Source organism: Nocardia amamiensis NBRC 102102, assembly GCF_001612745.1.
In the GTDB taxonomy this organism is placed as follows: Bacteria; Actinomycetota; Actinomycetes; order Mycobacteriales; family Mycobacteriaceae; genus Nocardia; species Nocardia amamiensis.
In genome coordinates this window covers 1-40,827 of the sequence record NZ_BDBA01000116.1, presented here as the reverse complement: position 1 = coordinate 40,827, position 40,827 = coordinate 1, and the positions used below count along the sequence as shown (strand labels likewise).

45 protein-coding genes and 2 pseudogenes are annotated in these 40,827 nt (G+C 67.6%); 24 read left to right on the top strand and 23 right to left on the bottom strand.

Annotated elements, in window-relative coordinates; genetic code table 11:
- Positions 1 to 585: PP2C family protein-serine/threonine phosphatase (locus tag NA4_RS41480; RefSeq protein WP_373862813.1), on the top strand; the 585-nt coding region annotated here is incomplete at its 5' end.
- 78 nt (positions 586 to 663) lie between these two features.
- Positions 664 to 1,524 carry an SDR family oxidoreductase gene (locus NA4_RS21735; RefSeq protein WP_067472920.1) on the top strand — a complete coding sequence of 287 codons (861 nt, stop codon included), beginning with the start codon at positions 664 to 666 and terminating at the stop codon, positions 1,522 to 1,524.
- A gap of 20 nt (positions 1,525 to 1,544) precedes the next feature.
- On the opposite strand, the gene NA4_RS21730 is transcribed toward NA4_RS21735, so the two are convergent.
- The 5 genes from NA4_RS21730 to NA4_RS21710 all read right to left on the bottom strand — a co-directional run bounded on the left by NA4_RS21730 (position 1,545) and on the right by NA4_RS21710 (position 5,561).
- Positions 1,545 to 3,050: an FAD-dependent oxidoreductase gene (locus tag NA4_RS21730; protein WP_067472918.1), complete on the bottom strand. Its 1,506-nt coding sequence runs from the start codon at positions 3,048 to 3,050 to the stop codon at positions 1,545 to 1,547.
- A 49-nt stretch (positions 3,051 to 3,099) separates the two neighbouring features.
- Entirely contained in the window at positions 3,100 to 4,035 is a 936-nt protein-coding gene (locus NA4_RS21725; protein ID WP_157129203.1) for a glycosyltransferase family 9 protein, read from the bottom strand.
- A gap of 314 nt (positions 4,036 to 4,349) precedes the next feature.
- A complete protein-coding gene (locus tag NA4_RS21720) occupies positions 4,350 to 4,676 on the bottom strand; it encodes a hypothetical protein (RefSeq protein ID WP_067472916.1) in 327 nt (108 codons plus the stop codon).
- Positions 4,673 to 5,134 (bottom strand): hypothetical protein, encoded by a 462-nt coding sequence (locus NA4_RS21715; RefSeq protein WP_067472914.1) that lies wholly within the window; start codon positions 5,132 to 5,134, stop codon positions 4,673 to 4,675. Before NA4_RS21715 ends, NA4_RS21720 begins: the two co-directional genes overlap by 4 nt.
- 85 nt (positions 5,135 to 5,219) lie before the next feature.
- Positions 5,220 to 5,561, bottom strand: coding sequence for a hypothetical protein (locus NA4_RS21710; RefSeq protein WP_174552977.1), 342 nt, complete (start codon positions 5,559 to 5,561; stop codon positions 5,220 to 5,222).
- Between the two features lie 194 nt (positions 5,562 to 5,755).
- On the opposite strand from NA4_RS21710, the gene NA4_RS21705 reads away from it, so the two are divergent.
- Positions 5,756 to 6,175: a CBS domain-containing protein gene (locus NA4_RS21705; RefSeq protein WP_067472910.1), complete on the top strand. Its 420-nt coding sequence runs from the start codon at positions 5,756 to 5,758 to the stop codon at positions 6,173 to 6,175.
- 10 nt (positions 6,176 to 6,185) lie between these two features.
- On the opposite strand, the gene NA4_RS21700 is transcribed toward NA4_RS21705, so the two are convergent.
- The 3 genes from NA4_RS21700 to NA4_RS21690 are packed head-to-tail and all read right to left on the bottom strand — an operon-like array spanning position 6,186 to position 7,743.
- Positions 6,186 to 6,905: a metallophosphoesterase family protein gene (locus NA4_RS21700; RefSeq protein ID WP_067472907.1), complete on the bottom strand. Its 720-nt coding sequence runs from the start codon at positions 6,903 to 6,905 to the stop codon at positions 6,186 to 6,188.
- A gap of 5 nt (positions 6,906 to 6,910) precedes the next feature.
- Entirely contained in the window at positions 6,911 to 7,180 is a 270-nt protein-coding gene (locus NA4_RS40595) for a BON domain-containing protein (protein ID WP_040778860.1), read from the bottom strand.
- Positions 7,180 to 7,743 carry a nucleotidyltransferase family protein gene (locus NA4_RS21690; protein WP_067472904.1) on the bottom strand — a complete coding sequence of 188 codons (564 nt, stop codon included), beginning with the start codon at positions 7,741 to 7,743 and terminating at the stop codon, positions 7,180 to 7,182. The genes NA4_RS40595 and NA4_RS21690 overlap by 1 nt, the downstream gene beginning before the upstream one ends.
- A gap of 120 nt (positions 7,744 to 7,863) precedes the next feature.
- Here NA4_RS21690 and NA4_RS40590 point away from each other — a divergent pair, with 120 nt between their 5' ends.
- Together NA4_RS40590 and NA4_RS21685 are read left to right on the top strand one after the other, a co-directional pair.
- Positions 7,864 to 8,007, top strand: coding sequence for a hypothetical protein (locus NA4_RS40590; protein WP_157129202.1), 144 nt, complete (start codon positions 7,864 to 7,866; stop codon positions 8,005 to 8,007).
- Positions 7,994 to 8,488 (top strand): DUF6328 family protein, encoded by a 495-nt coding sequence (locus NA4_RS21685; protein ID WP_067472901.1) that lies wholly within the window; start codon positions 7,994 to 7,996, stop codon positions 8,486 to 8,488. Before NA4_RS40590 ends, NA4_RS21685 begins: the two co-directional genes overlap by 14 nt.
- A gap of 12 nt (positions 8,489 to 8,500) precedes the next feature.
- Here the strand turns inward: NA4_RS21685 and NA4_RS21680 are convergent, their stop codons facing one another.
- Positions 8,501 to 9,712 (bottom strand): glycosyltransferase, encoded by a 1,212-nt coding sequence (locus NA4_RS21680; RefSeq protein WP_067472898.1) that lies wholly within the window; start codon positions 9,710 to 9,712, stop codon positions 8,501 to 8,503.
- 381 nt (positions 9,713 to 10,093) lie between these two features.
- Between NA4_RS21680 and NA4_RS21675 the strand changes: the two genes are divergently transcribed.
- The 11 genes from NA4_RS21675 to thpD all read left to right on the top strand — a co-directional run bounded on the left by NA4_RS21675 (position 10,094) and on the right by thpD (position 19,051).
- Positions 10,094 to 10,507, top strand: coding sequence for an STAS domain-containing protein (locus NA4_RS21675; protein ID WP_067472932.1), 414 nt, complete (start codon positions 10,094 to 10,096; stop codon positions 10,505 to 10,507).
- An 88-nt stretch (positions 10,508 to 10,595) separates the two neighbouring features.
- Entirely contained in the window at positions 10,596 to 11,279 is a 684-nt protein-coding gene (locus NA4_RS21670; protein WP_067472895.1) for a PAS and ANTAR domain-containing protein, read from the top strand.
- Between the two features lie 157 nt (positions 11,280 to 11,436).
- Positions 11,437 to 11,868 (top strand): anti-sigma factor, encoded by a 432-nt coding sequence (locus NA4_RS21665; protein WP_067472892.1) that lies wholly within the window; start codon positions 11,437 to 11,439, stop codon positions 11,866 to 11,868.
- Positions 11,858 to 12,643 (top strand): RNA polymerase sigma factor SigF, encoded by a 786-nt coding sequence (locus NA4_RS21660; RefSeq protein WP_067472889.1) that lies wholly within the window; start codon positions 11,858 to 11,860, stop codon positions 12,641 to 12,643. The genes NA4_RS21665 and NA4_RS21660 overlap by 11 nt, the downstream gene beginning before the upstream one ends.
- Positions 12,644 to 13,195: 552 nt before the next feature.
- Entirely contained in the window at positions 13,196 to 13,543 is a 348-nt protein-coding gene (locus tag NA4_RS21650) for a hypothetical protein (RefSeq protein WP_067472883.1), read from the top strand.
- Positions 13,544 to 13,974: 431 nt separating this feature from the next.
- A complete protein-coding gene (locus tag NA4_RS21645; RefSeq protein WP_067472880.1) occupies positions 13,975 to 14,685 on the top strand; it encodes a response regulator transcription factor in 711 nt (236 codons plus the stop codon).
- A gap of 55 nt (positions 14,686 to 14,740) precedes the next feature.
- The gene (locus NA4_RS21640) at positions 14,741 to 15,781 is read left to right on the top strand and encodes an ATP-binding protein (RefSeq protein WP_245671527.1); all 1,041 of its coding nucleotides are present in this window, start codon (positions 14,741 to 14,743) and stop codon (positions 15,779 to 15,781) included.
- Between the two features lie 84 nt (positions 15,782 to 15,865).
- Positions 15,866 to 16,468, top strand: coding sequence for a diaminobutyrate acetyltransferase (ectA, locus tag NA4_RS21635; RefSeq protein ID WP_084497315.1), 603 nt, complete (start codon positions 15,866 to 15,868; stop codon positions 16,466 to 16,468).
- Positions 16,465 to 17,742, top strand: coding sequence for a diaminobutyrate--2-oxoglutarate transaminase (ectB, locus tag NA4_RS21630; protein ID WP_067472873.1), 1,278 nt, complete (start codon positions 16,465 to 16,467; stop codon positions 17,740 to 17,742). Before ectA ends, ectB begins: the two co-directional genes overlap by 4 nt.
- Positions 17,739 to 18,137, top strand: coding sequence for an ectoine synthase (locus NA4_RS21625; protein ID WP_067472870.1), 399 nt, complete (start codon positions 17,739 to 17,741; stop codon positions 18,135 to 18,137). Before ectB ends, NA4_RS21625 begins: the two co-directional genes overlap by 4 nt.
- Positions 18,134 to 19,051 carry an ectoine hydroxylase gene (gene thpD, locus NA4_RS21620; RefSeq protein ID WP_245671526.1) on the top strand — a complete coding sequence of 306 codons (918 nt, stop codon included), beginning with the start codon at positions 18,134 to 18,136 and terminating at the stop codon, positions 19,049 to 19,051. The genes NA4_RS21625 and thpD overlap by 4 nt, the downstream gene beginning before the upstream one ends.
- A 275-nt stretch (positions 19,052 to 19,326) precedes the next feature.
- On the opposite strand, the gene erm is transcribed toward thpD, so the two are convergent.
- The 3 genes from erm to NA4_RS21605 form a co-directional block, all read right to left on the bottom strand.
- Entirely contained in the window at positions 19,327 to 20,139 is an 813-nt protein-coding gene (gene erm / locus NA4_RS21615; protein ID WP_067472864.1) for a 23S ribosomal RNA methyltransferase Erm, read from the bottom strand.
- Positions 20,140 to 20,482: 343 nt separating this feature from the next.
- Positions 20,483 to 22,291: a tetratricopeptide repeat protein gene (locus tag NA4_RS21610; RefSeq protein ID WP_067472861.1), complete on the bottom strand. Its 1,809-nt coding sequence runs from the start codon at positions 22,289 to 22,291 to the stop codon at positions 20,483 to 20,485.
- A 217-nt stretch (positions 22,292 to 22,508) separates the two neighbouring features.
- A complete protein-coding gene (locus NA4_RS21605) occupies positions 22,509 to 23,210 on the bottom strand; it encodes an RNA-guided endonuclease InsQ/TnpB family protein (RefSeq protein WP_169811088.1) in 702 nt (233 codons plus the stop codon).
- A 4-nt stretch (positions 23,211 to 23,214) separates the two neighbouring features.
- Between NA4_RS21605 and NA4_RS21600 the strand changes: the two are divergent.
- A pseudogene (locus NA4_RS21600) lies at positions 23,215 to 23,397 on the top strand (carboxymuconolactone decarboxylase family protein); the annotation flags it as partial.
- Between the two features lie 19 nt (positions 23,398 to 23,416).
- Here the strand turns inward: NA4_RS21600 and NA4_RS21595 are convergent.
- Both NA4_RS21595 and NA4_RS21590 read right to left on the bottom strand, forming a co-directional pair.
- Entirely contained in the window at positions 23,417 to 24,130 is a 714-nt protein-coding gene (locus NA4_RS21595; protein ID WP_067472855.1) for a hypothetical protein, read from the bottom strand.
- 78 nt (positions 24,131 to 24,208) lie between these two features.
- Complete coding sequence (locus tag NA4_RS21590; RefSeq protein WP_067472852.1) at positions 24,209 to 25,774, bottom strand: amino acid permease; 1,566 nt, start codon at positions 25,772 to 25,774, stop codon at positions 24,209 to 24,211.
- Positions 25,775 to 25,925: 151 nt separating this feature from the next.
- Here NA4_RS21590 and NA4_RS21585 point away from each other — a divergent pair, with 151 nt between their 5' ends.
- Positions 25,926 to 27,299 (top strand): FAD-dependent oxidoreductase, encoded by a 1,374-nt coding sequence (locus NA4_RS21585; RefSeq protein WP_067472849.1) that lies wholly within the window; start codon positions 25,926 to 25,928, stop codon positions 27,297 to 27,299.
- A 14-nt stretch (positions 27,300 to 27,313) separates the two neighbouring features.
- Here NA4_RS21585 and NA4_RS21580 read toward each other — a convergent pair whose 3' ends face one another.
- Positions 27,314 to 27,943, bottom strand: coding sequence for a UdgX family uracil-DNA binding protein (locus NA4_RS21580; protein WP_067472846.1), 630 nt, complete (start codon positions 27,941 to 27,943; stop codon positions 27,314 to 27,316).
- Between the two features lie 168 nt (positions 27,944 to 28,111).
- On the opposite strand from NA4_RS21580, the gene NA4_RS21575 reads away from it, so the two are divergent.
- Entirely contained in the window at positions 28,112 to 29,440 is a 1,329-nt protein-coding gene (locus NA4_RS21575; RefSeq protein ID WP_084497312.1) for a glycosyltransferase 87 family protein, read from the top strand.
- A 45-nt stretch (positions 29,441 to 29,485) separates the two neighbouring features.
- On the opposite strand, the gene NA4_RS21570 is transcribed toward NA4_RS21575, so the two are convergent.
- The 3 genes from NA4_RS21570 to NA4_RS21565 all read right to left on the bottom strand — a co-directional run bounded on the left by NA4_RS21570 (position 29,486) and on the right by NA4_RS21565 (position 30,601).
- The gene (locus tag NA4_RS21570; RefSeq protein ID WP_281180050.1) at positions 29,486 to 29,800 is read right to left on the bottom strand and encodes a nuclear transport factor 2 family protein; all 315 of its coding nucleotides are present in this window, start codon (positions 29,798 to 29,800) and stop codon (positions 29,486 to 29,488) included.
- Positions 29,801 to 29,811: 11 nt separating this feature from the next.
- Complete coding sequence (locus tag NA4_RS39290; RefSeq protein ID WP_084497310.1) at positions 29,812 to 30,003, bottom strand: hypothetical protein; 192 nt, start codon at positions 30,001 to 30,003, stop codon at positions 29,812 to 29,814.
- Positions 30,004 to 30,331: 328 nt separating this feature from the next.
- On the bottom strand, positions 30,332 to 30,601 hold the full coding sequence (locus tag NA4_RS21565) for an ANTAR domain-containing protein (RefSeq protein WP_067472843.1): 270 nt from the start codon (positions 30,599 to 30,601) through the stop codon (positions 30,332 to 30,334).
- A 179-nt stretch (positions 30,602 to 30,780) separates the two neighbouring features.
- Between NA4_RS21565 and NA4_RS21560 the strand changes: the two genes are divergently transcribed.
- Positions 30,781 to 31,059 carry a hypothetical protein gene (locus NA4_RS21560; protein ID WP_067472927.1) on the top strand — a complete coding sequence of 93 codons (279 nt, stop codon included), beginning with the start codon at positions 30,781 to 30,783 and terminating at the stop codon, positions 31,057 to 31,059.
- 60 nt (positions 31,060 to 31,119) lie between these two features.
- On the opposite strand, the gene NA4_RS21555 is transcribed toward NA4_RS21560, so the two are convergent.
- On the bottom strand, positions 31,120 to 31,320 hold the full coding sequence (locus NA4_RS21555; protein ID WP_067472840.1) for a hypothetical protein: 201 nt from the start codon (positions 31,318 to 31,320) through the stop codon (positions 31,120 to 31,122).
- A gap of 309 nt (positions 31,321 to 31,629) precedes the next feature.
- Here NA4_RS21555 and NA4_RS40585 point away from each other — a divergent pair, with 309 nt between their 5' ends.
- The 3 genes and pseudogenes from NA4_RS40585 to NA4_RS21535 all read left to right on the top strand — a co-directional run.
- Positions 31,630 to 31,797 (top strand): hypothetical protein, encoded by a 168-nt coding sequence (locus NA4_RS40585; protein ID WP_157129201.1) that lies wholly within the window; start codon positions 31,630 to 31,632, stop codon positions 31,795 to 31,797.
- A 1,269-nt stretch (positions 31,798 to 33,066) separates the two neighbouring features.
- Positions 33,067 to 33,768 carry a hypothetical protein gene (locus NA4_RS21540; RefSeq protein ID WP_157129200.1) on the top strand — a complete coding sequence of 234 codons (702 nt, stop codon included), beginning with the start codon at positions 33,067 to 33,069 and terminating at the stop codon, positions 33,766 to 33,768.
- Positions 33,769 to 33,847: 79 nt separating this feature from the next.
- Positions 33,848 to 34,504: pseudogene (locus NA4_RS21535) on the top strand (dienelactone hydrolase family protein); the annotation flags it as partial.
- On the opposite strand, the gene NA4_RS21530 reads toward NA4_RS21535, so the two are convergent.
- The 4 genes from NA4_RS21530 to NA4_RS21515 form a co-directional block, all read right to left on the bottom strand.
- On the bottom strand, positions 34,485 to 35,588 hold the full coding sequence (locus NA4_RS21530) for a CapA family protein (protein ID WP_067472824.1): 1,104 nt from the start codon (positions 35,586 to 35,588) through the stop codon (positions 34,485 to 34,487). The pseudogene NA4_RS21535 and the gene NA4_RS21530 sit on opposite strands and share 20 nt — an antisense overlap.
- A gap of 67 nt (positions 35,589 to 35,655) precedes the next feature.
- Positions 35,656 to 37,305, bottom strand: a complete 1,650-nt coding sequence (locus tag NA4_RS21525) for an enoyl-CoA hydratase-related protein (protein ID WP_169811086.1) — start codon at positions 37,303 to 37,305, stop codon at positions 35,656 to 35,658.
- A gap of 58 nt (positions 37,306 to 37,363) precedes the next feature.
- On the bottom strand, positions 37,364 to 37,894 hold the full coding sequence (locus NA4_RS21520) for a hypothetical protein (RefSeq protein ID WP_067472821.1): 531 nt from the start codon (positions 37,892 to 37,894) through the stop codon (positions 37,364 to 37,366).
- Positions 37,895 to 38,261: 367 nt separating this feature from the next.
- Positions 38,262 to 39,899: an FAD-binding oxidoreductase gene (locus tag NA4_RS21515; RefSeq protein ID WP_067472818.1), complete on the bottom strand. Its 1,638-nt coding sequence runs from the start codon at positions 39,897 to 39,899 to the stop codon at positions 38,262 to 38,264.
- A 446-nt stretch (positions 39,900 to 40,345) separates the two neighbouring features.
- Between NA4_RS21515 and NA4_RS21510 the strand changes: the two genes are divergently transcribed.
- Positions 40,346 to 40,827, top strand: a 482-nt coding sequence (locus NA4_RS21510; RefSeq protein ID WP_157129199.1) for an AMP-binding protein, incomplete at its 3' end; no start/stop codon positions are given.

Here is a 40,827-nt window from a genome sequence, read left to right as displayed (position 1 = left end):
GGGCAGCCCGCGACCGACGCCATCATGCTCGGTCTCGCCGCCGCGGCGCAGGCCGTGCGCGATGTCGACGTCGCCGATGGTCCGGCTCCATCGTGCACCTATGTGTCCGCCATCGTGCGGTACAGCGGCGCCGATACCGAGATCACCGTCGCCAATGTCGGTGACAGCCGGGCATATTGGCTGGCGGAGGCGGGCGAGCAGTCCGCGCGGCGGTTGACCGTCGACGACTCCTGGGCGCAGGCCCTGGTCGATGCCGGCGCGCTGGACGAGCACGCCGCGATGGCCGATCCGCGGGCCCACACGCTGATCCGCTGGCTTGGTGCGGACAGTCCGCGGGAACCCTGGGCGGACAATTGCGTGCGGACGATGCGTGCCATGGGTCCGGGCATGCTGCTGCTGTGCTCGGATGGGTTGTGGAACTATCTGCCCGCTGCGTCCGCCTTGTCCGGCAAGGTGGCCGGGGCCGCTCCCACAGCCGCGGCCAACGCGCTCGCCGAGTTCGCATTGGGTTGCGGCGGCGGTGACAACATCACCGTTGCGCTGGCTCCGGTGCCGTGGCGGGGCCACCGGGATGACGACCGGTGAAAGCCGCCAGAAGGTGGCGAAACACCGTTTCCCAGTTCCATAGACAGTGATGTTCATGGTTGCGTATGGTCGTCGACTATGACGAAGTTCGGCGGTAAGACCTGTTTGATCACCGGTGCGGCCAGTGGCCTCGGTCGGAGTACCGCACTCGCGGCCGCGGCCAAAGGCGCCGCGCTGGTCCTCACCGACATCGCCGCCGACGGACTCGCACAGACCGCCGCCGACGCGCGTGCGGCGGGCGCGACCGTGCACGTGGCCACGGCCGCGGACGTCAGTGATTACGACCAGGTGGTCGCGCTGGCGGCGGAGGCGCACGCCGCGGTCGGCAGTGTCGACATCGTCATGAACGTGGCCGGAATCGCCACCTGGGGCACCGTGGACCGGCTGACGCACGCGCAATGGCGGCGCACCATCGACATCGACCTGATGGGCCCGATCCACGTGATCGAAGCGTTCGTCCCCCAGATGATCGCCGCCGGACGCGGCGGGCATCTGGTGAACGTGTCGTCGGCCGCGGGATTGTTCGGACTGCCATGGCACGCGCCCTACAGCGCTGGCAAGTTCGGCTTGCGCGGCGTGTCGGAAGTACTGCGCTTCGACCTGGCCCGGCACGGCATCGGAGTGAGCCTGGTGTGTCCGGGTGCCATGGCCACACCGATGGTCGACAGCGTCGACATCGCGGGCGTCGACCGGACGACCGAGGCGGTGCAGCGCGGGATGTCGCTGTTCATGCGGCACGCGGTGACGCCGGAGGCGGCGGCCCGATCGATCGTGCGCGGCGTCGAGCGGAATCGGTATCTGATCTTCACCTCGACCGACATCCGCGTCGGCTTCTGGGCCCAGCGGTACTTCCCGCCCGCCTACACTCTCGCGATGCGCGGGCTCAACTGGGCGATGACCCGCTACGTCGAGCAGAAGGCCGGCGCGCCCGCCCGCTGAGGACGCCGCAGCGTCAACCCTCAGAACGCATCGCGCGGCACTTGTAGTGGAGTAAGGGATCGGGTCGCCGGACCCTCGAGCAACGTGCCGTCGGGCGCGAACCGCGAGCCGTGCAGCGGGCAATCCCAGGTGCGTTCCGCATCGTTCCAGCTCACGATGCCGTACAGGTGCGGGCAGATGGCCGAGACCCGCGTCGTGGTGCCATCCACCGTGCACACCGCGGTGGGGTGCAGGCCCTCACGCAGCACTGCGCCGCAACCTTCGGCCGGGGCGGCGCCGTCGTGCCGCGTCACGGCACGCAGCCAGCCCGCGGAAAGATGCTGGGCCACCGCGCCGTTCAGCTTCGTCGCCGTGGGAAGCGCCTTCAGTTCACTCGGGCGCCAACTGGCCAGCGTGCCCGCCCAGTCCGGCGGATTACCGACGCGCCGACCCGCCAGCGCGATGGCCGCGGCGACGCCGTTGGTCAGCCCCCACTTGGCGTATCCGGTGGCCAGCTGGATGTCGTTCTGCCCAGGGAGCACCGGTCCCACATAGGGCAGTTGGTCGACCGGCGCGTAGTCCTGGGCGGACCACTGGTGCACCGGTGCCGCGGTAGGGAACCAGGTCCGCGCCCAGCTCACCAGGTCGTCGGCCTTGCGCCGAGTCGATCCGCCGCGGCCGACGACGTGGCCGTTGCCGCCGACGAGCAGCAACTCGCCGTCCGGTCCCTGCGCGCGGCGCAGGGACCGCGTCGGGCTGCCCGCGCTGATGTACATGTCGTGCGGAATGGGCTCGTCCACAGCGAACGCCGCCAGATAGGACCGCTGCGGGGTGAGCCGGGCGAAGAATCCGCCGCGGTCGAGAATCGGTGTCCCGGTCGCCAACACCACCGTGCGCGCGGCGAGCTCACCGTGTTCGGTGGACACCGCCAGATCGCCCCGTTCGCCGTGGTGCACGCCGCGCACCAGGGTGGACTCGTAGATCGGTGCGCCGTGCGACTCCACATCCGCCGCCAGCGCCGCGAGCAGCGCCATCGGATCGAGCTGCGCCTGATCGGCGAGGCGGACGGCGCCGTGCACCGGGAACGGAACATCGAGTTCGTCGAGTAACTCGGTGGCCAGGCCCGCTTTCTGGGTCGCGGCGAATTCGGCTCGCACCGCGGATATTTCGTCCTCGTTCTGCGCGTAGGTCAGCGCGGCGACCCGCTCGGCCGGAACGCGATGCTCGGCGCAGAAACGCAACAACCAGTCTTGTCCCGCGCGATTTGCCTCGACGTAGGCGCGCAGCGCGTGATCGGAGTGGTGCGCGGCGATCTGCTGAGCCCGGGTTCCCTGCAACAGGCTGACCTTTCCGGTCGTGGAACCGGTCGTCCCCGCGCCGACGCGTCTGCCTTCGACCACGGCCACCTCGATGCCGTTCTCGGCCAGCAGCAGCGCTGTCACCAGGCCGGTGAGCCCGCCGCCGATCACGACCGTGTCGAAGCGCGAGCCCGGCGTCAACCGCAATCGTGCCGGGATCTGTGCGCCGTGCAACCAGAGGGAGGTCATAACCCCGAAATAGCCGGTCTCGATAGACCGAAACGCCCGAGGACGGTCCTCACACTCGCGCCCGGCTGGTGAGCTGCCGATCCGCGGCGGCGACCACTTCGGCGACGCTGATCAGGGCCAGCCCCGGCGCCGGCGCGCCGTCCTGCGGATCGTCGAGGTGGCCTGCCCACAGGACGGTATGCGCCTCGCGTTCCGGCGGGGGTCCCCAGGTCGCGGGCGATTCAGGGCCGAAGATCAGCACCGACGGTATGCCGAAGGCGGTGGCCAGGTTCCCCACACCCGTGTCGCCGCTCACCACGAGCGCCGCGCCGGCCACCGTGGCGGCGAGCTGGCGCAGCGTGAGTTCACCCGCGAGCACGCTGGTTTCGGGTAGTCCGGCCTGTTGCGCGATGCGGCAGGCGAGTGGACGGTCCGCGGCGCTGCCGACCAGGCGCACCGGGCATCCCCAGTCGCGGAGGTCGGCCGCCACGGCCGCGAACCGCTCTTCGGGCCAGCGCCGCGCGGGCGCACCTCCTGGGTGCACAACGATGGATTCGCGCTCGCCGATGCTCTCCGGCGGCGGCGCGAGATCCAGGCGAGCGGGATCGGCTGGTATGCCCGCGTACTCCAGCAGTCGGCACCACCGCGCGGGCTCGGACACGCCCGGCCGCCACGCCGGGCCGGGCACTCGAGGAAAGTCTTTGTGGCGGTGGGCGATCATGTGCGCCGGGCCGGTCGCGAGCAGCGCACCGATGCTGTCGGCGCCCGCACCGTGCAGATCGACCGCGAACGCAGGCGGGGGCGCGTTCCAGCGCAACGCGGCAGGCAGCGGAGTCGCATGCAGTTCGTCGACGCAATCGGCCAGTTCGACGACGGGGCGCAGCCGGCCCGGCGCCGCGAGAACCAGCGGGTGGCGCGGCCGGGCGTCGTGCAACGCGCGCAAGGCGGGAACTACCGTCAGCAGCTCGCGCAGCCCGTGCGCGCAGAGCGCGAGCGTAACCGTCAACGATGCCTCCACAGTGATCGCAGGGGGGAGACCCGCCACCGGGACGACGTCGTTGGCGAACCCGGGGCGGGGGTGCCACCAGCTTCGAGCCGCTCGCCGGAAATCCTGCTCGGACGCCGGGAAAACGCGTCTCGAAGGCGCCGGCCGATGTGCTCCTCGACGCCGTTGTCGGGGGGCATGCGCATCGGATTCCGGCAGTGCCCCCGCTGGGTTGGCGCCTGGGTAACCCACGGCGGGAGCGGTGTTCGGGATATGCCCGGCCTGCGCAGTTCGAAACCTGTCGTTTCCACTCCTGCGGCGGGCAGCTCGGCAGGCTATTTCGGCACGAGAATGCCGGTGAGATCCGCCTTCCGGATCGGGGTATCCGGGTTGGCCTGTGCCGCGCACATCAATTCGATGGCCGCGATCGCGGCGTCCACGGTGTTGGCGTCCGGCGTTCCGTCACCCTCGCGCTCTTGCTCGAGGAACTTCTCCGTGGTGATGCGCTGCTTGTCGGGATCCTGAGCGACGAATTCGTTGCACGGGGTGTCGCCGCCCTTGTTCACGACCTTCTTCGGCTCATCCCCGCAGCCTGCCGCGCACACCGCCAGTACGGCCAGAACGGCTATGCCCAGACGACCGGGCCGGATCACGGCGCTCATCGCCCGAACCCTGCCAAGGCCGAGGCCAGATCCGCCACGTCCAGCGCCTCCAGCGCCTGCTGGCGCACGTCCGGGCAGTTCTGCGCGGTGACGGTGTCGACGACGCCGCGGTCGGTGACGATCAAGTCGTTGAGTCCTCCGTTGCGGACCGCCCAGTTGTGCACCGTGCCGTTGAAGCTCACCTTGGCGACCACGGTTCCCTGATCACGCCAGGAGTCGAGGTCCGAGCGCGTCATATCGCACAACTGCTGCGCGGCTTCCGGCGTGATCTGGTCCGGGTTCGGCACCTGCGTCTGCGCCGGGCCCGGCATCGTGATCGAGACGGTCGCGGGAGCGGGCGTCGCCGGAACAGGGGCGCTGTCGTCGTTGCCGGAACACCCCGCGAGCGCCGAACCCGCCGCGCAGGCGCAGGCAAGCAAGGCCAGGCGCGTCCACGCCCGGCTGCGATGGTCTGTCATTGTTTCTCCCTCGTAATGGGCGACGGGTCGCGACACCAGCCGCGGTTGCCCCGGCGCGGCAGGACCAGAGCGCCCGTCGGTCTGCTCAGTGACCGGCCGCGTCCCTCAGCCGCTTGCCTTCGTGCGCCTTGATTCGGCGATGCTCGGCGACGATCACGAGAACACCGGCGATGATGCATACGGCGCTGACGATGCCGGCGACCACCGCCCAGCCCGCGAACCCGTATCCGGCGGCGGTGAGCGTGAGTGCGATGGTCACCACGCCGATGCCGACGAGGATGATGCCCGGCCAGTTCCGGGCGTCCTCGATGGATTCCCCGGCGTGCGTGCGGACGGTGCGTGCGTGATCCGGAAAGGTCTCATGCGAGCGTCCGTGCTGCTCTCCGGTGCCGGATCCCGCGTTCGATTCGTTCGGTGCTGGCAGCATCGGATTGTCCTTCCTCTTCAGCGGCAACGATTTCGGTGCGCGGCGGCGTGCGCCGGAAGTGCTCCGAGTCGGCGATCCGGGCCGCCATATCGGTCGGATGCCCGCGTTAAGGGATGCGAAACGCGGGTACGACGTGAGCGAGTCGACCGATTCTCGGGGGCTCGCACAATTCGAGACGTCCCAGGAGGACACCGATGACAACAGCACGGGAAATCATGACCCCCGACGTGGAATGCATCCGCTCCAGCGACACGATCGTGACGGCCGCGCAGCGGATGGCGGAGCTGAATGTCGGCGCCATGCCCATTTGCGGCGAGGACAACCGGCTGAAGGGCATGCTCACCGACCGCGACATCGTCGTCAAAGTGATCGCCCAGCGCAAGGACCCGCTCGGGGTGGACGCGGGCGAACTCGGCGGCGAAGAACTGGTCACCGTCGACGCGAACGACGACGTACGCAAGGTCATGTCGGTGATGTCGCAGCATCAGATACGGCGCGTGCCGGTGCTGGAGAACGGCCAACTGGTCGGCATCATCGCGCAGGCGGACGTCGCCACCACCGTCGAGAACACCGAGGCGGGCAGCACGGTGGAGGCCATCTCGACCGACTTCTGATCCAGCGCGCTCAGACCACGGCCGGGTGCAGGTCATAGACCGCGTACGCCGCACGAATCACCGGCTGGGCGACATTGCGCACCCGGATGCCGCCCGGAGTCGTGCCGCGCTCGGCGCCCGCGTGCGCGTGCCCGTGCAACGCCAGATCCGCGCCGTGCGCGTCGATCGCCTCGCCGAGCAGGTAGGACCCGAGGAACGGATAGATCTCCCTCGGCTCGCCGTGCAATGTGTCGCTGATGGGGGAGTAGTGCGTGAGCGCGACCCTGACATCGGTGTCCAGCGCGGCGAGGGCACTGCCGAGTGCGGCGGCCACTTCTACGGTGTGCCCGGCGAATTCGCGCATCAGACGTTCGCCGAAGACGCTGGCGCATTTGCCCGCGAAGCCACCGCCGAAACCTTTCGTGCCCGCGACCCCGAGTGTTGTCCCGTCGACGGTGAGCGTCATCGCTGTCCCTTCCAGGACCGTGATGCCGTGGTCGCCCAGCACGGCCGCGATGTCGTGCTCGGCATCGCAGTGGTAATCGTGGTTGCCGAGCACGGCGGCAACCGGGACGCCGAGGTCCGCGAATTCCGTGGCGACGACCTTCGCTTCGTCGACGGTGCCGTGCCGGGTCAGATCGCCGGCAAGCAAGAGGATGTCGGCCCGCTCGGGCAGCTCACGCAGCGCGGGACGCCACTGCCCGCGCGAATCCACGCCCATGTGTATGTCGCCGACCGCGGCTATCCGCATGCCGCTCAACTCCTTTCGGATCGGTCCGGTTCCAGCGTCTCGGTTTCCACGGGCGCCGCGGGACGGGTGACATGAACATCGTTGTGGATGCGCGCGTGCGGGAGTTGTTCGCGGACCACGGTTTCCATCTGTTGTTTGCGTTCTTCGCTGCTCACTTCGCCGCCGAGCACCACGACATCGCCGCGGATGGTCACCTGCACGCCGAGTTCGGCGGTGCGCGGATCTTCGGCCAACGCGCGGCGCAGATGGGCGACGACGTATTGCGGCTGCTCCATTAGTCCACCTTTCCGGTGCGGGTGATGCCGAGATCATCCAGCAGGCCGAGGAAGGCCCGCGCGTACGGCGACGCCTTGGTCTCCTCCCGCACCACCTCCCAGTCCACCTGTTCCCGCAGGTCGCGCGCGATGTGCAGGATCGGGCTGAGGTCGAGCCGGTGGGCGTCGAAGACCAGCATCTTGTCCACCATCAGGTCGGTTCCGGTGATCACCGGAGCCCTGGTCGGTCCGATTCGCAGCACGGTGGCGCGATCGAGCAGTTCGTCGGTCACCTCGCGGTCGTTCGGACGATAGATCAGGTCGATGAGGATGTCGTCGGCGTAGACCTTGCGCAGCCAGTTCTCCGGCGGTTCGCATGCGCGAAGTCCGGCGCGCGTCAGCGCGTGGACCGCCCGCCCCACATCGGCCGGTTTGACGAACAGGTCGACATCGTGTTGCGACTCCGGACCGCCGCGAGCGTAGACCGCGCAGCCGCCTGCCACCGCGAATCGGATATCGGTCGCGGCCAGCGCGTTCACCGCCCGGGTGAGCGCGTGCAGCAACTGATCGGTGGTGACGACCATGCAGCGGTGATACCCGGCGGACGCCGGGTTAATCGAGGTTTCTCCGGGTATGCGACCGGATACGGAGAGCCCGCGCAGACATGTCGCGAGTGGCTTTCGGACTACCGGACGGGAGCGATCATGCCCAAGACGACGGCGCGCGGCGAAGCCGAACAGTCCGAGTTGCCGAGCACCCTTTCCGGCCGTTCCTGGATGACCAAGGACGAGCTCGTCGAGGCGATCCAGAAACGCAATCGCCAGGAGACCCGGAGTGCCAGAGAATGACGACGCCTGGGCGCGTCGAGAGCGCGGTGAGACCGAACTCGAACAATTGGACCGCAATTGGGCCAGCCTGATCCAGGAACTGCGTGTCGTGCAGACCGGCGTGCAGTTCCTGATCGGCGCACTGCTGATCCTGCCGTTCGAAGCATCGTTCGGCACGTTGTCGCACGCTATGCGCATGCTGTATGTCGCGACCCTGGGTGCCGCCGTGGGGGCGACGGTCTTCCTGGTCGCGCCGGTGTCCTGGCATCGCATTCTGTTCCGGCGGCACCGGCTGGGTAACGTCGTCGCCGCCGCGCATCGGTGCGCGATGGCGGGACTCGCACTACTTGCGCTGGCCTTGATCGGGGCGGTGGTTCTCGTGGTGGACTATGTGGCGGGGACGGCGGAGGCCGTGACCGCTGGAATCATCCTCGCAGCGCTCTTTCTGGTCGTGTGGCTCCTCGCGCCATGGCGCTGGCGCGGCACACCGGCCGATCTGTGAGCACATTCGTGCTCATCTGGCCCCTGACACCACCTCCCCGGCTCGTGCGGGAGCGCCGCGGTGGTAGGCGGTGAGCGTCTCGACCGCGATCCGATCCCAGCAATGGCGTCCCGCCGCACGCTGATAGCTTGCCGCGCCCCATGTTTCGCGCAGGGTCTCGTCCTCGAGCAGCGGGCGAACCGCACGTGCGATCGCGTCCGGCTCCGGGGGAGCGACCAACCGCCCGGTGACACCGTCGACCACAGTGTCCAGCAGGCCGCCAACGGGCGTGGCGATCACCGGCCTGCCGCATGCCATCGCCTCCAGCGCCACCGTGCCGAACGGCTCGTACCAGGGCGTGCACACCATGACGTCCGCCGAGCGGTACAGCCGCGGCAGCATTGGGCGAGCCACCGGTCCGAGCAGCCGAACGCGTTCGCGCACACCGTGTTCCACTGCGACACGGCGCAACCTTCGGCCTTCGGTGTTGTCCTGGTCGCCGGTCGACGGGCCGCCCGCGATCACCAGTTCGGTGTCCGGCAGCTCCCGCAGCGCCTTGATCACTGCGTCGAATCCGTTGCGCCGCACGAGTTCTCCTGCGGCGACCAGCCGATGTCCGGCGTGCCGCTCGGCGCGGCTTCCCTCGGGGGCAAACGCGGTGAGGTCGACGCCGCAGGGCACGATCGAGGTGCGAAAGCGCGGCACCCCCATCCTGGCCAATTCCACGGCCTCGTCGGAGCAGGTCGCCACCACATGCGCCGCCCTGGTCGCGATCAGCCGCTCGAAACGGATCCGCGAGCGCGGGCTCGGGTCCGCGAGACCTTCACAGCGCCGTTGCACCGTGCCGAGTCCGTGGAACGTCAGCACCACCGGGATGCTGTGCGCCCGCGCCGCCAGCTCGGCAGCCAGCCCGGACAGCCAGTGATGCGCGTGCACGAGGTCCGGCTGCTCGGCGGCCCAGTGCCGCCGCAGAAACGTGCCGAATTCGCCCAGGTAGGGCAGGGTCCGGTCGCCGGGCAGTGCAGTGGGCGGTCCGGCCGGGACGGACACGACGCGGTAGCCGCCGTCGGCGACATGCTCGGTGGGGGCCGACGCACTGGTGCGGCGGGTGTAGACCGTCACGTCGTGCCCGCGGCGGGTGTAGGCCGCCGACAGTCCGGCTACGTGCGGACCGCGGCCGCTCGGATCGGCGGGACTTCCCTCGGCGAGCGGGCTGACGTCTTCGGAAACCATGGCGATCTTCACCGGTTGCTCCGTTCTTGTCGCGGGCGCCGCAGGCGCGCGTATGCGCGCGGCTGCCCAACGACCGGCATCGCGTGACGTTCGGGGAATATGTGCCAGATATGCCCTGAGGCGGAGTGATGAAACCCGGTCACGGTCGCGACCACGGCCGGTGAATGGATCGTTTGCTCGCGGGCATTCCGGTCGTGCGAGGTTCTCCGGTCGAACGCTGTCGGGAACGGGCGGGCCGTGCCACACTGTAGGGAGGTTGAGATAACAGCCGACCCCGGTTCGACGCACGGCGAAGCCGGTCGATGGGACGGCATGACAACCGATTCATTCGCGGCGCCGCCCCTCGTCCCAGCCGTCGCGGAGAGCTGGAATCCCCCAGATGGGAGGTTCGACTTGTCTGCCATTTCTCTGCTACGAGAGCATGCCGACGGTATGCATCTCAACGGTTCGGGCCCCGAACGCAGGCGCGACAACCGCTTGTGGGCACAGCGGGTGGATCGCCGCCGCGAATGTGTAGTGGTCCGCGTCGAAGGCGAGTTGGACGCCGCCGTGTCGGCTGAGTTCTTCGCCACGGTCGACCATGCGATGCAGTCACCGTGCGATGCCGTTGTGATCGATCTGAGGGCGGCCAGATTCATGAGTTTGCGTGCGGCAGTGCGGCTCGGATCGGTCCGGAGGGCTGTGTCCACCGGTCCCGATCTGCGCATCGTCGCGGGTGGATCGGGAGTGGAGCGGGCTCTGGAAGTCACCGGAGTGCGGTCGCTGTTCCCGCACTATCCCTCGATGCGGGCGGCACTGGACGCGTGAGCTGACCTCGATCACGGAATCCGCGCCCGCCGTCAGAAAGCATTCCGATCTGCTCGCACCGCGTGCGCGGGCAACGGATACTTCTGTTGTGAGTGAGAGTGGGTCGGTCCAGCCCAAGGAAGCCATCGGGCTGGACCGGGTGATCGGGATGGGGACGCCGCAGAGCGTCGGCAGTTTTCGGTTTTGGTTCGCCGACCAGCGATGGGAGTGGTCGGACGAGGTGGCTGGGATCCACGGTTACGCCCCGGGGACGGTGACGCCGACAACGGAGTTGTTGTTGGCGCACAAGCACCCGGACGACCGCGCCGCGGTGGCCAGTGCCCTGGCGAGGTCGCTCGATTACGCGGAGCCGTTCTCCAGCCGTCATCGAATCATCGATACCGGTGGCGAAGTCCACCATGTGATCCTGGTGGCCGATCGCATGGTGGACGAGGCCGGTGCGGTGGTCGGCACGTCCGGGTACTACATCGATGTCACCGACACGCTCGAGGAACACCGGCAGGAAACGCTGGACGACACGCTGCCCGAGTTGTACGCCGCCCGTGCGGTGATCGAACAGGCGAAAGGCGCACTCATGCTGGTCTACGGCATCAGCGCCGAGCAGGCCTTCCGAGTGCTGAGCTGGCGGTCGCAGGAGACCAACGTGAAGCTGCGCACCCTGGCCGCCCGACTGGTCGCCGACCTGCCGGGGATGACCGGCACCACGGTGGGCCTGCGTACCGAATTCGACCACTTGTTGCTCACCGCCCACGAACGGATCGACACCGACTGACCAGTGTTTCGATCAGTCGGCGCGGGGTACGTCAACGACCGAGGAGCGCGGCGGCTATGCGATTCACGTCCGCGGCGGGCGGTGTTTCGGCGGCTCGGGAAGACCTGGCGATATCCAGGCCGCCGCGGCGGCTGCGAGGACAAGGTGGTGATGGGTAATGGGGGAGTGGATTTCCCAATCCTCTACCGAGACAACGACCGTCGGCGTGCGGGTACCCGCTCGGTCGGAGCAGCTGACCATGCTGCGCGCCCTCGCCGAAACCGTCGCCCTGATCGCGGACTTCGCCTTGGACGAGGTGACCGACATCCGGCTCGCTCTGGACGAGGTAGCGACCTCGCTGATCCTCGATGCGGTGCCCGGCTCGATGCTCGACTGTGAGTTCACCTACGACGCCGACAAGATGTTCGTGCACGTCTCCTCGGTGGCGGTCTCGGAGTCGGTGATCGGCCAGGCCGGCTTCGGCTGGCACATCGTGCGGACCCTGACCGCTTCGATCGCCGCGGCCCAGGGCTCCTACGACGGCATGCTCGGCGGGTATCCCACGGTGATCGACTTCAGCTGGGTGCGGAGTGCCGCGGATGACAGGTGAGTCCAGATCGCGCGGCGACAGCTACGACAACATCGAACCGCTGTTCGAGAAGATCGCAGCCCTCGCCTCGGACGATCCACGCCGGGAGGCGATGCGCCAGGAACTCATCGAGCGCTGCCTTCCACTGGCCGAGCACATCGCGCGGAAGTTCTCCGGGCGCGGCGAGAACTTCGACGACCTGCTGCAGGTCGCGCGACTGGGCTTGGTGCAGGCAGCGGACCGGTTCGATGTGGCGCGCGGATCTTCTTTTCTCTCGTTCGCGGTGCCGACCATCATGGGCGAGGTCCGGCGGCATTTCCGGGACAACACCTGGGCCGTGCGTGTGCCCCGGCGGACCAAGGAGATCCAGTTGAGCATCGGCGCGACCGTCGAGACGCTGTCGCAGCGACTCGGCCGGATGCCGAAGGCCAGGGAGATCGCGGCGGAGCTGGACGTCGATCTGGTCGAAGTGACCCAGGCGTTGATCGCGGGCAACGCCTACCAGTCGTCCTCCATCGACGCCGTGGCCGGCGACGACATCGAGAACGCCCCGCTGCCCCTCCTGGACAGCCTCGGCACCGAGGAACCGTCCTATCACCTGGTCGAAGACTTCATGGCGGTGAAACCGCTGATCGGCGAGCTGCCCGAGCGCGAGCGCCAGGTGCTGATCATGCGATTCTTCGAGTCGCTGACACAGAACCAGATCGCCGAGCGCCTCGGTGTCTCCCAGATGCATGTCTCGCGCATCCTGTCCAGGACGTTGAATTCCCTGCGTGAGCAGGCGCTGCGCGACTGAGCATTACTGAGCGGCAGGGTCGTCGGCCCGCGCACGGCCGCAGCGGAGGCGCAGGTGCGCCTACCTACACCGGATTCGGTGGCATGGGGTCCGGCGATGGTCCAGGTGGTTGCGGGTCCGGCGACGGTCCGCCGGGGCCGGGCACCGGCGGCGGCACCGGTCCTGGCGGCCTGGGGACCGGTCCTGGCACCGGCGGCAGCGGACCTGGTCCCGGAGGCAACGGGACGGGATCCGGCTCCGGGATCGGCGGCACCGGATCCGGTTCCGGGATGGGCGGCACGGGGTCCGGCTCGGGCGTCGGCGGAACAGGATCCGGGACCGGCCGCGCCGTGCTGACACTGCGCATCGCACTCCTCCTCTTTCGTGATCGGCGCCGCGCGGCATGTGCGCCGTGCGCAGGGGCCGATCACCGGCCGGTTACCCAACGATTGCCAGCCGAACCGGCTGGATGCTGGGATTACGGACGGTTCAGCCGACCAGTTTGCGGAGTATGTCCCTCGGGTAGTCAGTCAGGAGCCGGACAACAGATGCCGATGGCTCGAGGAGCTCGTCATGACCGACCAGCGCCGACCAGGCACCCGGAATCCGCTGGTGGGGCCGCGTGCCTTTGGGTCGCGGCCCCAGGCCAAGGGGATTTCCGTCACGAGGAATCACGACGTCATCCGTCGCTGGGCGCAGCAGCGCGGCGCCCGGCCCGCGACCGTGCCGGGGAGCGAGTACAACGGGCGGCTCGGAGTGCTGCGATTCGACTTTCCCGGGTACGGGGGCGCCGTGCTGCGCCGGGTGGGATGGGACGAATGGTTCGCCACCTTCGACGCGAGGAAGCTGCGCTTCTGGTATCAGGAGCGCAATGCCGACGGATCGCCGAGCAATTTCAACCGCCTGGAGGCGCCGCGGTAGCCTGCGGGCCGCTGCGATGGGTGAGTCCGGTCACGGCCGAGGCTGCCTCCGGTGTCAGTGGCGTCGAGCACAGTGCGATCGCCAACTCCGTCGCTGCCCTGTGATTCGCCGCGGTGTGTCCGTTGCCCACCGCGAACCGGAAGGAACCTGCGGCTGAGGGGATCTCGGATACAGGGTGGGTGGGCTGCGGGATTGCCGCGATGGCGCATGTGCGCAACAGTCGATGACCCTATTACCGACGGAGCGGTCTGGCATATAGCGTCTATGGACGAGCCAGCGGGGCCCGCGCCGGTCTGCCGGACGTTTACCGGCTGGAACTTCGGGTACCCGAAACCGAGCAAAGGTTGCTCGAAAGCGGAAGGTCGCGTCGGTATGGGGATGCGGTAGTCCGCATCGTGACGCGCTTCCGCATGTTTGCAAGGGATAAGGTCTTGAGCGCAAACCTGATGATCGTGGAAGACGACGACCGGGTCCGTGGGGCGTTACGCCTGGCGATGGAGGATGAGGGCTACGACGTCGACGAGGCGCAGGAAGCCGAGGACGCGCTGACCCATTTGCGCAGCAATGGCGTGCCCGATGTGATGATCGTCGATCTGATGCTCGGCGGTATGGACGGATTCGAATGTATCCGGGAGATCCGCCGCGACCACGACGTGCCGATCATCGTGGTCAGCGCTCGCGACGACACCCACGACGTGGTGGCCGCGCTGGAGGCGGGCGCCGACGATTTCGTCACCAAGCCGTTCGAGATCAAGGAGATCACCGCGCGCATGCGCGCGGTGCGACGGCGCGCCCGGCTCACGGCCGAGCGCGAGACGCCGCAAGAGATGGTGTTGGAGGCCGACGACACGGCTCCGCTGGTGCTCGCGCAGGACAGCGGCGTGGTGCGCCGCGGCGACGAGGAGATCCGGCTCACGCTCACCGAATTCCGGTTGCTGTGTGAGCTGGCGGAGTCACCCGGCCGGGTGCTCAGCCGCACCGTATTGCTCGAACGCGTCTGGGACCGTGGGTTTTTCGGTGACGAGCGGATCGTCGACGTGCACATGCGCAGGTTGCGCACCAAAATCGAGCGAGATCCGTCCGACCCGCGCGTCGTGGTGACGGTGCGCGGGCTCGGCTACCGCCTCGATGTGCGGCGCTGAGCGTCGCTTCGATGCCACACGCTGGAGCCCGGGCGCCTGGAGCCTGCGCGGTCGTGTGACGGCCGCGTTCGCGGCCATCGCCGCGTTGATGTCGCTGGTGCTGGTCGTGTCGGTGTTCGTGATCAGCCGCGGTTATCTGGAGGCGCAGCGGCAGCGCGCGGGCGCCGCGTCGTCCGGGGACCTGAATGCCGATCTGGATCTGCTGCGCAATGTGCTGATCGGCTGTGCCGTCGCGGTCACCTTGATCGGCGCGGCGGTCGGCTGGTGGGCGAGCAGGCGGGTGCTGACCCCCCTGCACCAGCTCGCCGGCACGGCCGCGCGGATCGCCTCCGGCGACCTGGACCTGCGACTGTCGGCCACCGGGGACCAGGACCTGGCCATCACGGTCGAATCGTTCAACTCCATGGTCGACTCGCTGCAACGGCGCATCGAACGCGAGCATCGCCTCTTCGGCGACGTCAGCCACGAGCTGCGCACCCCGCTGACCACGCTGATGGCCAGCGTCGATGTGCTCAATCGGCATCGCGGCGATCTGCCGGAACGTTCCCAGCGCGCGGTCGGCCTGGTCACCGCCGAGGTCGACCACCTGCGCAGGCTGCTGGACGATCTGCTCGCGCTGGCCAGAGTGGAGGCGGGCATGCACCACGGCGACGCCGAGCCGCTGTCGGTGCGCGACCTGCTCACCCACACGCTGGCCGATCGCCGCTATCCGGCGCGGCTGCTCACCGTGGACCAGGACGTCATCGTGCGGGGCCGCAAGCTGGAGCTGGAACGCGCGGTGGCCAACCTGCTGCACAACGCCGACCGGCACGGCGGCGGTGTGGTCGCGGTCACCGTGCACCGCGATGGCACCGACGCGGTGGTCACCGTGGACGACGAGGGGCCGGGCGTGCCGCTCGCGGACCGGACGCGCATCTTCGAACGGTTCGCGACCGCGCGCAGCGGCCGCCGCTCGACAGGCGGGACCGGGATCGGCCTCGCGCTGGTCGCCGAGACCGTCGCCACGCATCACGGCCGGGTCGACTGCACCGAGCGGCCGGGCGGCGGCGCGCGATTCGTGGTGCGCCTGCCTCGGTTGGACGACATCCATCCGTAACACGACCGTAAAGAAGTCGACCACTTCAGCTCAAAGTCGCTTCGCAAGCCTGAATAAGTACTACTGACCCGACGAGGGAGTTGTATGTCACTGCCAACCCTGTCCTCAGCGGAGATCGAGCGATCGCGCGTCGAACACGCCGCGGCCGCTCTGGGAGCCACCCCACCCCGGAACGACATCGGGCCGGCCGTGGTTCTGCGCACGCCCCGCCTGGGCGACGGCGCTCCGATGTGGCGGATCGCCAAGGACTCCGCCGTGCTCGATGCCAATTCGAGCTACGCCTACTTGCTGTGGTGTCGCGATTTCGCCGGTACCTCGCTGGTCGCCGAGGTGGACGGCCACATTGTGGGATACGTGATCGGATTCATCCGCCCACAGGCGACCGACACCGTTTTCGTCTGGCAGGTCGCGGTGGATCACGCACAGCGTGGCCGCGGAATCGGCACCGAGCTGCTGCACACCTTGCTCAACAGCGTCGCTGCCCAGGGGATTTCGGTGCTCGAGACGACGATCTCCCCGGACAACCCGGCGTCCATCGCTATGTTCACGTCGGTGGCCAGGGCGAGGGGAGCCGACATCACCACGAGCCCCCTGTTCGATGCCGGCGACTTCCCGGACAGCCACGCACCCGAAGAGCTGTACCGCATCGCACCGACCGCCCGCACCACCGAGGAGGATCACCGATGATCAACGCCGACACCACCGTTTTCGAGAGTCTGGAGTCGAATGTGCGCGGTTATTGCCGCGCCTGGCCCACCGTGTTCACCACCGCGAAGGGCAGCTGGCTGCGCGACGAGGAAGGCAAGGACTACCTGGACTTCTTCGCCGGCGCCGGTGCGCTCAACTACGGGCACAACAACGACGTGCTCAAGCGCTCGCTGCTGGACTACATCGCCGGTGACGGCATCACCCACGGCCTGGACATGTCCACCCCGGCCAAACGGGAGCTGCTGGAAACATTGCGGGACACCGTGTTCGCGCCGCGCGGCCTGGACTACAAGGTCCAGTTCCCCGGCCCCACCGGCGCCAACGCCGTCGAGGCTGCGCTCAAGCTCGCGCGCAAGATCACCGGCCGCGAGACGATAGTCAGCTTCACCAACGCCTTCCACGGCATGACCCTCGGTGCACTGTCGGTCACGGGCAACGCGGCCAAGCGCGCGGGGGCGGGCGTGCCGCTCGTGCACGCCGCGCACATGCCCTACGACGGCTACTTCGACGGCACCACCACCGACTTCCAGTGGATGGAGAAGGTGCTCGACGACACCTCATCGGGCTTCGACCGTCCCGCGGCGGTGATCGTGGAGACCGTGCAGGGCGAAGGCGGCGTCAACGTGGCGCGCGCCGAGTGGCTGCGGCATCTCGCCCAGCTGTGCGCGGCCCGGGAGATCCTGCTCATCGTCGACGACGTGCAGATGGGCTGCGGGCGCACCGGACCGTTCTTCTCCTTCGAGGTCGCGGGCATCACCCCGGACATCGTCACGTTGTCGAAGTCGATCGGCGGCTACGGCCTGCCGATGGCGCTGGTGCTGTTCAAGCCGGAGCTGGACGAGTGGTCGCCGGGCGAGCACAACGGCACCTTCCGCGGCAACAATCCGGCGTTCGTCACCGCGACCACCGCGCTGCGCCACTACTGGTCCGACGACACCCTGCAGTCCGCGACCCAGGCCAAGGGCGAGAAGATCGCACGCGCCCTGGGTGAGCTGGCCGGGTACTTTCCGGGCGTCTCGACACGGGGCCGGGGTCTCGTGCACGGCGTTGTGTTCGAGGATCCCTCGCAGGCGGGTAAGGTCTGCCAGATCGCGTTCGAGCGTGGTCTGCTGGTGGAGACTTCCGGCTCCACAGACGAAGTGGTGAAGCTGCTTCCGCCGTTGACGATCACGGAGCAGGAATTGGACCAGGGTCTGCATGTTCTCACCGGCGCCGTCGAGTCGGTCTGTGGCGGAATGGGGGCGGCCGCATGATCGTGCGCAGCACGGCGGAGATCACCGGCACCGAGCGGGACGTCAAGGGCGAGGGCTGGCGCAGCAAGCGCATCATCCTCGGCGGTGACGGCGTCGGGTTCTCCTTCCACGAGACCACCATCGACGCGGGCACGGTGCACGAGTTCCACTACCTGCACCATGTGGAGGCGGTGTGGCTCATCGAGGGCGAGGGCACGTTGACCGATCTGGACAACGACATCAGCTACGAGCTCGCGCCCGGCTCGATGTACCTGCTCGACGGACATGAACGCCACCGCCTCGAGGTCCGCGCCCGGATGCGGATGATGTGCGTGTTCAACCCGCCGGTCACGGGGCAGGAGGTTCACGACAGCGACGGCGTCTACCCGCTGGTCGCCGCGACGATCGGAGGATGAGCACAGCAATGGCTCTGCAGCACACCGCGACTCGGCCCGAGACCGCAAGCTACGATCGCTACCCGACCCGGCTCGGCGCACCCGCTCCGCACCTGGAGCGCGCCGACCCCACGGTCTGGGGGAAGATCGACAGCTCGGAACTCGCGTCGTTCGACGCCGACGGGTTCGCCATCTTCGACGAGTTGCTCACTCCCGCGGAGGTGGCCGAGTTCAGCGACGAGATCACCCGTCTCGCCGGGGATCCCGCGCTGCGCGACGACGACCGGCTCATCGTGGAGAAGTCGTCGAACCGGGTGCGCTCGATCTTCGAGGTGCACAAGCTCAGCGCGGCGGTCGCCGAGCTGGTGCGCAGGCCGCAGGTACTCCGGTTGGCCGAGCAAGTGCTCGGATCGGAGGTGTACGTGCACCAGAGCCGGGTCAACTACATGCCCGGCTTCCGGGGCACCGGTTTCTACTGGCATTCGGATTTCGAGACCTGGCACGCCGAGGACGGGATGCCCGCGCCCCGCGCGGTGAGCCTGTCGATCGCGCTGACCGACAACTACCCGATCAACGGCAGCCTGATGGTCATGCCGGGCTCGCACCGTACCTTCGTTCCGTGCATGGGCAGCACCCCTGCCGAGCACTATCGGGAGTCGTTGCAGGAGCAGGAGATCGGGGTTCCGACCGCCGAGGACATCACCGCGCTGGCGGACCGGTACGGGATCAGCCAGTTCACCGGCCGCGCCGGATCGGCGCTGCTGTTCGACTCCAATCTGATGCACGGATCGTCGAACAACATCACGCCCTTTCCCCGCTCGAACATTTTCGTGGTGTTCAACAGCATGGACAACACGCTCGTCGACCCGTTCGCCGCGCCTGCGCCGCGACCGGGTTACATCGGCAGCCGCGACTTCACGCCTCTGACGGCCTGACCGAGCGCGCAGCTCGGGCTCGACCGCGCAGGTGGTCCGCCGCTGGACGATATCGGCATCACCGTGGCTGCCGGAGTCGACCAGCGCGGGTAGGCCGGCCGCGTCATCTCCGGCGAATGCGATCGCCGAGACGACGCGGCCGGCCCGCCTGCCGTCGTGATTCGGCCGGCGGATGCCCGCGGTTACCCGTGTCTTCGGCTTTCGCGCGAGCCTTGCCGTATTCGGCCTCCGCTCGGCCGGACGGGCACTCCCGGTTCGGCGCGGTCGCCTTCCGGTCAGGTGCGCAGTGCTCGGTAGAGGGCCAGCCAGCGATCGGCTGAGACCAGCCCGACCGGCTGGTCGAGCGGAATTCCGGCCGCGGCGCAGGATGCGCGAACGGCGCCGGTCGGGAACTCCCGGCGCAGTGACGCGGCCAGGCACCCGCCGACTCCGGTGAAACCGAGTTCGACCACCCTGCGGTAGTCGCCGATCAGCGTGCGCGGGATCAGCGGATCGCGCCGCTTGCGCAGCCGGAGGATGGCGGTGTCGACTCGCGGCACCGGGTGGAAGCTGTGCCTGCCGATGCGCGCGCCGAGTTCGAACGCCGTCGTCGGCCAATGGCTGACGGCGAGCTTCGTCCAGCGGCCGTAGTCACCGGAATGCTTACGGGCGAATTCGATTTGGGTCAGCAGGGTGGCGGAGGTGAGCCGCCGCGCGGCCAGGCACCAGCGCACGATGTCGGTCGTGATGGCGAACGGCACGTTGGCCACAACGGCGAACGGCTCCCGTGGCGCGGGCACCGTGCGGAAATCATGGTGGTAGAAGTGGATTCGCGGATCATTCGCGTACCTGCGGCGCAGCAGATCCGCGTAGTGCCGGTCCTTCTCGTAGGCGCGGACGCGGCCTGCGGTACCGAGCAAATGCCGGGTCAGCATGCCGTCGCCGGGGCCGATCTCCAACACCAGGTCGTCGGCGCCCACACCGGAGGCGCGCACGATCAGGCGCGCGGCATCGGCATCGGTGAGAAAGTTCTGCGAGAGCCGCATTCGCGTGCTCGGGGTGCTGAGCCTGCTGTGTCGGGCAGGCGGAAGAGAGCGATGGCGGGACATGGGTGTCCTCCGAACGGAGTGGTCGAATCAGGAAGGGTGATTCGCCCGGACCCATGCCAGGGCACAGCGGAACCCAGGGGCCGTTACCCGTGGGAGTGGATTCCGATCGAAAGGAATCAGCAGATCGGGGTGCTACGGTGCGCTGGCAGAGCCCAGGCCTCCGTACGCAGACGGATGTAGTACGCGCCTACCACGTAGGGCGCGTTCACACCCGCACTGATCAACATGCTCCGCAACCTACGGCAGTCCCGCATGAGCGCGCCACTTCTTTTCCCGATGCCACGCGCCCCTTCCACCCGCATATGTTCCCCACCCGTGGGCAGTCCAGGTCCGCCAGCGCAGATCACGGACCGTGGCTGCGGCGTATCGAGCTCGCTTCGGTGTGCTTGCCCTGCTGGTCGAGCAGGTCGGCGAGGCCGGCGATGGCGCGCGGTTCGCCGCGGTCGGCGGCGGTGCGCCACCATGATTCGGCCCCGGCCGGGTCACCGTGCCGGTAGCGGACCATCCCGAGTTCGTATGCGGCGCCCGCGTGCCCGGCCTCGGCGGCCTGGGCCCACAATCCACAGGCTTGTTCTTCCTCGCCCATGGTGGACATGGCGACGCCGAGATCGTAGAGCGCGCCGCGATAGCCGGGGTCGCTCGACTGCCTGGTCTCGGCCGTCGGCCGCGGCGGATCGACGGCCGCGGGTCGTCCGCCGGCCTGCGGTGGCGACGGCGGATCGGTCGCGGTATCCGGAACCGGTGGGATAGGGGCGGAGCTGAGAGTGCCTACTGGTGGTTGCGTGTGCTGGGACGGCGAACCGGGAGCTGGGTGGGTCGTATTCGCAGCGCTCCGCATGGTCGTCGTCGCCAGCGGGCCTAGCGAACGCTCCAGCGCGCCTGCGGGCTGTGTATTCGGCGCCTGTGGGCTGGGAGCTGAGTCCCATGGGTACGGCGCAGGGTGGGTATTCGCAACCGGCGGGCCGAAGGGAGGGTCCGAAGCATCCGCGCTGTGCTGCGTCATATTCGACACCTGTGAGCTGGAAAGAGTGCGCGGGATGTCCGTTGCTGGGTGCGCGGCCGACGGGCTGGGAGCGTCGACCGGTGGTAATCGCGGGACTTTCGCCGAGGAGGGCGTCGGCGCGAACATTGGGGCGGAGGCGTCTGCTGTGATCTGTGTGTTCGGTGCTGAATGCGGGGAATCTGCCCCGGAGCGCGGGTTTGTCAGCAGTGGACGGGCAGCGGCGACGGGGGCCTCTGCTGGGGTCTGTGCATTCGAAACCGGGCCGCGGTGATCTAGGTGTGGCGGATCCGCTGGGGCTTGCGCGTCGCCGCCCATCGATCCTGGTGCGGAACGCGGAGCTTCGGGGTCAGGCAGTGCGGTCCGTGACGACTGTAGGTTCGTAAAGAGACTGCCCGAACGTCGGGCCGGGGCCGACTGTCCGTTGGCGGGTGGGCGGCCATTCCCGACCTGCGCGGGATCTTCGGCGGCCGGACCGGCGATCGCGGCGGACTCTCCCGCGGGCGCAGCGGCGTCGATCCGGGGAACCGGCATCGTGGGTGCGGTAGGAGGACCTTCTGTCGATGCGGGCGGAGCGATCGGCGTGCTCACCGCCATCGGCGTCGTCTCGGGCGCGTTCGTGGCCGGTACGTCCGGTGCGATGATGGTGGGAGCGGTGGACACCTCCACGACCAGGTTGGCGAAGTTGGCCGGTCCTTCGCCGATGCTGCACCACAAGACGACTCGTCCCTCGGGCCGGTGCTCGACGACAATGCCGTAATTGCCTGTCCAGGACTTCTGGGTGCCGAATTCGTCCACCCAGACCGGCGTGAGCGTCACCAGTGTGCTCGGCGCCGTCGGTGTCACATGGAAACCGACACCCTCGGCGAGTGCGTCGCTCCACGCATCGACTCCGGCGAGCGACCGTCCGTGCAAGTCCACGTAGCCGTCGACTACGGATAGACCGATCCCCAGCCCGCGCAGCCCGGCGGGCGGCGCCGCGGAAAGCATTGTCACCGTGACAGTAGTCGGAGCAGGACCGATCTGCTCGCTGTACATCGGGTACACCATGCTGCCGTGCCAGCGGATCGGGTCCGCACTCTGATAGCGCGCGGCCAGTGGCAGGTTTTCGGACGAATTCCGGGCAGCCCACGAGGAATACGGATCGTTCATGCTCGCGCCCGCCTTTCCGCCCTATCCCGACCGCCGCCCCCGCGCGCCGGGCGGCCAGCGTATACCGTACTTCAACGTGCCCGAGAACTCGTGGAGTGTTCGGACACCGTCCTTCTCGGACGTCCTCGGCCTGCACCCCAGCAGGGTGCAGGCGTTGGTTCCCGCGTCAACCGGGCCGGTTTCACACACCAGAATCTGGTGTGCCAGCGCCGTCCCGTCAGCAGGCATTGATGACCGGGGCTCGTGTTTCGGGCTCCCGGACCCGGGCATGATCCAGCTCGGCCCGGACGGCGAGATTCACCGCGGCATTCACATCGCGGTCGACCACCAGCCCACACCCGCAGGCGAAGACACGATCGGCCAACCGCAGCGCCAGGTTGTCGGTGCCGCAGCGTGAACACCTTCGGCTCGACGGGAACCAGCGATCCACCACGTGGACCTGCCCGCCGCGCCAAGCCTGCTTGTAGCGCAGTTGACGCGCCAGCTCGCCCCAGCCCGCATCGGCGATAGCGCGCGACAGATGCCGGTTGGCCATCAGGCCGGTGATGTTCAGGTCCTCCAGCACCAGCCGGTCGTGGGTCTTGACCAGCCGGTTGGACACCTGATGCAGAAAATGCGCCCGAACGGCACCGACCCGGCGATGGTGCCGCGCCAGCCGCGTCACCGCGCGGCCGCGGGACTTCGACCCTCGCTGTTTGCGCGTCACCGCTTTCGCCAGGCGCCGTTGCCGCTGCAAGGCGGCGGCGAGAGGTTTCGGATGATCGACCACCCGATCCACCTCGACCCCGTCACCAGTGGCCGCGACCAGGAACGCCGACAGCCCCCGATCGGCACCCACCCAACCGCCGACATCGCCATCCGGCCGGAACGGATGCCGGTGACCGGCGTGCAGGTCGGCGGCCTCCACGGCCACAGACACCAGCTACGCCATCGATCACCACAACCTCGACGAGGAGTTCTTCGCCCGCATGTTCGCCCACTACAGCCAAGTGGAAGTGGTCGAACTGAGCATGAGCATCGGCTCGTGGCTCGCCTTCGGCAGGCTCAACCACGTCCTCGGCTTGGACTCGGTCTGCATACTGTCGGGCCACACCGCCGGCCAGTAGCACCGGACGCCGCGGAGCATCACGCCCGGAGCCGCGACACCCAGGCGGGCTGCCCGTCGACGAGGCCGAGTTCGAATTGCTCGGGAGCGTCGAGTACCTCGCTGAGCTGCCGGTAGGCTTGCTCCGCCGAGATCTCCGGGGGGAAGCGAATGTATTCCAGGGTGGCGCTCGGTATCCGGGCCTGGAATCGGTACCGGAACTCGACTTGGCCCGCGTAGGTCAGCGCGATGCGCCCCTGCCAGTCGATGTCATGCTTGCCGTCCGCGCGCCGGGTGAACGACACCTCCTGGCCGGCGACCGAGTCGTGCCCCAGCAGATAGATGTTGAACGCCAGGCATTCGACGTCGTCCGCGTCGGCCAAGGGCAGCGGGTCGACGGTGCGGAATTGCGGCTGTTCGGATTTCAGGAGAAAGGGCCGGCCAGGGGTGGCGGCGCGCAGGCCGGTGCCTTCGTCCTCGCCCCAGTAGGTGGACGACAACGTGCAGCGGTGATAGTTCTGCCACACGATCGGCGACAGCCAGTCCTCGATGGCACTGTCGTCGCGGTCGTCCTCGGGCCGGTGTTCGGCGTCGTATTCCGCCGACCGCAGATGCAGATCGAACCACAGGCCACCCGCCTGGTCCATGCGGCCGGTCCACGCGAACTCCTCGATCGCGTGCCCCTCGGGCCAGGGATTTCCAGGGAACACAATTCTCCCGGCGGGCGAAACACGTGCCAGGTCGGTCCTTTCCATGCCGACAAACCCTAGCGACCCACGCCGACAAACTCGACATGCCAGAGTGGGGAACCCACCTCGCCGTAGCGGATCACTTCAGACGACGGCGGGCGCCTCCGTCTCCGGCTCTTCGGCGGGCGGCTCGTCCACCGTCCGCTTCGGCCCGGTGAACCAGGTCCGCGCCGACACCAGCCACCAGATCCCGATCGCACCCACCACGCCGACCAAGGTCAGCGGCGCATAATTCACCGTGGTCCAGGTGAATTCGGGGTGCCACGGGTAGCCGCGAGCGTCGGTGGGAAGGATGAACAAGCAGCTGATCCCCGCGATCCAGAGCAGCGCGACCACCCCGACCGGGCGATACCACGCGCCGAGTTGCCATGGACCGGTGCGGAATCGGGTGCCGTGGCGTTGCCGCAGCAGGATCGGGATGCCGTAGGCGATGTACAGGCCGATGGTCGCGACCGAGGTGGCGGCCGCGTATGCGGTCGGCGCGTTCGGCGCGGGCACCAACATCGACGGAATCAGCAGCACGAAGGCAAAGAACGAGATGAACAGCACCGCGTGCACCGGCACTTTCCGCGCCGAAAGCCTCGACCAGAGCTTCGCTCCTGGCACGGCGCCGTCTCGCGCGAACGCGAACAGCATGCGCGAGGCCGAGGTCACCGAGGCGTATCCGCAGAACAATTGCGCGACCGCCGCGATCACCAGCAGCAGGCCCGACCAGAACCCGTTCAGCGAGTTCTCCAGGATGTAGATCACCGGATAGCCGCTGTTCTGCTCCGGATCCAGCGCGTTGTCGAGATTCGGGATCGCGAACGTCACCGCCAGGATGAGCAGATATCCTGCGATCGCCGACACGATGATCGTGTTGATGATGCCCTTCGCCGCCATGCGGGACGCGTCGTGGGTTTCCTCCGACATGTGGGCGGAGGCGTCGTAACCGGTGAACGTGTACTGCGCGTGCAGCAGGCCGAGCAGGAAACTGAACGCGACCCCGCCGAAACCGATCGCGCTGTTGTCGACTGTCTCGGTGAAGACGAATCCCACGCTCTGGTGGTGCTTCGCGCCGAACCCGAGCACGACGACGAAGACCACCACGCCGCCGACGTGCCACCACGCCGACACGTTGTTGATCACCGCCGACAGGTGCGGGCCGATCGCGTTCAGCACGGCGTGCAAGACCAGGATCGCGGCGAACACTCCGAAGATGGCCGTGCGGTCGGTGCCGATGTCGACGCCGATGACGTTCAGCACGACGGTGGTGAAGATGGCCGCGCCGTAGTCGATCGCCGCGGTGACCGCGATCTGACCGATCAGGTTGAACCAGCCGGTGAACCACCCCCACACCGGGCCGCCCAGCTCCGCTGCCCACCAGTACAACCCACCCGAGGTCGGATAGGCGGACGCCAGCTCCGCCATGGCGAGCCCGACGAACAGCACCATGATCGAGACCAGGGGCCATCCCCACGCCATGGTGATCGGCCCGCCATTGGCCAATCCGATCCCATAACTGGCCAATCCGCCGGTAAGGATGGAGACGATGGTGAAGCTGATGGCGAAATTCGAGAATCCCGACCAGGTTCTGGCCAGTTCCTGCTTGTAGCCGAGTTCGGCGAGGCGACGTTCGTCGTCGTCGGAGGATGATCGGGTCTCGGTCATGTGTGCTCCCGGGTGAAAACGCTGCCCTCATACCGCGTTTGCCAGAAGATCAGTGTGAATTAGTCGCGCGGCCACCGCATGGCAACCAGGAAAATCGCAAATCCCCGGCCCCGGCGCCCGCCGCGTCTACGCCGACCGTAGCGTGAAGACCATGGGCGAGCGACTGGTCGTCATCGGTGGTGACGCGACAGGGATGTCGGCGGCCTCGCAGGCACGCCGGATGAAGGACGCGAGCGCACTGGAGATCGTGGTCTTCGAGCGCGGCGGTTTCGCCTCGTTCTCGGCCTGCGGCATTCCGTACTGGGTCGGCGGCCACGTCCTCGAGCGCGACGCTCTGATCGCGCGCACGCCCGAGGAACATCGAGCCAGGGATATCGACTTGCGGATGCACACCGAGGTGATCGAGATCGACGTCGCCGAACGCCGGGTGCGTTTCCGCGACCGCGATACCGGGGACGAGGCCTGGATGACCTACGACCACCTGGTGATCGCCACCGGCGCCCGGCCGGTCCGGCCACCGCTGCCGGGCATCGATGCGGGCGGCGTACACGGCGTGCAAACGCTCGATGACGGCCAGGCACTGCTGGAGACGCTGGAGCGGGCGCGCGGCAACCGTGCCGTGGTCGTCGGAGCGGGCTACATCGGCGTCGAAATGGCCGAAGCCCTGATCCGGCGCGGCTACGACGTCACGATGGTCAACCGCGCCGCCGAGCCGATGTCCACGCTCGATCCGGACATGGGCGCCCTGGTCCGCGACGCGATGTGCGGAATGGGCATCAAGGTCGTCGGCAATGCGGAGGTCTCCGAGATCCGGACCGGAGACGACGGCCGGGTCACCACGGTGGTGACCGACACCGCGGAGTATCCGGCGGATGTCGTGGTGCTCGGCATCGGGGTACATCCCGAGACGGAACTGGCCGGCGCCGCCGGGTTGCCGCTGGGGGAGCACGGCGGGCTGCTCACCGATCTCGCCATGCGGGTGCGCGGGCACGAGAACATCTGGGCGGGCGGCGATTGCGTGGAGGTGCTGGATCTGGTCTCCGGCCGCGAACGCCACATTCCGCTCGGCACGCACGCCAACAAGCAGGGCCAGATCATCGGAGCAGGCATCGGCGGGGGATACGCCACCTTCCCCGGAGTCGTCGGCACGTCGGTGAGCAAGGTGTGCGACCTGGAGGTGGCGCGAACGGGCCTGCGCGAGAAGGACGCGCACGCGGCAGGCCTGCAGTACGTGACGGTCACCATCGAATCCACCAGCCGCTCCGGCTATTACCCGGGCGCGGAGCCGATGACCGTGAAGATGCTCGCCGAGCGGCATACGGGCCGGTTGCTCGGCGTGCAGATCGTGGGACGAGAAGGCGCAGGCAAACGCGTCGACATCGCCGCGGTCGCGCTGACCGCACGAATGACCGTCGAGCAGATGACGGTATTGGATCTCGGCTACGCGCCGCCGTTTTCCCCGGTGTGGGATCCGGTTCTGGTGGCCGCCCGCAAAGCGGTGAGCGCCGTCCGCGAGCGTGGGTAACGCCGCGTTGGCCGTCAGCGCGCTGCCGCCGACTTTCCGAGCTGGGCCCGGACGACGCGCAGATCGGCGACGAACGCCGCGTAGGCCTCCGCGTGGTCGGGCGCACGCAGCACCGCCGAAGGGTGCACGGTGGCGACGACTCGATAGCTGTCGGCCTCGATCACCTCGCCGCGTTGTGCGCTGACCTTGAACGAAGGGCCGAGCACCGCCTGTGCGGCGATCGCGCCGAGGCACACCACCAAGCGGGGGCGCAAGAGGTCGAGTTCGGCATCGAGCCACGCCGAGCAGGCGACCACCTCGGTCCGCCCCGGCGTCTTGTGGATCCGTCGTTTGCCGCGCTCGACGAATTTGAAGTGCTTGACCGCGTTGGTCACGTAGACCGCGTCGCGGTCGATGTCGGCTTCCGCCAGCGCGCGATCGAGCAACCGTCCGGCCGGACCCACGAACGGCTGGCCGACCACGTCCTCCTGATCGCCGGGCTGCTCGCCGATCACCACGACGTCCGCGTTCGCGGGACCCGCCCCGAACACCGTCTGGGTGGCGTGCCGGTACAGATCGCACCCTCGGCAATGGCAGGCGGCCTGACGCAGCCGCGCCAAGTCCGCGCCCTCGGGGACGAACTCCGCGGCGCCGGGCGCCTTCATCGCCCATCGCCTCCCGCGTCGACCGGGATCGCGACCGTCATGTGCCGACCTCCTCCGCTGCCACGCGCTGTAGGTGGCATACCCGCTTCCGTGGCCTTCACGCGACGAGCGCGACCGGACCGTCCCACATGCTGAATGCGCGCAGCGAGGTCGGTATAGTCGCCGCGGATGAGTAGTGTCAGCGCCACCGCCGAAACGCCGATGTCCCATAACCGTCGACTCGGGCGTGTGCTTCGGCTGGCGCCGGTCCTCGCGGTCGCGTTCTCCGCGTTCTGTCTCCTGAAGCCGGTCTGGCCGTTCGATGAGATCACCGGCGGATTCATCGACCTGCAGGTATATCGGCTCGGCGTGGACGCCATGCGACACGGCGCCGACATGTACGGCCAACTGCCGCAGACCACCATCGGCGCGGGCCTTCCGTTCATCTATCCACCCTTCGCCGCGCTGGCGCTGGGCCCGTTCGCGATGCTGCCCTGGGATGTGGCAGCGCTGAGCTTCTTCGTCTCCTCGGTGGCCGCGCTCGCCATCACGCTCTACCTGGTGGCTCGGCGGGTATGGCCGCAGGAGTCGCAGCGCAGATCGGCGGTCTGGGCGACGGCCTGTGCGACGCCGCTGGCATTGCTGCTCGAGCCGATCCATTCGACGCTGGACTTCGGTCAGGTCAACCTGCTGCTGATGGCACTGGTCGCCGCGGATTGCCTGACGCACAAGCCGCGCTGGCGCCGGGGCATGCTGATCGGCATCGCCGCCGCGATCAAGCTGACGCCTGCGGCGTTCGTGCTCTATTTCCTGGTGCGCCGGGACTACCGTGCGGCGGCGACCGCCGCCGTCACCGGTGCGGCCGCGACGGCAGTCGGCTTCGCGATCCTGCCGAAAGAATCGGTCAAGTACTGGTTCGGTGGGCTCGGTAACGTGTCCGGGCTGAGCGGGTCCGCGTTCCATACCAATCAGTCGATTCAAGCGGTCTTCGCCCGATTCGAGGTGCCCGAGCCCGCGTTCACTGTGATCTGGCTGGTGCTGGGCGCCGCGCTGCTCGCGCTGGTCGTGGTTGCGATGCGCCGAGCCGCCGACCTCCCTGCGCTCGCCCTGGCGATCAACGCCGTCTTCACCCTGCTCGTCTCGCCGATCTCCTGGTCGCACCACTGGGTGTGGATCGCGCCCGCGTTGTTCGCCCTGGCCGGATACGCGACTCGCCTTCCCGGCAGGCGGGCGATCGGCTGGTGGGTGACATTCGTGGTCACTACGGCGGTCTTCGTGATCGGTCCGCAGAACTGGCTGCCCGACGGCGAGCACCGCGAAACCACGTGGACGCCATGGCAGCACTTCATCGGCAACACCTACGTCTGGTTGAGCGTGGTGCTGGTCGCGCTGTTCTTGGTCGGCAGCACGCGAGGCGCCGCCATGCCGCGCGCGGAGCTGCCGGGCCCGCAGGCGGCTGAGTCCTCCGGGGTCGCGGCGTCGGCTCTCACCTCCGCCGAGGTGGTTGGGCGCTCGTAACACAGCTCCTCGCGGCCGCCCAAGGACCAGACCGCACCGGACGGATCAGCCCACGCCGGGCGCGGAGGGCGCGACGAAGAGGAAGCTCTTCTCCTCGACCCGCTCCCTGATACGCCACTGTCCATCGACGCGGACGAACGTGTCGAGATACCACAGACCGCACAGCATCATGGTCGGCGGGCCATCGCCGCCGGACACCAGCATCGGGTTGTGGCACATCGTCCGCCCGGTGGCGGTGTCACCGTCGACGGTGATGGACGAGTTGCTGATCAGGTGTTGGAAGGCCGGGAAATTCGGCATGCCTGCCTCCGAGTCGCGTCGATGTGGCTGGATGCCACCAGGTTTCGACGGGCGGGCCAAGGGCCGCCTGGTTATGTCCGGTGCGGCAGAATGTTCAGCACCAGTGTGACCCCGGCCACGATGCTCGCGCCTGCCACCAGGGTGGAGAAGGCGGACTGCGTGAGCGCAGCGATGCCGAGCGAAAAGGCAAGGCACGTGGCAAAAGCGAGTGCGCCGGTTCCCCGTTCCACACCGGCTATCCGGGTTGGTCGGTGATCCGTCATAGCTATGTGGTACCCACGCGAAGCCGTTACGAAACCGTGATGCCGAGTCTGTTCTCCCGGTTCCGGCCGCGAGCTCGCAGTACGGACGTACGGTTTTGCGAGCATCCGGCTCCCAATGGCGAACGGCTCGACCGTCTCGGACAGGCGGGCATCGCCTAGAAGCAGTAACGATCCCGTGCCGGCCCGCACGGGCAGTACCGGACAACCATTTGTCCGGAAGTCTGCATGGCGCCCGGCCCAGCAGGCGGGCGTCGCCATCGCGGATGGGGCCGACCGCCGTGGGAAAGGTGCGCGCGGCTTGCCCGACCCGCGGGTGCGGCTCGCTTGCTCATGTCGTCCACAGGAGTTGGTCGAGGCGGCTGCGCAGCTCGGTGGTCACCGCGGGCGGGCAGACGGACGGCAGTTCGGCGGCCACTCTGGCGGCGAGAATCCGCAGCTTGGTGTTGGTTTCCTGGGAACGAACCCGCAGCAGGGTGAACGCTTCCTCGGCGTCGACTCCGTAGGCCAGCATGACCGCGCCCTTGGCTTGCTCGATCACCGCCCGCGCGGCCGTCGGATCCAGGTCAGCGGCCGTCGCGCCATCACCGTCGTCGCTCACATTCGGGCACTACCCGTGGGCTGCGATCTGACACCGATTCCGAGCTAACTTCCGACCGGCAGCGGGTCCTCCTCGTCCGCTCGGAGGGTTGACGGATACTCCGCGGATCGCGATACTTCGATCGTCATAGCGATTGCGTATAACTTGTCCAGCGGCAACGCGACGGAGACAGATCAATGATGATCCATACGGCAGTCGAAGCGTTCCTGATGGCTCAGGTGGAGGATCCCGTCCCGGAAGCTCCACCCAATTCGGACAAGATCCTCCAGTTGCTCCGGTACTTCACCTGGTTCGTGATTCTCTCCGGCGTCACCGGAATCATGTACGCGGGAGGGAAATTCGCCTGGGAGAAATGGCAGGGCGGTCCACTCGCATCGGCGAAAATGCTCGCAGGCGGCATGCTCGGCGGTGTCATCGCCACCAGCGCGGGGACGATCATGAACGCGCTGATCGGGTGAGCCGCCGGCTCGGCATGGTGGAGTCGAGTGCGGCTCCACCATGCCGAACGGGTTCGCGGTTTATTCGGTGACTTCCAGCTCCACCAATTGTCCTGGTGTGAACGATTTTTCGCGCCGATCGGTCTCCATGCCGAAAACCGCGACCACGAGATCGCCGCGGGGCTGGACCACTCCCGCTTGAGTGAGGGTGCCATACCCGACGACGGATTCGCCGATGTGGTCGGCGAGCTCTGCCGCGGGGATTCGAATTGTCTTGCTCATGGGGGCACCTCTATCGATTCGAAGTCTCACTGTCGGCTGTGTCGCTCTGCGCAGAGTTCGATCCTAATCGGCGAGAACGTGCGCAGAACCCCCCTCTTTCCGCCGAATCACCTCGCGGCGACCGGATTGCCGCAAACTCAACCGTCAGAGCGGAAATCGGTGCGCGGTAACGATTTACACTCGGCGCCTTGATCGGTTCGTGACTGCGGGATGCTGCGGTGTACCGCCTGCTCCGGCCGCCAGCGCGTCGGCGACCTTCGCCCGGAAGTGCGGGCATCCGCGGAAGCCCTCGGCGTCACAGTCCAGAGCATGCGAGATGGTCTCGGGTGCCGCTGTGGCCTGGGCGATGTGGACCACCAACTGGTCGCGGTGCGCACGCAGCAGAGCGCGGCGAGCATCGCGGTCGGACGCTTCGGCGAACAGTGTGGCGAGCTCGACATATCGCCGCCCGCCATACCCGCACTTCAGGTGGCGTGAGCCGGGAAGCGCGCATACAGCCCGATCGGAGCCGTCGTGGACGCACCGTTTCCCGACGCGCCGTCGCCGCAGGAAAGGACTGGCGCAACGGACTCAGCACGGGCGCCGCGGCTCATGATTCGGGTCGTCGATGTCGACGACTTCTGCTACATGAGCCGGTTTACCCTGTCGCGCGGCCACTTTCGCCACGGCCGCGGCAAGTGCGAACTCATGCGGCCCGGCGATCTCGGTCCAGCGCCCGGTGGGCGCGAGGAAAATGAGATCGGCGATCTGGGTACTGCGCCAGCAACGGCTGGTCGCGCCATGACATCCAGATCGTCGCCTGGTGATTCTTGGAACGGCGGCTCATAGCCGAATTCGGCTGGAGCACGCCGGAAAAGTTTCCGCCCGTGCGAATACGTTCGAGTAGCGCGTGGGGTGTTCGTTTCGGTTTCGATCGGCAGCGTCGCCGCCTCGGCTGATCGATGGACGGCGACAACTGCTGGGGTGTCCCTCCTTACTCACCTGACAAGGACTTCGAAATCAGTGCGTGCAGAGCCGCATTCAGCTCGCTGTGGTCTGCTCGGACGGCGGCGTCAGATGCACCACACGGCACTACCCGTAGGAATGCAGATAACAGCCGATCCCCAAAAAGCCGGCGTCGTCATCTCGGATGGCGTGGCGGCGGAAGCGGCGGGACCTGCCATAACGCCTAATGAGAGGACCATTGCGGTCACGGCGCAGATTTTCGTGATTCTGGTGGACATTGTGATCCTTCTACTTGGGTGAACTCTTACCTATGACTCACGAATTTCATAGTTCACCGTATGGACGGCGAACGCTAGGCAAGGAAAAGTCAAGTTCCGCGATGCCGCGTAACGGGACGATCACCCCGGGTGAATTTTCCAGGGCGCAGATCTAGTTATCGACCAGAAAACATACCGCCGGTCCAGCGGCGTCCGGACAAAACCGTCCACAATTCATGGACGGAGTCACGCGTCAAGATCGTTGCGCAGCCGAGACCCACCCGATTCGGCATATGTTCGCCGCCCTGGGGACCGGCCGTGGAGGCTCTCGCGGCGCGCTGAACCGGCCGATTCCGCCCGTCGCCGAGCCCTGGCATGTGAGACGTCCTGAACGGGCCTGGGGCTCCGGCGTGGCCTGCCCGCGGTGGAGGCTTCCCACTGGAGGTGAGTTGCCGGCGAAGTCGGACATCGCCCGGACCCATAAACTGAGGTTATGGTGCAGCCAACACCCTGGCGGGCGAACGAAACCCACGACAGGAACGGCATGCCCGAACCAGCCGCGAGCGGCACCGGCCCGAAGGCGTATCAGGTCGCGTTGCGTGGGTACTGGGGTTATGTCGTGGCGGCGGTTGGCAACCTGGTGACGTTCATACTGCTGTTCCAGGCGTGGATGACCGTCCGGGGTCCCGACGGCAGTGTCAGCGTCAATGCCTTCGGCCGGATGCAGATCAACACGGTGTATCTGAACATCTGGTCATCAACTAGACCCCGCGCAGCACAGATCACGGGCATCTGGGCCATCCTGGCCAGCGCGGCCATCGCCGTCACCGTCCTCGCGGTGGTGATGAATCTCCGGCTTCGCATCGAGGCGCTCGCCCGCCTGACGACGTTGTCCACGCTTGCTACCGCGTTGTTCGTGATGATCACCGTGCTCCACGTCAACAGCAACGCCCCTCAGTTGAGGGCGATGGTCACACGCACCACCGATCTGGGCGGTCAGATCGGATCGTTCATGAACTGGGCCTTCGGCAATGGCAAACTCGCGGTGCCCGGTATGGGGCAGGCCACCTACGCCTCCGCGACGCTCACCCAGTGGGCGCTGCTGGCCGGCTTTGCCGCGCTGGTCTCGGCCGTCGCAGCGGTCACGCAGTGGATCCGCAGCGGTTCGACGGGTCTGTTCCGCCTGCCGATGCGTATTCGGGTGATCACATCGAAACAGGCTTCGGAGGACGACTCCGACAAGTGACCGGTGTCGGCGACCCTCTTGCGCACCATGGGCCTGATCGGGTACGCCGGATACCAGGAGGTGTTCGATGAGTTCGGCACCCGATCCCGTGACGCGGACAGAAGAGGTCATCGTGCCGCCGGAATCCACCCGGCTGGCGGGGGTACTGGCCGTCCCGCAGGACTGCACCGGCCTGGTTGCCTTCGCGCACGGCAGCGGTAGCGGCAGGCACAGTCCGAGGAATCGGTTCGTCGCCGAGGTCCTGAACCAGGCGGGGTTGGCGACAATGCTGGTCGACCTGCTGACCCCTGGCGAGGAGGGTGACCGCTCGCGTGTTTTCGACATCGAGTTGCTCGCCCATCGCCTCGTCGAGGTGACCCGATGGCTGCGGACGCGCCCGGAACTGACCGGACTGCCCACCGGCTACTTCGGCGCGAGCACCGGCGCCGGTGCGGCGCTGTGGGCGGCCACCGAACCGGGCACCGAGATCGCCGCCATCGTCTCCCGTGGCGGTCGGCCCGACCTGGCCGGTCCGCGGCTGGCGCTGGTCCGCGCGCCCACCCTGCTCATCGTCGGCGGTGACGATCACTGGGTGCTGGAAGCCAACCGGGCCGCCCGCCTGCGGATGCCGTGCCCTAGCGAGGTCGATGTGGTGCCCGGCGCGACACATCTGTTCGAGGAACCCGGTGCGCTGGAACAGGTCGCGGATCTCGCCCGCGACTGGTTCCACCGCCATCTCACCGTCGTGCGGCGTTGAACACGACAGGGAAGTCATCGGGTCGCGACGCCACGCGGGTTCCGAAACCGTGGCTGATGTGCTCCATCATCTCGCACAGCCAGCGAGATTCGGCGCTGGCGGCCCACTCCAGACGCATATGCCGTTCGCGCAACGGAATCATGCGTACTTCCACCACGCCGGCATCGCTGGACACGAGATACAGCAAATGCAGTTCGGTGCGGTACCGCTCGTGACCGCGGATGCCCTCGTAGTCGTCGATGACGTCGCCGCACCCGTACAGAATCGGTTTGCCCCGATAGATCTCGATCGGCCGGGGATGGTGTGCGGAATGTCCGTGTACCACGTCGACCCCGGCGTCGATCAACCGATGGGCGAAGTGTTTTTCACTCAGCGCCACTCCGTACCCCCAATTCGGACCCCAATGGACGGAGACGATCGTGATGTCGTGGTCACGCTTGTGCGCCAGTACCTTTGCGGCTACGTCATCGGCGGCCCGAGCGCTCGGTGATTCGCCGACTCGCCACAGTCCAGGGCGGTCGTCGCGCGCCGCCCAGGATTCCGGAACCCCGCTCGATCCACTGGCGACCGAGACGATCACTACCCGATGGTCGTTGTCGAGTTCCACTATCGCCGGGGCATGCGCCTCGTTCAGATCCGCACCCGCCCCGGCACGGCGGATACCCGCGGTATCGAGCGCTTCGAGGGTGTCGGCGAGTCCGGGGATACCGAAATCCAGGACGTGATTGTTGGCCAGAGCGCAAACGACCGGCGCGATCGCGGTCAACACCGGCACATTGTCGGGGTGCATCCGGTAGTGGACGCCTTTGCCCGGTGCGAACGCGCCGTCCGCGGTGATCGAGGTCTCCAGGTTGATCAGCCGCACCTCCGGCGCGACCTGTGTCAGCAGCGATAGGACATCACCCCAGGGTCGGCGGAAATCGACCGGATAATCGAACGCGCCATTCGCGCGTTCGGCCAGCTCGACATAGGTTCGCGCATCGGCGACCCACCGTTCGCGCAGCGTCGCTTCGCCAGGATGCGGCAGAATCTGGTCCACACCCCGGCCCAGCATGACGTCGCCACCCAACAGCACCGTCGTCATACCACCATTGTCGATCTTCTACCGGCCACGCGCTCGCCGCAGTCCGATTCGCCTTTGCGAGATGCGATCATAGTCCGGCCACGGTCGTGTGCCCGAGATCCCCGAGTACGAATGCTTGTCGCTTGCGGCGGAATTCGTTCTCGTCACGAAAGACGTCCCGGGCCATTCGCCGCAGCTCAGCGCCCTCGATCTCATTCAGATCGAACGTCCGCGACTGCTTCGCAGCCATCATCGCCCCCCACCGAGCCGGATGGGCACACTCGCCGGCCAGTTCCGCAAGCCAGCTGTCGAACCGCACGCTCGGCGCCACCGCATCGATCAGCCCGAGATCGGCGGCGCCCGCCGCGTCCAAGGCTTGGCACTCGCGCAGCAGCCGCTGTGCGGTATCGCCGCCCACCCGCCGCGGCAGGCTGTAGGTGTGGAACTCCGACCCCGACAGGCCGATAGTCCGGTAGTGCGGGTTGAACACCACACGATCGGCGGCGACAACGAGGTCTGCGGCCAACGCGAGCATGACGCCACCCGCGCCGGCGTTTCCGGTCACGGCGGCGATCGTGACCTGCGTGGAACAGGTCAGAATCGCCCGGCACACGTTATTGATCGCCAACAGGTTCCGCCAGGCCTCTCCCTCGGGGTCCTCGGACAGATCCACCGCACTGAGGTCTATGCCGTTGCTGAAGTACGCACCATCGTTCTCGAGGACGAGCACCTTCGTGTTCTGCGCCGCCGCGTAGGCAAACGCTGCGAGCAACCTTCGGCATTGCCCAGATCCCATCGCGCCGTTGTAGAAGTCGATGGTGAGAAACCCGATGTCGCCCTTGCGCTGATACCGGATTTCCCGCGATTTCCGAGTCTCGTCGACGATTGGCAACGCCGGAACCGGAAAGCCGGCCCTGGCCAGCACCTGAGGAGCCGGACCCTTGCACGAAGGATCGGTACCTCCGGAGAACCGGAGACGGCCGATCCAGATACTGCCATCGCCGCACGCGATCTCGATGGCATCCTCCCGCCGCCCGAGCACGGTGCCGGGCGCAGCAGGCGGATCGTTCCGCCCATGGTCGGCGTCGTAGACGAGCATCGGCAGGTCGGCGATGGTCGCCGACGCGCCTGGTGATCCGTCGCTGGCATGGATGAGACTCAGGATCGTCGTGGCGTCGTCGCTCCAGCGAATCCGCCGGTCGCCGCGGCGCATGGCGGGCCTGGGCCGAGCATGCGCGACCTGCTGTGGCGTCTCGGTCTGCGGAGTGGGGGAGAGGCCTCGACCGGCCTTGTCGAGTGCCTCGAGCAGGCATTCGATCGCGGCATCGGCGACGACGGTGTTGTAGACGGCGGATTTGCGACGCCACGGCAACGCGAAGGTCCGGGTGGACCATACGGGTCCCGCGTCCATCTCTTCGACTGCCGTCAGCGCCGTCACGCCCCATAGCGGCTCACGTTCGCTGATCGCCCAGTCCAGTGCATGCGGGCCACGATCGCCTACCGGGCCGGGATGCAGGATGACGCAAGTCCGCCGTAGATAGATGTCAGCAGGGATCTTCGTGGTCAGGTACGGGCAGACCGCGATATCGAAGCGGTTCGCTTCGACCGCACGGCGAATATCCGATTCGCAGTGCACTATCGCGATCTGTGCGGTGCGCCCGGATCGGCGCACCGCGAGCGTGGCTCGTTGGGTCAGACCGTTGTTCGCGCTGGCGAGAATCAGCACACGCTGTGTCATGTTCGGCTCCCCGCGGATTCGCCCGGTATCCAGCCAAACCTGGCTCGGGCAGGGTGGATCAACGACGGGACATCGAGAGCAGCTGCTGCGGGTCGTCGGCATAGACCGTGGCGATGACGTTCGCGCGAGCCGCGAGATCGCGGGCGAGGTCACGGATATCGGCGGGCGCGGTGGGGTCGTTGTCGATGCCGGTCAGCAAATCACGGGTGTGAATCGCGGTCGCCTGTGCGCAGTGCCGCAAGCGCGCCTTGGCCACAGTGTCGAGCGCGGCGGGGCTGAGGTAGCGCTGAATGTGCTCCCCGCGGTCGGTGATCTGGTTCACGACCGGTTCCGTGGCCGCGTCGGTGAGCCAGCGCTCCGCGTCGGCCGTGATTTCGAAGACGAGATCGTGGTCTCGGATATCGGTCGGATTCAGGGAGGTGGTCAGCAGGGCCATGCTCGCTCGCCCGATCGCGAGGAATCCGCTCATCGCGTGGGCGAGCTGGACATCCGGGTTTGCTGTCGGCAACTGGTGTAGACGTTGCCCCACGACGGTGACCCAGCAAGCGAGATGTTCGGCTCCGGTGTCGATCGACGTCGTTGTCGGCATAGCGCGACGATACGCTGTTACCCGCGTGAGACATACAATGAAACGCTGAAAGTTCGCCAGATGTCGTGGCCGCGCGTTGCGGATGGTCCGGCCGCGCGGAACGGCGCTTGGTTCCCGGCATTCCGCGCCGCGCTGGTCCACCGGGCGATCGGGTGCATTCCCTACGTGTCGACGGCTTTTCAGCTGAGTCGGCGCCGCCTACACAGCGCCTGTTCCGCTCGTCCAGAAGGTGTCAATCCGGCGTGACGGTGGCCCGACTCTCTAGCCCGAATGTTGCTGAACGTGATGCCGTGCGCTTTCACGCGCTGTGGTTCACGCTGCACGTGCGCGGAACGCTCGCCATTATCGGCGCGGTGCTGGGGCCGGTTCATCGCGCCGCCGGGTCGATCAGGACACCGGGGTTGAGAATGCCCGCCGGGTCGAGCGCCGATTTGGCAGCGCGCAGAGCGGCGGCGAATGGGTCGGGTCGCTGGCGGTCGTACCAAGGGCGGTGGTCGCGGCCGACGGCGTGGTGGTGCGTAATGGTGGCGCCGGAGGTCTCGAGTGCCTCCGATACCGCGTTCTTGATCTCGTCCCACTGCTCGACGGTCCGGCCCCAACGGCCGCCGGCGTAGACGCCGAAGTAGGGCGCGGGCCCGTCCGGGTAGACGTGCGTGAACCGGCAGGTGACCACGCCGGTCACGCCGATGGAGCGGAACGCGGCGGTCGCCGCGGCGAGCACCGTCTCCCGCAGAGCGTCGAAACGATCCCAGGTGCAAGCGGTTTCGAATGTCTCGACGATCATCGACTGGGCGGCGAGCGCATCGCGCTGATACGGCATCCGCAGGAACGACGAGCGCCAGGAGTCCACTGCGCCCGGGCGCGCTGTGTCATCCGCCGAATCGGTGGTGCGGACGCCGTCAGGTGTCTTGCCGCCGTGGTCGCGGCAGATCTGCACCGCACGCCGCATCGGTTCATCCACCGGATGGTCGGCCGACTCGAATCCGAGAACCAGAACACCCCCTGCGGCGCTGGTTCCGGCATTGATGAACGCCTCTACCGGATTGAGCAGGCGGCAGTTCGCCGGATACAGCCCGGCCTGGGCGATCGTCCTCGTCGCGGCGACGGCGTTTCCGTAATCGTCGAACACCACCGAAGCTCCGGCACGCCAGCGCGGACGATCCTGTAGTCGCATCCAGGCTTCGGTGATCACTCCGAGGACGCCCTCGGACCCGAGAAACATGCGGTCCGGCGAGGGGCCTGCGCCCGATGCGGGCACCCGCAGCGATTCGCTGATCCCGATCGGCGTCACCACTCGCATCGACTCGACCATGTCGTCGATGTGGGTATAGACAGTCGCATAGTGACCGCCCGCCCGGGTGGCCAGCCAGCCGCCGAGCGTGGAGAACTCGAACGACTGCGGAAAGTGCCGCAGTGTCAAGCCATGGGGGCGCAGGGCTGCTGCCAGCGCTGGGCCGAGTATGCCCGCTTGGATCCGGGCCGCGCGGCTGGTGAGGTCGAGTTCGAGGACCCGCTCCAAGCGGGCGAGATCCAGTGCGATGGTGCCGGCGTAGTCGCTGGTGCACCGCGGTTCGACACCACCCACCACCGACGTTCCACCGCCGAACGGCACCGCCGCGACGCCCGCGCTCGCGCACCAGTCCAGGATGTCGACCACATCCTGTTCGGTCCTCGGCCGCACCACTTGATCGGGGACATGATCGACCCGGCCGAGCAGATTGCGGACTACGTCGCGGAACGCCTGCCCGTGTGCATGGGAGACGCGATCACGGAGTTCTTCCGACGCCAGGTGCGCCAGCGAACCCGGCGGCTGGACGCGAGGGGCGGGCACGTCCAACGACGCCGGATCGGGCGCCTCGTGTACCGCGAGGTCGGCCTCGGGTAGCAGGGCCGCGACGCGTTTCGTCAGCGCCGCTCGCTCGACGCCGGTGACCGCGTCCTCGACGTTTCCCCATCCCCACCACGACCTCGTCACGGCCACTCCTTCGACCCGCTGCGCTGACATCGACCCGAACGTAAATTACGTTCCGGCTCGTGGTTCCGGGGCAACTTCCTACTCACGGATCTAGGTGGGCCTGCGACGCCGAGGGGCCGGCCGACTCGCTCTTGCCGCTGTCGCAGTGGATGATTCGGCGCTGCCGGACCGTGGCTCGACGGTGGCGCGGGCACCCGCGAGCAGTAATAGCTTGGTTGAGGCCGAGTGATATCAGTCACACTTGATTCCCAGTTGAAAACCCTCTTATCCAGATGTTCTTCGCATCACACGATGTCATCGCACAACGCCGATCGGGGTACCCCTATGAGTTTTACCAACCTCGGCGCGCCGATTCGATCGGCGTTCGCTAAGGTCCGTTCTGCACGCTCGGGTCATGGTTCACGCATTTGAGGCACTGCTTCTGGCTCCATCGCCAGAGCGGACACTGATCGACCAGAGAGTGAACTCGCCACCGTATGACCCCGTCACGTCGTTCCGCACGTCGCGCCCATCATTCACGAGCACGCAATCTCCTGTTCCCGCAGTTGCTCACCGCCGCGGTCGATACTGCGTTCGACTCCACCGCGCTCCGGTACAATCCCACCGGCGAGCCGGCTGACCAGCGTGAGCTGACCTATCGGGAGCTGGATGAGGCGTCGTCGCGGCTGGCCCGTTACCTGATCGGGTACGGGGTGGGACCAGGGGACTTCGTCGCGGTGGCGATCACCCGTTCGGTCGAGTCGGTGCTGGCGATGTGGGCGGTCGCGAAGACAGGGGCCGCCTACGTGCCCGTCGATCCCGCGTACCCGGCGGATCGCATTGCGCACATGCTCTCCGACTCCGGTGCCGTGCTCGGTGTGACCGTCTCGGCCCATCGGGCAGGGCTGCCTAGCCCAGGTATCGAGTGGATCGAGCTCGACGCCTCGGTGCATCGGGAGAGGGTTGCCGCGCAGGCGGC

Bases quoted from the DNA above. Each gene is read 5' to 3' on its own strand.
- NA4_RS21735 (WP_067472920.1), top strand. From the start codon at position 664: ATGACGAAGTTCGGCGGTAAGACCTGTTTGATCACCGGTGCGGCCAGT.
- NA4_RS21730 (WP_067472918.1), bottom strand. From the start codon at position 3,050: ATGACCTCCCTCTGGTTGCACGGCGCACAGATCCCGGCACGATTGCGG.
- NA4_RS21720 (WP_067472916.1), bottom strand. From the start codon at position 4,676: ATGAGCGCCGTGATCCGGCCCGGTCGTCTGGGCATAGCCGTTCTGGCC.
- NA4_RS21715 (WP_067472914.1), bottom strand. From the start codon at position 5,134: ATGACAGACCATCGCAGCCGGGCGTGGACGCGCCTGGCCTTGCTTGCC.
- NA4_RS21710 (WP_174552977.1), bottom strand. From the start codon at position 5,561: ATGCTGCCAGCACCGAACGAATCGAACGCGGGATCCGGCACCGGAGAG.
- NA4_RS21705 (WP_067472910.1), top strand. From the start codon at position 5,756: ATGACAACAGCACGGGAAATCATGACCCCCGACGTGGAATGCATCCGC.
- NA4_RS21700 (WP_067472907.1), bottom strand. From the start codon at position 6,905: ATGCGGATAGCCGCGGTCGGCGACATACACATGGGCGTGGATTCGCGC.
- NA4_RS40595 (WP_040778860.1), bottom strand. From the start codon at position 7,180: ATGGAGCAGCCGCAATACGTCGTCGCCCATCTGCGCCGCGCGTTGGCC.
- NA4_RS21690 (WP_067472904.1), bottom strand. From the start codon at position 7,743: ATGGTCGTCACCACCGATCAGTTGCTGCACGCGCTCACCCGGGCGGTG.
- NA4_RS40590 (WP_157129202.1), top strand. From the start codon at position 7,864: ATGCCCAAGACGACGGCGCGCGGCGAAGCCGAACAGTCCGAGTTGCCG.
- NA4_RS21665 (WP_067472892.1), top strand. From the start codon at position 11,437: ATGGGGGAGTGGATTTCCCAATCCTCTACCGAGACAACGACCGTCGGC.
- NA4_RS21660 (WP_067472889.1), top strand. From the start codon at position 11,858: ATGACAGGTGAGTCCAGATCGCGCGGCGACAGCTACGACAACATCGAA.
- NA4_RS21650 (WP_067472883.1), top strand. From the start codon at position 13,196: ATGACCGACCAGCGCCGACCAGGCACCCGGAATCCGCTGGTGGGGCCG.
- ectA (WP_084497315.1), top strand. From the start codon at position 15,866: ATGTCACTGCCAACCCTGTCCTCAGCGGAGATCGAGCGATCGCGCGTC.
- ectB (WP_067472873.1), top strand. From the start codon at position 16,465: ATGATCAACGCCGACACCACCGTTTTCGAGAGTCTGGAGTCGAATGTG.
- NA4_RS21625 (WP_067472870.1), top strand. From the start codon at position 17,739: ATGATCGTGCGCAGCACGGCGGAGATCACCGGCACCGAGCGGGACGTC.
- thpD (WP_245671526.1), top strand. From the start codon at position 18,134: ATGAGCACAGCAATGGCTCTGCAGCACACCGCGACTCGGCCCGAGACC.
- erm (WP_067472864.1), bottom strand. From the start codon at position 20,139: ATGTCCCGCCATCGCTCTCTTCCGCCTGCCCGACACAGCAGGCTCAGC.
- NA4_RS21610 (WP_067472861.1), bottom strand. From the start codon at position 22,291: ATGAACGATCCGTATTCCTCGTGGGCTGCCCGGAATTCGTCCGAAAAC.
- NA4_RS21595 (WP_067472855.1), bottom strand. From the start codon at position 24,130: ATGGAAAGGACCGACCTGGCACGTGTTTCGCCCGCCGGGAGAATTGTG.
- NA4_RS21590 (WP_067472852.1), bottom strand. From the start codon at position 25,774: ATGACCGAGACCCGATCATCCTCCGACGACGACGAACGTCGCCTCGCC.
- NA4_RS21585 (WP_067472849.1), top strand. From the start codon at position 25,926: ATGGGCGAGCGACTGGTCGTCATCGGTGGTGACGCGACAGGGATGTCG.
- NA4_RS21580 (WP_067472846.1), bottom strand. From the start codon at position 27,943: ATGAAGGCGCCCGGCGCCGCGGAGTTCGTCCCCGAGGGCGCGGACTTG.
- NA4_RS21575 (WP_084497312.1), top strand. From the start codon at position 28,112: ATGAGTAGTGTCAGCGCCACCGCCGAAACGCCGATGTCCCATAACCGT.
- NA4_RS39290 (WP_084497310.1), bottom strand. From the start codon at position 30,003: ATGACGGATCACCGACCAACCCGGATAGCCGGTGTGGAACGGGGAACC.
- NA4_RS21560 (WP_067472927.1), top strand. From the start codon at position 30,781: ATGATCCATACGGCAGTCGAAGCGTTCCTGATGGCTCAGGTGGAGGAT.
- NA4_RS21555 (WP_067472840.1), bottom strand. From the start codon at position 31,320: ATGAGCAAGACAATTCGAATCCCCGCGGCAGAGCTCGCCGACCACATC.
- NA4_RS40585 (WP_157129201.1), top strand. From the start codon at position 31,630: ATGCGAGATGGTCTCGGGTGCCGCTGTGGCCTGGGCGATGTGGACCAC.
- NA4_RS21540 (WP_157129200.1), top strand. From the start codon at position 33,067: ATGCCCGAACCAGCCGCGAGCGGCACCGGCCCGAAGGCGTATCAGGTC.
- NA4_RS21530 (WP_067472824.1), bottom strand. From the start codon at position 35,588: ATGACGACGGTGCTGTTGGGTGGCGACGTCATGCTGGGCCGGGGTGTG.
- NA4_RS21525 (WP_169811086.1), bottom strand. From the start codon at position 37,305: ATGACACAGCGTGTGCTGATTCTCGCCAGCGCGAACAACGGTCTGACC.
- NA4_RS21520 (WP_067472821.1), bottom strand. From the start codon at position 37,894: ATGCCGACAACGACGTCGATCGACACCGGAGCCGAACATCTCGCTTGC.
- NA4_RS21515 (WP_067472818.1), bottom strand. From the start codon at position 39,899: ATGTCAGCGCAGCGGGTCGAAGGAGTGGCCGTGACGAGGTCGTGGTGG.